26 protein-coding genes and 2 pseudogenes are annotated in these 44252 nt (G+C 39.5%); 16 read left to right on the forward strand and 12 right to left on the reverse strand.

Annotated elements, in window-relative coordinates; translation table 11 throughout:
• Positions 1-155 precede the first annotated feature (155 nt).
• A complete protein-coding gene (locus tag B4U84_RS20725) occupies positions 156-1727 on the reverse strand; it encodes a M23 family metallopeptidase (protein ID WP_131120425.1) in 1572 nt (523 codons plus the stop codon).
• A gap of 272 nt (positions 1728-1999) precedes the next feature.
• Positions 2000-2815 carry a biotin--[acetyl-CoA-carboxylase] ligase gene (locus B4U84_RS20730; RefSeq protein ID WP_026081934.1) on the reverse strand — a complete coding sequence of 272 codons (816 nt, stop codon included), beginning with the start codon at positions 2813-2815 and terminating at the stop codon, positions 2000-2002.
• Positions 2816-2891: 76 nt separating this feature from the next.
• On the opposite strand from B4U84_RS20730, the gene pgeF reads away from it, so the two are divergent.
• Entirely contained in the window at positions 2892-3701 is an 810-nt protein-coding gene (gene pgeF / locus B4U84_RS20735; protein ID WP_017311052.1) for a peptidoglycan editing factor PgeF, read from the forward strand.
• Positions 3702-3878: 177 nt separating this feature from the next.
• Here pgeF and B4U84_RS20745 read toward each other — a convergent pair whose 3' ends face one another.
• Entirely contained in the window at positions 3879-4793 is a 915-nt protein-coding gene (locus tag B4U84_RS20745; RefSeq protein WP_017311053.1) for an AraC family transcriptional regulator, read from the reverse strand.
• A gap of 606 nt (positions 4794-5399) precedes the next feature.
• Between B4U84_RS20745 and B4U84_RS20750 the strand changes: the two genes are divergently transcribed.
• The 3 genes from B4U84_RS20750 (at position 5400) to B4U84_RS20760 (ending at position 7694) form a co-directional block, all read left to right on the forward strand.
• The gene (locus tag B4U84_RS20750) at positions 5400-5615 is read left to right on the forward strand and encodes an SDR family oxidoreductase (RefSeq protein ID WP_044450915.1); all 216 of its coding nucleotides are present in this window, start codon (positions 5400-5402) and stop codon (positions 5613-5615) included.
• 49 nt (positions 5616-5664) lie between these two features.
• The gene (locus B4U84_RS20755; protein WP_131120427.1) at positions 5665-6771 is read left to right on the forward strand and encodes an alkene reductase; all 1107 of its coding nucleotides are present in this window, start codon (positions 5665-5667) and stop codon (positions 6769-6771) included.
• A 209-nt stretch (positions 6772-6980) separates the two neighbouring features.
• Positions 6981-7694 carry a rubrerythrin family protein gene (locus tag B4U84_RS20760; protein WP_131120428.1) on the forward strand — a complete coding sequence of 238 codons (714 nt, stop codon included), beginning with the start codon at positions 6981-6983 and terminating at the stop codon, positions 7692-7694.
• A 236-nt stretch (positions 7695-7930) separates the two neighbouring features.
• Here B4U84_RS20760 and B4U84_RS20765 read toward each other — a convergent pair whose 3' ends face one another.
• Entirely contained in the window at positions 7931-9391 is a 1461-nt protein-coding gene (locus B4U84_RS20765; RefSeq protein ID WP_131120429.1) for a sensor histidine kinase, read from the reverse strand.
• Positions 9392-9632: 241 nt separating this feature from the next.
• Between B4U84_RS20765 and B4U84_RS20770 the strand changes: the two genes are divergently transcribed.
• From B4U84_RS20770 to B4U84_RS20805, 8 genes are all read left to right on the forward strand, one after another.
• Positions 9633-11210 (forward strand): calcium-binding protein, encoded by a 1578-nt coding sequence (locus B4U84_RS20770; RefSeq protein WP_044450911.1) that lies wholly within the window; start codon positions 9633-9635, stop codon positions 11208-11210.
• A gap of 247 nt (positions 11211-11457) precedes the next feature.
• Entirely contained in the window at positions 11458-12039 is a 582-nt protein-coding gene (locus B4U84_RS20775) for a hypothetical protein (RefSeq protein WP_044450910.1), read from the forward strand.
• A gap of 154 nt (positions 12040-12193) precedes the next feature.
• Positions 12194-12748 carry a hypothetical protein gene (locus B4U84_RS20780; RefSeq protein ID WP_131120430.1) on the forward strand — a complete coding sequence of 185 codons (555 nt, stop codon included), beginning with the start codon at positions 12194-12196 and terminating at the stop codon, positions 12746-12748.
• Positions 12749-12798: 50 nt separating this feature from the next.
• On the forward strand, positions 12799-13746 hold the full coding sequence (locus tag B4U84_RS20785; protein WP_131120431.1) for a fimbrial biogenesis chaperone: 948 nt from the start codon (positions 12799-12801) through the stop codon (positions 13744-13746).
• Positions 13747-13834: 88 nt separating this feature from the next.
• Entirely contained in the window at positions 13835-16858 is a 3024-nt protein-coding gene (locus B4U84_RS20790) for a carboxypeptidase regulatory-like domain-containing protein (RefSeq protein WP_131120432.1), read from the forward strand.
• Positions 16859-17215: 357 nt separating this feature from the next.
• Positions 17216-21376, forward strand: coding sequence for a WD40 domain-containing protein (locus tag B4U84_RS20795; RefSeq protein WP_131120433.1), 4161 nt, complete (start codon positions 17216-17218; stop codon positions 21374-21376).
• A 232-nt stretch (positions 21377-21608) separates the two neighbouring features.
• Positions 21609-22196, forward strand: coding sequence for a thylakoid membrane photosystem I accumulation factor (locus B4U84_RS20800; RefSeq protein WP_044450906.1), 588 nt, complete (start codon positions 21609-21611; stop codon positions 22194-22196).
• Positions 22197-22436: 240 nt separating this feature from the next.
• Positions 22437-23045, forward strand: coding sequence for a hypothetical protein (locus tag B4U84_RS20805; RefSeq protein ID WP_131121018.1), 609 nt, complete (start codon positions 22437-22439; stop codon positions 23043-23045).
• Between the two features lie 74 nt (positions 23046-23119).
• Here B4U84_RS20805 and B4U84_RS20810 read toward each other — a convergent pair whose 3' ends face one another.
• Both B4U84_RS20810 and B4U84_RS20815 read right to left on the reverse strand, forming a co-directional pair.
• Positions 23120-24265, reverse strand: coding sequence for a glycosyltransferase family 4 protein (locus tag B4U84_RS20810; RefSeq protein WP_131120434.1), 1146 nt, complete (start codon positions 24263-24265; stop codon positions 23120-23122).
• A gap of 119 nt (positions 24266-24384) precedes the next feature.
• The gene (locus tag B4U84_RS20815) at positions 24385-25551 is read right to left on the reverse strand and encodes a glycosyltransferase family 4 protein (protein WP_131120435.1); all 1167 of its coding nucleotides are present in this window, start codon (positions 25549-25551) and stop codon (positions 24385-24387) included.
• Positions 25552-26842: 1291 nt separating this feature from the next.
• On the opposite strand from B4U84_RS20815, the gene B4U84_RS20820 reads away from it, so the two are divergent.
• Entirely contained in the window at positions 26843-29245 is a 2403-nt protein-coding gene (locus B4U84_RS20820; RefSeq protein ID WP_131120436.1) for an NHL repeat-containing protein, read from the forward strand.
• 15 nt (positions 29246-29260) lie between these two features.
• Positions 29261-30874 (forward strand): NAD(P)H-hydrate dehydratase, encoded by a 1614-nt coding sequence (locus B4U84_RS20825; RefSeq protein ID WP_131120437.1) that lies wholly within the window; start codon positions 29261-29263, stop codon positions 30872-30874.
• Between the two features lie 145 nt (positions 30875-31019).
• Here B4U84_RS20825 and B4U84_RS20830 read toward each other — a convergent pair whose 3' ends face one another.
• The 5 genes from B4U84_RS20830 to B4U84_RS20850 all read right to left on the reverse strand — a co-directional run bounded on the left by B4U84_RS20830 (position 31020) and on the right by B4U84_RS20850 (position 39550).
• Positions 31020-31349, reverse strand: coding sequence for a hypothetical protein (locus B4U84_RS20830; RefSeq protein WP_131120438.1), 330 nt, complete (start codon positions 31347-31349; stop codon positions 31020-31022).
• Between the two features lie 279 nt (positions 31350-31628).
• A complete protein-coding gene (locus tag B4U84_RS20835) occupies positions 31629-33932 on the reverse strand; it encodes a hybrid sensor histidine kinase/response regulator (RefSeq protein ID WP_131120439.1) in 2304 nt (767 codons plus the stop codon).
• A 196-nt stretch (positions 33933-34128) separates the two neighbouring features.
• Positions 34129-34713, reverse strand: a complete 585-nt coding sequence (locus B4U84_RS20840; RefSeq protein WP_131121019.1) for a chemotaxis protein CheB — start codon at positions 34711-34713, stop codon at positions 34129-34131.
• 179 nt (positions 34714-34892) lie between these two features.
• On the reverse strand, positions 34893-35717 hold the full coding sequence (locus B4U84_RS20845; protein ID WP_131121020.1) for a CheR family methyltransferase: 825 nt from the start codon (positions 35715-35717) through the stop codon (positions 34893-34895).
• 122 nt (positions 35718-35839) lie between these two features.
• Positions 35840-39550 (reverse strand): response regulator, encoded by a 3711-nt coding sequence (locus tag B4U84_RS20850; RefSeq protein ID WP_131120440.1) that lies wholly within the window; start codon positions 39548-39550, stop codon positions 35840-35842.
• A gap of 369 nt (positions 39551-39919) precedes the next feature.
• Here B4U84_RS20850 and B4U84_RS31685 point away from each other — a divergent pair.
• Positions 39920-40039, forward strand: a pseudogene (locus B4U84_RS31685) (ABC transporter permease); the annotation flags it as partial.
• Between the two features lie 36 nt (positions 40040-40075).
• Positions 40076-40201 (forward strand): annotated as a pseudogene (locus tag B4U84_RS20865) (hypothetical protein); the annotation flags it as partial.
• 202 nt (positions 40202-40403) lie between these two features.
• On the opposite strand, the gene B4U84_RS20870 reads toward B4U84_RS20865, so the two are convergent.
• On the reverse strand, positions 40404-44252 hold a 3849-nt coding region (locus tag B4U84_RS20870; protein ID WP_131121021.1), incomplete at its 5' end, for a response regulator.

Genomic DNA, 44252 nt, shown 5'->3' on the forward strand with positions numbered 1-44252 from the left:
ATTGGGCATGGGGCATTGGGCATGGGGCATTGGGAAAAGACTTTTTAAATAATTCCCCCCACACTCCCCACACTCCCCACACTCCCTTGTATCCCCTCTCAATTTTTAATTTTTAATTGATATGTCTCCCTTGTCCTATTTGTCCCCAGATCTCGCTACTGACTAACCTGGGCTGTCTGTGTACCTTGCTCTAGTTGACCGAGTGCAGATTGTATTTGTCCTCTTGGATCGACAGCAACCCATCCTTCGGATGTCATCTGGCGGACTTCAAAGTGCAGGTGAGGGCCTGTTGAGTTACCTGTACTTCCGACCAGACCAATCACGGTTCCCCGTTCTACTCGTTGACCAGGCTGAACCAGGATTTGGGACATGTGACCGTAGAGAGTTTGTAGGGCGTTGTTGTGGTTGAGGATCACAGCTTGACCATAACCACCTACCCAGTCCGCAACTTCAACTTGACCAGAATATGCTGCCAAAATAGGAGTCCCCATAGCAGCACCGATGTCCATACCAGAGTGGAAACGGCGATCGCCTGTGATTGGATGAACGCGCCAACCAAACAATGAGGTAATTGGCGATCTAATCGAAAGTGGGTACATGAACCCTGTACCACTAATCGCCGCAATTCTATTGCCATAAATGGCTCTGTAGGCGATTTGTGGTAGTGTTGTTGCCAAAGGAATTTCGTAAGCTACCACACTCGGACGAGGCGCTAGACTATCGGCTGTTATTGGTGCTGTCAATTTACCCGCGCTGGGTGCGATCGCCACCTCGCTAACTGTGGTTGTGGGGGTAAAGTTGCTTGGACTGGGAATAAAACGGTTAGGGTGATAATTACTCTTACTAGAACCCAAATTAGCAACTTGGTTAGAACGCAAACCAGTACTAGAAATCACCTTAGAAACAATACTAGGCGGACGCCAACCAGTATTATTTTGATTATTAGTAGCAAGCCGTTTTGTGATCGGAATGGCAGCTACGGAGACATTTTGACTTTTCTTCAACCAACTGGGCGTTCCGGAACTACCATTGGCTACAGGCTGATTACTGGTGCAGCTATTGCTAGCAACTCCTTGATTCAATACAGCTTGACAACCACTGGTGCGCTCTGTAGCGATCACACTACTAGGAGCTTCATATTTAGCCGTGGGATTATAATCTGTGGGGTCAATATAAGCGTTATTGTAATCTTTGGGTTTTCCTGCTGTCGTACCTGTAGTACTAGGAGAATTCTTCACAGGTTGAGTAACTACAGGAACTTTGTGTTGTGTAGAACTAGGCTGAGTTGGAGCGGTAAATTCTACTTGTGGTTTTTCCTGTGTAATCACAGGAGTAATATCAGGTGTGGAAACTTTCACCCTTGGTGCTGATTGAGAAGTTGTCACCGGGGTTTGGGACTTTCTGGCTCTTATGCTTACTGGGGGTTGAGAAGCTTCTTCGCGGCGCAGTCTTTGTCTGAGTCTGCTCCGACGTTGAGAAAATTCTGGTTGGGAGTCAGTCTTTTCTGGAATTACTATAGTTTGACTGCGCTCAACAGTATTTTTGTTGGCAGTTGGAGAATTTTCCGTTGTGGGAACAATATTATCTATCGCTGATTCGGTTTGGGCAAGCACCATGCCACTGCTTAGAAGGCTGAAGCTACTAAGCAAACAGATACTTTGTGCTGGCAGCGATCGCCGCCATAAGTTATCCAAACGTTTAGGAGCAGAGTTATTGCGCTGCGTCATTTGTTTTGGGATTGAGTTTAAGTACGTAGTTTGCCTAAACAAATTGTTTACCAGTTAGGCTGTTATGCATTTAAATTGTATATTTTGCGATCAGGTTGTCAAAAGTCAACACTCCAGAGTCAAAGACTAGCTTGGACTTTGGACTGTTGACCCTAGACAGTCCTAACGCAAGAATATTTAATCTAAGCGCACATCAGCTTATCAGTTATCAGTTAATTTAGATAAAATTATGGACTTGCTTATCATTTTTTCACTTGATAACTGTTCACTGTTCACTGATTCGGTGATGTAGAATAGCCCAAACTGATTATACCGGGCTGGAGGTAAATTTCTGGCTTTGTTGCTTGTGAAGATTCAAATGTGTCTATTAGTACATGTAGTTCTCCAGTAGGCATCACACCAACTATAGTGCCTGCAAGATTGTTGACGTACACGCGATCGCCTACATTTGCAAGGAACTGTTGATAACGAGCCAATAATATATTCACTCCTTCTTGCAAAAGAGTCTGTATACCGGATTCTATTCCCAGTAAGATTTTCGCTGCCAATACTTCTAAAGTGGGAATTAATTGAGCTTCTTGTGCAGCTTGCCACATTTCTAAATTTATCCCAGTCTCTGGAACAGGGTTATTCCAGTTAATACCAACCCCAATTACTGCTTGGGTAATGATGCCTTGATGGACTTTGGTTTCAGTCAAAATACCACCCAGTTTACGCCCATTGATCACTAAGTCATTTGGCCACTTAATGTCAACATTAACACCACTTTTTCGCAATTGATTAGCAATTCCCCAAGCGCTGGCAAAAGTTAGCTGGTAGCTGTGACTAGCTGCAATCTTAGGAGTAAGCAAAACTGAAAGATATAATCCTCCAATCGGAGAAATCCAATTTCGCCCCCATTGTCCCCGTCCTGCTGTTTGCTGAGTTGCAATTACTACACACCCATGCTTTGCTCCTTGCTCTAGCAATTCCCACAGAGTTTTATTAGTCGAAGCCACGCAGTCAAATATACGGAGGGAAAAGGGCAAGTAACTATACTGACGTTCACCTTTTAAGGCTAATTCCAACTGTTGGTGATCCAATCCCACAGAGTTTCCCCAAATTTGCTTGTTCAAGTTAGCATTAATTGGCTGATTTTTATGTTGTTTTTAGGCTTAGTTGAAGATGCACACTTGGCATTGGCAGACTTGGGAAGAGATGTCTTACCTAACTTGTAGTCTTCTCGAAGCTTGGCCACATGGCTTTTTTACCCAACATTTTTGGCCTCGTTCTCCAGAAGAATTAACGATGGTACTGCATCCAGATGCTTCAGGATATCGCTTAAAACAGGTGCATGGCAATACTGTTCTGACGCCAGGAGAAATTGCCACTCAGTTAATCTCACCTGATGATGAGGTAAATCAAAATCAAAATCAAAAAGATAATTTTGTCCTCGCATCAGCAGATGGTTTAGTAAGCGAACAGCCACTACAAGCCCTTTGGGTAGCCTCTGCTGATTGTACACCAGTGCTGATTGCCGATGAAAAAACTTTTCAGGTGGCAGCAGTACATGCTGGTTGGCGTGGTACAGCAGCAAAAATAGTACCGCAGGCTATTGCTCGTCTGCAAGCCCAAGGCAGCAAAATCCAAGATTTGCGGATTGCTATGGGACCTGCGATCGCCGGGGAAGTCTACCAAGTATCCACACAAGTTGCAGCAGAAGTAGGGCTTAGCATTATACCACAAGAAAACGAAAAAGCAACAGTTGAGGCGTTACACAAACTGCCCAATCCCCCTTTATTGCCAGATCCTAACCCCGGTAAAGTCCGTCTAGATGTAAGACGGATAAATTTTTTACAGATGGAAAAATTAGGCATTAGTCCCGAACAGATTGCGATCGCTCCTTACTGTACTTACCAGACCCCAGAGCATTTCTTTTCCTACCGTCGGGAAAAACAAAAGAAAGTCCAGTGGTCAGGGATTGTGAGTAGATAGGAGAGCAGAGAGCTCTTAGCAGGGAGCTCTTAGCAGGGAGCAGGGAGACAAAGAAGAATAATCGATTCCCAATGCCCCATGCCCAATGCCCAATGCCCAATGCCCAATGCCCAATGCCCAATCCCCGATTCCCGATCCCTAATCCCCGATTCCCGATCCCTAATCCCCGATTCCCACCTAAAGCTGTTGATAAGCCTTGGGTGTAACTCCTGTAATTTGGCGAAAGTGCTTGGTGAAGTGACTTTGGTTGGCAAAACCACACTGCAAAGCTATGTCAGTGATTGTCACTTTCCCTTGCTTTAATAATAGCTTTGCCCTTTCTACCCGTTGGTGAATTACATACTGGTAAGGAGCTAGACCCATTGATTGTTTAAACTGACGGACAAAATAATATTGGCTCATTCCTACAGATCCAGCTAAGTCAGCCAGTGTAATATCTTGATTGAGATGAGCATGGATATACTCTAGTATTTTTCTTAGCTTGTATTTAGGCAAGCCATCTTCATGAGTTGTCAGTACAGGTTTCTTAACGCAATATTTCTTCAACAAATGAATAACTAACGTTGTTTTTAACTGCTCAACATACAAATTATTTACCTGAATATTCGAGTTCAGTTCTTCTTGAAGAGATAACAAAATACCTTGGATGAGCGGATCTCGTTTAGTCGCAAACTGCGGAATTAATTCTATGTCTTCAGGCGCATCTACTTCAGCACCTAAACTCAATAGCAGTTTAGGTTCTATTGTCACAAACATAAACTGAACATCTTCTTCCCACAAACAACGATGCAGTGTACCAGCAGGAATAATAGCTGTTGTGCCTACAGTTTGATACTCAGTTTGTCTGTATCCATCTAACCATCGTTCCGAAGGAGTGGAACAAAAGGTAGTAGTAATGGCGTGCATCGTCAGGCGATGCTCCGGAGTATCATAACTAGGTTGATAGTGATGCTCAAAGTAAATGTTGCTCCACCCAGAATTGTAACTGGTCAGAAGTGGTGGATTAGTAAAGAGTTGATTAGAAGCACCCTCTTGGTGAAAATCAATAACTAAAGGCTTTTGCTCAGTTAATTCTTCGCAGTAATTAAGCATGTTATGCCCTTTAAGAGGATTGGATGCAGGAGATTTCTCCCAGAAGCAGAGCCTCACAGCTTGAGGCTAGAGTTTATAACTGTCACATATACCCTTTATTTCTTAATAAAATTAAAAACTGTACTAGATTTTACGTAAACTTTTACTAAAGTATTATCATTTTATTTTTATTTCCTTGATTGTGATCAAGTTTCTTGGAAAAGGAGGTCATCAAAAAAGGAAGATCATATCCGCTTGAACACTTATGCTATTCGCCTGGGTCGGTAATAGGTGATCGGTAATTAGACTTTACCTCATAGTTGCGATGATCATTTCTGCTTTTTGAGCAGCAGTTGTTGGCAAGATTAGAATATTTTTGGCAAAAAGAGGAAAGACAACTGTTGCTATTGTTATGTATATACAACGGTTAGAAGCCAAGAGATCAAGGTTGTATGTAAAAAATAACCTTCACTATCAAAATCAAAAAGATATGGAAGTTAAAATTTATGCCCATTAAATTAGAAGGTAAAGTGGCGATTGTTACAGCTTCTTCTCGTGGAATTGGGCAGGCGATCGCCCAGCGGTATTACAGTTAACAGTGTTGTTCCTGGATCGACAACACCAGGAATGTTCGACAAAAGACCTATAGAAGAGCAAAAAGCCGTGTCTGCTAGTTCTCCTTTGGGTCGTATTGGACATGCTGAGAATATTGCTGATATCGTTGCTTTTCTCGTGAGCGAGGAGTCACGTTGGATTACTGGACAACATATCCTCGCTAATGGCGGTGCGAGATTTGAAAGCGCTGTATTTGCTGGAATTTTACACCTAATATCATCGCCATAACTTGCCTGATATCTGAACTGTAATGTTAACTTATTTTTAAAGGATGAGTATGCAAACTGTAGATTCACTAACTAATCTGTTCTCGCCCGTCAAAATTGGACCCTACACCCTGCCAAATCGCATCGTCATGGCACCAATGACACGTTTACGGGCTGTTGGTTCTGTTCCCAATGAATTAATGGCAACTTATTATGCTCAACGTGCATCAGCTGGATTAATTATTACCGAATGCACAATGGTTTCTCCCCTGAGTAATGGATACATCAATTGTCCGGGAATTTACTCAAAAGAACAGATAGAGGGGTGGAAGCAGGTAACACAAGCAGTTCATGCTCAAGGAGGTAAGATTTTTTTGCAACTGTGGCATAGTGGACGTGTGGCTCACTCTGCCTTACTGAATGGAGAATTACCTATTGCACCAAGTGCGATCGCAGCTACCGGAACACTCCACACACCCATAGGTAAAGTTAATCTTGAAACACCCCGCGCCTTAGAAACTAAGGAGATTCCCCAAATCGTCGAACAGTTTCGCCAAGGTGCAGAAAATGCCATGACCGCGGGATTTGATGGTGTAGAGTTGCATGGGGCGTTTGGTTATTTAATCGACCAATTCCTTCAGGATGGCTCTAATCAGCGTCACGATGAATATGGTGGTTCCATTGAAAATCGCGCTCGCTTTTTACTAGAAGTAGTCACAGCTGTTACTAATGTTTGGGGAGGAAATCGCGTTGGGATCAAGCTTTCACCCAGTAACACACATTATGGGATGAAAGACTCAAATCCTCAAGAGACTTTCAGCTATGCGATCGCTAAACTCAATGACTTTCACCTGGCTTACATTCACCTCATGGAACCCAATGAAACCGATTTAGCCACTCGTGAAGTTCTCAATCCCGTGCTACCGATTTTTCGCCCACTTTACACAGGTACAATCATCACTAACGGTGGCTACGACAAGCAAAAAGGTAATCAAGTTTTATCCTCTGGTGAAGCTGACTTGGTTTCCTATGCTAGGCTATTCATCGCCAATCCAGATTTACCCCAACGTTTTCAAGTAGATGCTGGCTTGAATGCACCAGATGGTAAAACCTTTTACGGTATAGGCGACAAAAATTTGGAAAAAGGTTACACCAACTATCCATTCTTAGAAGCGTAATCTGACTTAAAACAAGGGTGTAGGGGTTTAGGGGTGTAAAAAGAGTCAAAGAATTTTGGATGCGTGGATTTTGGATTGACAGAATTTATTTCTCATACTCGTAATGAGTTCATATTATGTGGTATATTCATATTCATTACGACTATGACTTAATTAAACAATTGCTATTTTCATAGCAGCCGAAAAAGTGGATTCACAAGAGGGAACCTATGGACTTATCAAACTCCAACACTGCAAACAACCTGGGTGAAGCCTTTGCAGGGGAATCAATGGCGAATCGCAAGTATCTTTTCTTTGCGGAAGTGACTCGCCAATTAGGAATGAGCGAACTGTCAAAGCTATTTCGAGAAACAGCAAATCAGGAAACAGAACACGCTTTTGCTCATTTTCGGTTAATGCATCCAGAATTGGTAGTAGGTGATGTGGCGTCATTAACAAAAGAGCAAAAAAAAGCGATCGCAGCTCGCTGTTTAGAATTAGCCATAGAAGGAGAAACTTACGAATATACAACTATGTATCCAGGCTTTACTGAACAAGCCCGTGCTGATCGAGATAGTAAAGCAGTGGTTGAGTTTGAAGCCCAACAAGCCGAGTCTCGCGAACACGCTAGTATATTCCGCAAAGCCGCTCATAATTTTGGCTTACTGACACATATTGAAAACCATCATGCTCGGCAATATACTGAAGCATTACAAGCTTTAGAAGGAGTAAACCCCTCTCCCAAAGCAGCTAGCGGTGATCCTGCTACCCAAAAATGGATCTGTCGCCAATGTTCAATGATATACAATCCCGTGGAAGGTGATCCTGATTCTGGTATTGCACCGGGTACACCTTTTGAGGCTATACCAGAAGATTGGTATTGTCCAATTTGTGGCGCTACCAAGAAAACCTTTGTTCCCTATCAAGAAGCAGTAGCAGCATAATTTTGGGAAGTTATTAACCACAAAGACACTAAGACACAAAGGAAATACCAAGTTATACCATTTCACGTTAATCACGATACACATAAATTGTGTTCCAGACGCGATATATCGCGTCTCTACATGGTCTGTATGTGTATCAGATTTTTTGTGAAATGGTATTAGGTAACTTTGTGTCTTGGTACACCAGGTGCTACAACTCTTGGAACCCCCGCAACGCACTGGCTCGTCTTGGTGGTTTAATCATAATTTTTATAACTCACGGGTAAAGTGACAGTGACATTAGTACCTTTACCAACAGTACTTTCAACTTGAATTTGACCTTGATGGTTTTCTACAATTGCTAAGGCGATCGCGAGTCCTAATCCTGAACCAGTAGTATTTTCAGTCTTGGTGTTTTTATTTGGATGGGTACGCGCTGGATCTACTCGGTAAAATCGGTCAAATAACCGCGGTAGTGCTTCTGTGGGAATACCGATACCAGTATCGCTGACTTTTATTTGCAATTGTGGGTAATTAGAACGTAGTCCGGAAACACGATTAGTTGCTTCTATGCGTGCTAATTCTACATTTACTTGTCCTGAAGATGGAGTGTAGCGCAAAGCATTACTAATTAAGTTTGTTAATAATCGCACTAATTGATTCCAGTTACCTGAGAGTGTGAACCAATTTTCTAAGATTTCGGGGTTAGTTTCCGCAGCTGGAGGATCAATTAAGTTGAAGGTGAGGGTGATGTTTTTTTCAGCAGCTAAAAGTTGTTGTTCTTCTACTACTTCGATCAATAAAGCATCCAGAGGACAAGCAGAAAAATTTTCTGTGCTGATACCGCTATCTTGTCGAGCTAGGAAAAGTAAATCATTAACTAGTTTACCTAAGCGCTGGGTGAGGCGTTCTACTAATTTTAACTGTTGGCGATAGTGGGAGAGAGTGGTGTCTTTGACTTCAACAGTATCTAAATCAGCCAAAGCAACCTGTACATTGGTTTGAATCAAAGCGATGGGACTTCTGAGTTCATGAGAAGCATCAGCAGTAAATTGCTTAAGGCGTTGGTAAGATTCGTGTACGGGTTCCATAGCTTTACCAGAAAGAAACCACCCGCTTGCTCCTACAGAGAGTACCATCATCCAGATACCGATCGCTAGATCAAGCATCAATTGTCGGCTCGGTTTTGTGACTTCAAACCAAGGATGACTTACACGCAGATATCCGACGACTTGCTTACCGACTTGTACTCGTTGAGTTACCTGACGCAACAATATTTCTAAATCTTTTGTATTTTCTTGTTCTTGGGTTTCTATTTCCCCGTGTCTTTCTTTCTTCTTGACTACATGTACAGTTTCACCTGTGCGGTTGACATGAATTGGAATATCGAGAGGTTCTGAAAGAGTAGACCAGAGTAGTTTTCCTGTGGGACTAAACCATTCTAAATCTATGTGGTCATCTTCTACGGTTTCTACAGTATCGGTGTTATCACGAAAACTAGCTTCTAAGTTAATCCGGTGTTGACTAGTGTTTGGGTTTACAGGTTCAATGACTAGCGATCGCTCTACTACTTCTACTACATGATTTAAGGTATCGTCAATTCGCTCTACCAAGGTATTACGGACATATAAGTACACACCAATTGCAAATAGTAGCAACAGTAAAGCTGTTAGAGCTGTGTACCAAAGGGCTAAACGACGACGAGTTGCTTGAAACATAGTTGGTGAGAAAACTTTTCTACCATTGTTATTTTTACGGTAATGATGGGTATTTATAGATATAAGGGTATGATAGATTTTTTGCGAATCTAAATATCTATAAACAATATTTTCCTATAAATACAGGGAAAAACATCGCTATTAAGGGCGATTGTGTTGGTATGATTTGAGACGATTCTCATTCCAGGCGATCGCTCTATTTTCTACATAATCTTGGATAAAATACAGCAAAATTTTTGTTATGGGAGCAATTAGCCTTCAAAGTGTTTATTCTCAAAACTTTAATACTTTAACTCAATTAAGTAGTTCTAGTTCTACTTGGACTAACGACAGTACTCTGAATGGCTGGTATGCAGCTAACACAGATGGGGTTACAGTTACTAGTTATCGTGCATCTAATGGTGGCTTTACTACTGGTAGTTTATATAGTTTTGGTGTAAACAATAATAGCGATCGCGCTTTGGGTTCTATCGGTTCATCCAGTTCCAAAGGTTTAATCTGGGGAGTTCGGTTTGTTAACGATACAGGTAGGACAATTGATCATTTTAGCATTAGCTATGTAGGTGAGCAGTGGCGGAAAACTACCGCTGGAGCGCAAACTATAGATTTTCAGTATCAAGTTGGTGCTACTAATTTAACTTCTGGTACATGGGTTGATTACAATGCTCTAGATTTTACTAGTCCCCAATATGGTGGTACTTCCAACAGTAACCTCAATGGTAACGATCCTGCTAACCGTGTTCTACTGGAAGCATCTTTGAATGTCACCCTTGCTCCTGGTCAAGAAATATGGTTGCGCTGGAGAGATATTGATCACTCTGGTTCAGATCATGGTTTATCTATAGATGACCTGACTTTTTCGCCCGTCATCACTGGTACAAGTGGTAATGACACACTTGAAGGAAGTGATTTCTTTGATACTATTAACGGTCTTGCTGGTAACGATGTGATTATAGGTAAGAAGGGAAATGACATACTCACTGGTGGTGGTGGTCAAGATACATTTGTGATCCGTCGTGGTGATGGTGTTGACACTATTACTGATTTTAGAGGATCTGGCACAGACATATATTATCCAAGTGATCCAGAAATCGACATTTTAAAATTTGAGGGAGATGGTTTTACTGTCCAGAATATGCTGCTTAAACAGGTTGGTAGCGATCTATATATTAACTTTGAAGGCATTAGTGATACTGGTGTGATTCTCAAAAATTTTCAGATGCAGAACTTGAATAACTTTAGAGGAGGTATTGTCGGCGCACCTGATTATGGCAACATCATCTTTAATGGGCAAAGTGTAGTAGTGGATAACTTTGATGTCTACGCAGCTGATCGCACATCTACTACAAATTACCAGAGTAACTGGGTAACATTCCTCAATGACTCAAGTAACTATTATGTAGGTTTATCTGGCTCCAGTGACACAATTAATGCTCAAGGAGGTAATGACACTGTTCAAGGTAAGAGTGGTAATGATTTAATTAGAGGTGGTGACGGTAACGATATTCTTGATGGTGGCGATGGTAGTGATACTTTAGTTGGTGGTAGTGGTGTAGACACGTTTGCGATCGCCACAGGACGCAGTGGCTATGATATTGTTACAGATTTTACTAACGGCGAAGACAAGATTGGATTGTTAAATGGCTTGTCTTTTGCTCAATTAATGATCACCCAAGGTACAGGGAATAACAGTAACGACACCATCATCAGTTTGGCATCCAGTCCAGCTCAATGGCTGTTAGTTTTGCGGGGAGTACCTGTCAACATAATTACAATTGATGATTTTATTGCTAATTTTGTCATCCCCATGCCAACCTAAGCTACGGTGTACACATATCGAGTTTTGTAGGGTGTGTTGTCGCGCAGCGCAACGCACCATCTAGTTATTTTCGGTACGTTAGAACGTTCCAATAATAAATATTGAGTAATATTTAATACTGTATTTTTACGTAAATATATTGAAATAAAAAATAAATTTTTAGTATTTACCCTGAGGTATTTAGTTTTCTGAGAAAGTTAAAGTCGAATTGCGACAACTAAAGTAATTGATTTAATTATTGAGTGTGATGAAAAGAATTTTAGCTATTGCTTTTTCCTTGGGAACCGTAGCTGTTGGTAGCTTGTTTACTACACCTGCTAAAGCTGTAGATGCAAATGTAAATATCAAGGTCAGCGTTCCAGATATTCTCTTTTTAGAAACATACAGCGACTTAACATTTGACGTTGATGTTGACGACTTGATAACTAATGCTACTCCTGACGTGATTCAAGCTGTTTCTGGTAATGTAGATCTCGGTACATCGGTTGTTGACACATTGCTGGGAACTGGTACTCTTCCCTCATTTAAAACCCAACCTATAAGTGTTAACGATGTCGAGGTCTATAGAGTCTGGGGTCTAGGTAGTACTGATGGAAACATTAGCCACAATGCAACATACGATGATACTGATTTAGCAGTCACTGGTAGTACTACTGGATCTATAGTAGCAGTTACAGCTACTGGTCCAAATGCAACTGACCCTGCACCTGGTCTAGATTATGCCGATGCTATTAAAGGCAATGTAGACTTTACTCTAGACTTTACCAATACCACTCAATCAGGTCTCCACGAAGGTGGAATTTTGACAGTGACTGCGACTGCTGAGTAAATCGTAGTTGAGCAATACTCTCGCTTTACCTAAGCGGAGAGCCGAGGTAGCATCTATTACAAGTTAAAAGCAAGATGATCCTCCATAAAGCTTGCTTTGACTGTATTGAACTGCTACGTGGCTCTCTTTTTAATTTCGTCCAGAGAGAAATTGAATGCAAGGACAATTATATATTGGTATGGCAACAGCGATGCTTTGCTTATATCAAATCAGCAATATAGAAACAGCATTTGCTGCTCCTTTAGAAGATTGTTCGCAAGTATGTGCAGAAAACATTGAATTACCAGCAATTGTTTCTAGCGAAGTTTTACCTAATGGTGCAAATTTACGACTAGTTACTAGTGGGGGGATAGTACGTAACGGTAGTTTAGAACAGCCATTACCAGAACCCATATTTAACACTCAAATTAACCGCACTATTGAAAATATTTGGCGATTCAACGTAGCAAGTGGTAGCGAAAATAATTTACAAGTCGATTATCAATTAGTTTCAGATAACAACGAAAGCGACAAGCTCAACCATCCGACATACACAGATTCAAAAATCGCAGTATCAATTAGTAAGATACAGCCAAAAGTTATTTCTACTGACCCCGATACTCAAACAGTTTTGGTAGAGGGAGGAGCAATATTCAGTTTAAATTTATCTGAATTGAAAGTTTCCGGTGAGCATTCTGGGACTTTAACAGTAACTATTACGGAACCCTAAAAAAATTATTTCTATTGGTAATTCATAGATCAATAGTGGTGTGAGGTGAAATGCAGAAATTTTGGAGTAGTGTTTTAGCAACAGTTAGTGCTATTGGTTTAGTTTGTAATCCAGTAGCAGCTATATCTATTGGTGTAAGTCCACCCCGGTTTGAATTAAAGCTTGATCAAAAAAAAGCTACTACTCAAATTTTTAAAGTTGTTAACAGAGACTCCAAACCAGCTACTTTTAAAATTTACTTGATGGGTTGGACACTGGATGAAAAAAATCAAATTAAGCGTGTAGCATCTTCAGAACAGTCTTTAGCTCAATGGATTATTGTTAATCCATTGCAATTTACTCTTGCTCCTGGTAAAACCCAAACTGTTAGATTTGCAGTGCGTCCTCGTGTTAAACCGCAACCAGGAGAACACCGTGCTTTTATTTTTGTGGAAGAGATTGCTTCTCCTGAGGACACAAAAAAACAGGGAGGAAACGCTGGGGTAAAAGTTATTGGGCGTTTTGGTGTTGCGGTGTATGGGTATGTGGGTGATGTGCAGAGAGTGGCTAAACTCAATGATATTTCAGTCAACACTAAATCCAATCCGATTACAGCGAGTTTTGATATTTCTAGTCAAGGTACTGCTTATGTCAGGATGAATGGTCAGTATACCATTTGGCAAGCTACTAAATATCCTGGAGCAAATGCTACCAAAGCGATCGCAGAAATAGAAAAACTGAAACCAAAATTTCCTGATGGTGTAGTGGTTGGTGGATCACTACCAAAAAAACCTGTGCTACCTAATACTAGACGCCAAGTCCTATTACGTTTACCTGATAAATTACCTCCAGGAAAGTACGTCTTGGATATTAATGGCGAATTAAATGGTGTGCAAATTGATCAAGGTATTCCCTTTACTGTTCCTCAATCCACAGCTACCATTCCACAACCAAAAACTCAACCACGTAGTTCTAATAATTCTTCTCGCACAATTAAAATTCAAACTCAATCAAATTAATACTCATCAAACTCATGTCTCGATAATTCTAGACTGTGAATATTTGCTGAGTAAATTTGCCGATTAATTGCAACATTTTCGCTCAACTATGTTTCCTATAGCTTTACCAACAACACAACCAGTTATTACTATTTGCTGTCACTCAGAATTTGTGGTTGAAAAGCAATTTAAATTGCCCATTCTTGCTGAGTTGCCTTCCCAAATAAATGAAAAAAATAGTGCTGAACTAACCGAAAATAAAGTACAGATTTTACATTCTGCCCTACTACGGATAAAGGGTAATAATTTTAAGATTGAATCTAAAATTTCTTCTGATGCAAGGAAAGAAGAAGAACAGAAAACAGGAGTCGAGTTAGAAAATATTCAAAATAATCACACAAATTTTTACTCTACAAATGAGTCACCAACAAATCATCAATCTAATACTGAATTAGTCAAAAATCCAAATTATATTATACCGACAGTAGAAAATTCTCAACCAAATATTAATAATCAGACAAAAGAAGAATTAGTCAATAACACTCAAATATCTAATGATCGAGCTAAAAATATCAGTGTTGATGAAAGTCATACTACATCTAAAATTAACAATGAAAGTACTGTAGCTGGTTATATTAAAACAGCAGGAAATGTTGTTTTAGTTGGTGTGATTATCAATCGGAAAGAAGTAGGTAATATAGATATTCGTCTCGATGGCGATACTGTTTTAGTTCCTCTCAAAGCTTTTGCTGATCTTGCTAATTTTACGATTGAAAATATTGGAGGTATCACAAAATTAAAAACACCATTAGGTGTGATTGATTTAGCACCTAGTGACATCAGGCAATTAGATGATGTAACTTATATCAGTGATGTCTCACTTCAAGAAAAGTTGTTGACTAAAATTACTTTTGACACAGCAGAATTAGCGTTAATTGTTGATTTACCTTGGCTCAAAAGTGACACAGAATCTCAATCTCAACAAGAAAATATAGAATTACAACCGGAGGTGCAACCTCCTAGCAGCACACTTTCAAGCTTGAGACAAGAATTATATTTTTATAAAAACTCTGGAGATACTAGCTTTTATAGCTCTACTCTTTTAGGTGGAAGGTTAGCAGGAGGAGCATGGCGGGTTCGCCTAAATAATAATTTTGAAAATATGCCAAATTTGGCTGAATACTTCTTTTATAAACGTCAAGATCAACTTCGTTATCAAATTGGGCGGCAACAAATTGGATTACATCCTCTATTAAATAGTATGATTTTGACTGGAGCGCAAATTGGTATTACTAATTTGCCCGCAGATAGTTTTAATCAAAGTTACAATGCTTCTGAACTTTTACCTCGACGTTCTCAACCTTTACAGACATTTAAAGGTAAAGCATTACCAGCAAGTTTTGTCCAACTTCGATTTGGTGGAGTGATCATTGCTCAACAACAAGTAGGGTTAAACGGTACATATGAATTTATTGATGTGAATGTACCTACTGGTAGTAATGATGAAATAGAATTGTTAGTTTATGATCGCAATAATCTGAGTGTACCAATTGAAATTCGTCCTTTATCAATAAATACTTCTAATTTATTATTACCAGCAGGCGGTAATGTGCAGTTAGCTGGATTGGGATTAAGCGGTAACGTCGTTCAAGATGCTTTTTTTGATGATTTTAGCAGTGATGCTGGTAAACCTGTCGGATTTTACCAATTCCGTCAGGGATTTTCTCGAAATTTTACTTTTGAAAGTGCTTTGCAACTTGTTCCTGATACTTTGCAAGCACAAACAGGTTTTGTTTGGCAACCAGTAAGACCTGCTATTCTCACAAGTAGTGTGGGTACATCTCGTGGTAAATTTGGTTATGCAACAGACTTAGATCTAGATTTTGGTCAATTAGAAATCCTGGGTAATTCTCAGTTATTTTCATCTGGTTATAGCTCTAATAGTCAATCACGCGATCGCTATAACCACAGTCTCCGAGTTAATTATCGTTTTAGCAATGCTTTTAATCTGGGGTTTATAGCCCGTAGCTTTCAAAATAACAGTGATTCGGTGAATTATATTTCGCCTACTTTTAATTTACTCCCTTTTCGCGGCTTTTCTTTATCAGGTAGACCTGATTATAAGGGTCGATATTTATTTAATGCTTTCTACAATCCAACTAGTTCCACAAGACTAGCTTTTAGTTCTTTTGGTGATATTTATAACTCTAGTTTTAATTATAACTTTAATCGACAATATCAATTATCTCTGGGTAGTGAATTTGGTGGTGATCAATCTACCCTTTACAGTGCAACACTAAATCATTATTCTCGGCGTTTTGGTGGTCTAAATTGGAGGATGGGAATAGCTTACAGTCATGGAGAAATAGGTCCAGTAGTTGGTGTCGGTATGCAGGTGCTACCAGGCTTATATGGTAGGGTTGATTATCAAGCTATCCCTTCTAGAATTGGAGACCAAATTGGCGCATTTGGAAATGATAGGCTGACTGTTTCTTTAATATCAGATTTGTCTTTTGCTGGAGGTAATTTTGCTCCATCTAAATATTATGGTTTAGGACAGGAAAAAGGCGGAATTGCAGGCAGAATAGTTATCGAAGGTCAGAATAAAAAGTTTAACTTAGAAGGAGCTAATATCCGTGTAGTTGATAGCCGCAACCACAGAGTAGGTGGTACTAAAACTGATACTTTTGGCAATTTCTTTATTGGTAATTTACCAGAAGGTGTGTATGTAGTTGAAATTGATCCAGATAAACTACCTGTAGAGCTTTCTACAGTCAAAACTAGCATAGTAGCAGAAGTAGCTGGTTCTGCTGTGACTCGTTTAGATTTTCCTGTTAGAGAAGAATACGGTGTTGCTGGAAGAATCACTGATACAACGGGTTTACCTGTTGTAGATGTGCAAGTAGAACTCATCAATGTTGATGGTAAACGTGTTGCATCTGGTTTAACAAATGAATTTGGTCTTTATCGCTTTGATAATGTTCCTGTTGGTAAGTATACAATCCAGGTTCGTTCACAAGATGCTACTTCAGCAAGCGATAATCTACCTAAGCGAGTAGTACAAATTAAAAATGACTTTGCTTTTGATCAAGATATACAATTACCTATCTCAGCAGCAGTTAAGAAAAAATAAGTAAGTCGGTATAAATTAAGTTAATTAGTTAGGGTTGTTATTTGTACTCTCAAAGATTAGGGTGGTTTTATATAAGTATCAAAAAAGTTATATGTAATGATGCGATCGCACAACAAACTACATTAATTAAATCAGTGCTGTTGGATCAGCAGTGTAAATTGTTGCAATCAGTAAGCTATATTTCTCTACAAATTTTTCAGCCTTTGATATAGATCCCCGACTTTTTAGAAAAGTTGGGGATCTTGTTTTTAGTTATCAGTTATCAAGCTATCAATCACATGCTGGAGGAATTGTTTCTCAAGTGATATAACTAATAACTATTAATCTGGCCAGTCTCAGCAATTCCAACTGGAACCCATGAAAGTACAGCAATACTTAACCTACCAATATCAAGTCGGGGGTAGTTTACCAGCTAATTCTCCCACCTATGTGACGCGGCAGGCAGATCAAGATTTGTACGCAGCGCTGAAAGGGGGAGAATTTTGTTATATTCTCAATTCGCGACAGATGGGTAAATCGAGTCTGCGGGTGAGAACGATGCAGAGGTTGCAAGAAGAAGGGATTGTTTGTGCTGCTGTTGATATGACTGCAATTGGAACTTGGGATATTACTCCAGAACAATGGTATGCAGGGGTAATTGATAGCTTAGTGGGAAGTCTAAATTTATATCACAATTTTGATTTAGAAACTTGGTGGAATGATCATCATTTGCTTTCGCCTGTGCAGCGATTTCACAAGTTTATTGAAGATATTTTATTAGTGGAAATTACTGAACAGATAGTAATTTTTATCGATGAAATTGATAGTGTCCTCAGTTTGAGTTTTTCGATTGAGGATTTTTTTGCTGTGATTCGTAATTGTTACAATCAACGTGCTAATAAAGCAGTTTATAATCGTTTGAATTTTGTATTAATTGGTGTAGCTATTCCTAGTGATTTGATAGCAGATAAAAAGCGTACACCGTTTAATATTGCTAGAGGAATTGAATTACAAGGATTTAAGTTAGAGGAAGTTGATTCACTGACGCAAGGATTGGTAGGAAAAGTTACTAATCCCCAAGCTGTGATGGGTGAGATTTTGGCTTGGACTGGTGGACAACCGTTTTTGACGCAGAAGTTGTGTGAAATCATCCTGCGGGAGTTGAAGGAAAATAGACCTAATTCCTTTACTCGTAGAGAAGAGGGGGAATTTTTTAACTTTCTTGATGGGAGAGAGTTCGGAGGAGATATTTTCCCTTCTGGGAGTAGCAAGGGTTGGGTGGAAGCAGTTGTCAAATCTCGAATTTTGGAAAATTGGGAATTTCGCGATGAACCAGAACATTTGCGGACAATTCGCGATCGCATTCTCAAAAATCACCAAAAAGCGTACAATTTGTTAGGTCTATATCAGCAAATTTTGCAGCATGGGGAATTAGCCTGTGACAATAGCCAGGAACAGATGGAATTACGGCTGACAGGATTGGTAGTTGAACGAGACAACAAGTTAAAAGTTAAAAATCGGATTTACGAGTCTGTTTTTAATCAGAACTGGGTAGCAAAAGCCTTAACAGATTTACGACCCCACGCAGAAACATTAGAATCTTGGGTTAGTACTAATCAAGAAGCAGAGAAACAAGCGAAGCAGATTTTAGAGTCAGCGCAACAGAAAGCTAAACGCCAAACTTACATTGGAGCTGGTATTTTAGGAGTATCCCTACTAGGGGCTGTGGTGGTAGCAGTAGGAACTGAACAAGCTAGACAAAGGGCTTTTACTGCGATTCAAGTAGAACGCAATGGTAACTATGCTTTGGAAAGATTTAAACAAAACCAAATTGATGGTTTATTAATGGCGATGTCAGCAGGACAAACCCTTAAAGGTTTAGTTAACCAAAACCATTCGATAGCTGATTACCCTGCTTTTAGTCCCATCCTCAGCATTCAAGATATTCTGGCGCAGATTCACCAGAAAAATTCCTTTGAAGATTCTAGCCGTCCTACAAGTCTTGTATTTAGCCCAGATGGCAAAACAATAGCTTCGGGCGGTGATTATACCATCAAACTTTGGGATATTACCACAGGTCAAGTGATCAAAACTTTGACTGGGAATGAAAGTACAGTTAAAAGCGTTGCATTTAACCCCGATGGTAAAATAATTGCTTCTGGCGGTTATGACAAAACAATCAAACTTTGGGATGTCACTACTGGTAAAGTCATCAAAACCCTATCCAGTCAAAATAATTCGATTTATGAAATAAAATTTAGTCCTGATGGTACAATACTTGCTTCCCGTAGTAATAACAATATTATTCAACTTTGGGATGTCACCACTGGTAAAGTTATAAAAAATCTCTCCGAGCATACGGATTTAGTTAATAGCATTGTATTCAGCCCGGATGGCAAAATACTTGCTTCCGCTAGTTCTGACGATACAATCAAACTTTGGGATGTGGCGACTGGTAAAGCGATTAAAACTTTAACTGGACATGTTGATACAGTCAATAGCGTCGCATTTAGTCCCGATGGTAATCTGATTGCTTCTGGTAGTGATGACAAGACTATCAAACTCTGGGATGTCGCCACTGGTAAAGCTAAAACTTTGATAGGAAACAACACTTCGGTTACTAGCGTCGCATTCAGTCCAGATAGCAATCTGATTGTTTCTGGTAATTACGAAAATACAATTAAAATTTGGGATGTCACGACTGCCAAACCTACCTACACTTTACATGGGCATGAGGGTAGTGTCAAAAGTGTAGCATTTAGCGCCGATGGTAATTTGATTGCTTCTAGTGGTGACGACAACAAAATTAAACTTTGGGACTTTAGCAAAAATCAAGATATTAAAACTTTAAATGGGCATGAATCTCAAATCAATACCATCGGATTTAGCCCGGATGGTAAAATCATAGCTTCTGGTAGTGTTGACAATACAATCAAACTCTGGGATGCCAATACTGGTAAAACAATTAATAACCTTGTAGAACATAGCGCTGCGGTTACAAGTATTGTATTCAGTCCAGATGGTAAAACACTTGCTTCTGGTAGTGCTGACAAGACGATTAAACTCTGGGATTTGATTACTAGTAAAGCCATCAAAACTTTAAGTGGAGATGACTTATATATTAGTAGTGTTGGATTTAGCCCGGATGGAAAAATACTTGCTTTTGGAAGTTATGACGGTAAGATTAAACTCTGGGATATTGCAGCTAGCAAAGAAATTTTAACTTTATCTGATCACAGTGGTGCGATCGCAACTATCAAATTCAGCCCAGATGGCAAAATTCTTGCTTCTGGAAGTACTGACAAAACTATCAAATTTTGGGATATCGCCACTGGTAAAGTCATCAAAACCTTCACCTACGGAAGTTCTGTTACCAGCATTGCATTTAGTCCTGATGGGAAAATCTTTGTTGCTGGAAGTGATGATAAAACAATTAAACTTTGGGATATCGCCAGTGAAAAAGTTATTAAAACTTTCACTGGACATAGCGATATTGTCAAAAGTGTAGTGTTTAGTCCAGATGGCAAAGTTGTAGCTTCTGGTAGTAATGACAATACAATTAAACTTTGGAATGTCGCTACTCGTAAAGAAATTCGCACCCTCACAGGACATACTTCTGCTGTCACTAGCGTTGCATTTAGCAGTGATGGAAAAGTCCTCGCTTCTGGGAGTGTTGACGAAACAGTTAAACTTTGGCGTTTAAATATAGATGATGTCCTCTCGCGGGGTTGCAGTACTTTACAATCATATTTAATTTCCCATCCAGATACTTTAGAAAAACTCAAAGTTTGCCAAAATCAATCTTTGTTTTTAGCAGCAGCACCAGCTTTAGTTAATCAAGGTGAAAATTTAGCAACAGCAGGTAAATATCAAGAAGCTGTAGCTAAGTTTAAAAAAGCGAAAAAATGGGACTCTAAGTTAGACATTAATCCCGAAGTGAAAGCAGCTCCAGCTTTCGTGAATCAAGGTATTGAAATAGCAATGCAGGGTGATTTTTCTGGTACGTTCAAAAAATTTAGACAAGCGCAGAAACTTGATCCCAAAATTGATCTTAATCCATATACTGAAGGTGTACAAGATCATGCCGAATTTGTTGCTAAACAGCTAGTAGCAGAAGGTTTAATTCATAAACAAAATTTGATTCCTAAAGCTGAAGAGTATTTAAAACAGGGTGATTTGAAAAAAGCCGTGGCGACATACACAGAAATTGAAAAGTTACACCCATCTAAACAAACCTTAGCTAATTCTTGGAATAGTCTTTGTTGGGAAGGTAGCTTGCGTGGTTACGCCAAAGATGTGATGTTTGCTTGTGAAAAAGCCGTGTCTCTTTTGCCTGATGATGGGAATATCCGTGATAGTCGTGGTTTAGCAAGGGCGCTAACTGGTGATACTAAAGGCGCAATTGAAGATTTTCAAGTATATATCCAATGGATTGATAATGCTGAGGCGAAAGCAAAACGCCAAATTTGGGTGAAAGATTTAAGTACTGGTAAGAACCCGTTGACACCGGAGGTGTTGCAGAAGTTGCAGAGTGAGTAAGTAAGTTGGCGCTAATATTTATAGCTATGTTAAGAAATTTAAATGTAGTGGCGTGGCAAGGCTAAAATGTTGGATTAATAAACCGCAGAGGCGCAGAGAACGCAGAGAAAGAATCAGATAGGCACGAGATGTCAAAGAAGCGTTATCTTAAAAATTGGTAGCAGGCGTCATAATATTAAGTGCTAAATTCAGTATCCACTGACAAAAAATAGAGGTTAAAAGGTTCCTTTTGATGAAAGGCATAAAGTTGCAATTTTTACCTAATCTTGTGCGGGAGTGGCGACGCTTTTTATCCCTAGTTTTGCTGCTTGTGTGCCTATTCTCTCTAAGTACGTCACCAGCGTTTGCAGAACTTAAAGATGACAGATATGACGGTAATATATTCGTGGTTTATGCTGGGAATGGTTCACTAGTTCCGCCTAGAGCTACACTAGCATCAGCTTTAAATGAACATAAACCAGCATTATTGGTCTTTTATGTTGATGACAGCAGTGATTGCAAACAGTATGCGATCGTTGTCTCACGTTTACAAGCATTTTATGGTGGAGTCACAGAGATGATTCCTGTTGATGTAGATTCGATTGTACCCACCCAAACCTACAATTCTACAGAACCTGGTTATTATTACTCTGGTGCTGTTCCCCAAGTTGTTTTGTTTGATCAATCAGGTCAGATTGTCTTAAATAAGACAGGTCAAGTACCATACGAAGAAGTAGACGCTCAATTGAGAAAAGTGTTTGATTTGTTACCACGTTCTGAGTCAGTGGAATTAAAGCGCCGTTCCTTTAATGAGTTAAATAGTGAATTAACAGAAGAATAATTGTTGCGGGCAGACTAAATTTGTCTGCCTCAAATTTTAGTACAACTTGATACTGCATTTTTCATCAATGGCAGAGAAAATATTGAAATAAGGGTGAGAAACTCAAAGAAAATGACCAATGACCAATGACCAATAATTCCGAGCAGAGTACAAGAAAGCGGATAAATCCTGGGAATAAATCCAAAATCCAAAATCCAAAATCCAAAATTGGATGACCAATGACTAATGAAGTGCTTTATGATGTCAAAGGTTTATACTACAGAGGAGCTGATCAAAATTTTAGCAGCCGAACGCCAAGCTTGCTTGAAAGGCGATCGCCTCAAATTAGAGGTAGACATTTCTGGTAATCCTGTAATTGACCAATTTATCAGAACTGATGGATTGCAAAAGTTCAGCGCCTATCAAGATTTTAAAGCTGCTATCCATGAATACCAAAAACAATATCTCGTTTCTGGCATTATTTGGCGTGAGGTGAGTGTTAAAGGTCAAACCTTGCGTTATCCCGAAGTAGATTCTCAGTTAATTGCTTTATCTGGTGACTTAGATATATTAAAGGTGGCAAAAAATTCTATTTTAGAATTTTGGAATGAAGTCAGTGTAGAAATGGATTTATATTTAAGTGTTAAGAATGGTAAACAATATCAACAAATAATTAAAGCTGATGTTGATCGAATTGTCCAAAGGACAGAATGGGCAAGTATATGTTGTTTTGAAAAATCTAACTTCTTAGAAATAATTTTGCAGTTGGGATGGGGTCAACCACAAGAAGCGTGTTACAAACGAGGTTTTCCGACATCAGGTAGTGAGTTTGTTCATGCTGTCAACCCTGGTAATCATCCAATTGCTTGATCTTTTGATATATCCAGATCCCCGACTTCTTTAAGAAGTCGGGGATCTTGTTGTTCGCGAATGATTTAGGAATGCTATAATCTACCATCTACTATATTAAGCACTTCGGTTATTTGCTGATTAATATTTTTGACATCAAAACGCTGACTGGCTGTAGTCTGGCCATGATTGGCAATCATCGCAGTTTTTTCTGGCTCCTGTAAACAGGTAGTAATTATCTGTGCAAGTTCTTGGGATTCTCCTGGTGTAGATAAAAAGCCATTAATACCATGTTCTACTAATTCTACCGCACCACCGGCTTTGGCTGCTATGACTGGTTTTCCGCATAACATAGCCTCGACAATTACTCTACCAAAGGGTTCCGCAGCAGTGGAAGTATGTGCTACTAAGTCACATGCTGACATTAGTTGAGGAATATCTGAACGAAATCCTAAAAATTTCACTCGATTTTCTAGCCCTAATTTAGTAATTTGTTGGTGTAATTGTTGGACGTATTCTTGTTCCCCAAACAATGCATCCCCAACTAAAATTGCTGTTACTTCTTGAGGACATTGTATCAGTGCTTCAATTAATATGTGTTGTCCTTTCCAAGGTGCAAGACGACTAAAGTGTCCGACGACAAATTTACCTTCTAGTCCTAGTTGTTGTCTGGTTTGATGAATTATAGATGCATCTGTTTGATAGTTTTTGGGATCAAAACCATTGTAGATAACTGTGGTAATGTCTGCACGTCCTCCCGCTTCGATAAATGCTGTTTTACTTGCTTGAGAATTAGCAATTACTAATGATGATCGATTAGCAGCAGTTACGGAAATACGGCGGTTGGTTTGACTAAAATGTTCTGGTGAAAGTATGTCATGTAAATGATAAACTAAAGGACGCCCACTCAAAAAACTGGCGATCGCTCCCACAACTAATGCTTTTTGAGTGTTGGCGTAAATTAAATCATATTCACGGGCTGTTTGCACAACTTTAGTAAGTAAAGGTATGAGTTGTCCTAAACTTGCTAATCCTTGGGTAAAGGAACTTTCTTTGCGAACTTGGATGGTTTGAGTTGTCAGAACTTGAACCGGAATCTGATTTTTTTCTAGTAAAATTCTAAAATCACCATCAGCAAATAAACCAACTAGACAATTATCTTGATAAGGTTTAGCAATGTCTATGAGACACAGTTCTGCACCACCTGGTTTACCACTTTGGTCTAAAAATAGAATTTTCATATTTTACCTTTTCACATTTTGAAGATGAAACCTCTTGCACTGATGTCATGAGTGCAAAAAATACAAGGTGGGATGCATGTTAAATGAATTTAATTTTTTGCAGCTACTTAAAATAATAGTCAGGCTAATATAACTTTTCTGACATCTTGCGCTATTTTATACCAATCAAAATTAGCAGTTACATACTGGCGACAGTCTTCTCTGGAAGGAGTTTGTATTTTTCCCAGTAGTACTTGTTCTAATTTCTCTGCAATGGCTGAAACTTCAATACCAGAAGTAATTAATTGTGGTGAAAATTGTTCTAAAATTTCTGGCATTCCACCAACTGGAGTACACACAACGGGAGTACCACAGGCTAATGATTCTACCACTGCTAATCCAAATCCTTCAAAACATTGACTAGGCATCACACTAACATCAGCAGCTTGATAAGCTATAGGTAAATCCTCATCAGGTAGAAATCCTAAAAATTTCACATGTTCGTTGAGTCCGAGTTCGGTTGCTTGTTGTTGGAGTGCTGCTTTGATTGGACCGCGACCGGCGATCGCTAACCAAAAATCTGGTAATCTTGGTTTAATGATTGCCAGGGCTTGCAGTAATTTGTCAATTCCAACTCGATGCACTAGGCGGCGACTACTAAAAATAATCGCTCTATCTTGTGGCCAGCCAAGTTTGGCGCGAGCTTCGGTACGTGATAAATTAGACTGAAACTGATCAGTATTTACTCCACCAGGAATAATGTAAATTTTTTCCCACGGAATTTGATACTGTTCGTGGAGGATTTGACCAAAAGCTTTACTCAAAACAATAAAGCGATCGCACTGATCATAAGTCCTTTTTTCGATCATTTGGTGCTTAAAAAACACACTTAATTGTTGATGAACTACCTCTTGCTTACTTTCCGACGCCCAAGGGCCATGAAAGTTAAAAGTAATTGGTACTCCTTTGGGTAACAAATCTAATATCGGAAAGCTATACAAAGCAAAATGCAAATTAATTGCATCTGGTTTTTCCGTTCTGGTTTTCTGGAAATTTTGGCGAATTGACCATAACCGTTTCCAAATCTGACTATCTGGCGAAGCCAAATTAGTTAACTTCATCGGTAAACTAAGTTGAGTGTCCGGTAGACCTACTCCACATAGTTCAATCTGGTCTTGATTTTCTGCTAGTTTTTGAGTCAGGTCATACACATATCTCTCTAGTCCTCCTGGGGTTGTAGGAAACCAACCCACTCCCACGCAAAGAATGTATGCAGATCTTCTATTGTTTGTTTTGTTACTACTCACTTATATATCCCCAACCATGAATCGCTTGTGTTTGTATCTACTTTTACCAGTTTTTGAGCCACCTTCTTTGAAAATAACAAGAAACTGATGGCTGCGGTGTTTCTCTTTTTCGATTAAGCACATAAATTAGTACTTTGTGATCATTCTTTGGATAGATTTATGCCAAATATTTATAGGTTTGAGATTTTGAATTTTGAATTGACTGCATAGATAAATCTAGGAACTTTTACCCCGGCATTATTAATGAAGATCTTCTAACTATTAAACATTAAAATATCTAAAATGAATTACTTAAATTTCTATAATTTCTAGAATTTTTGATGACAATTTCCAGGTATAAAATTTAGATAAATCTAGAAATAGACCTAATTTCAATGTATACAAATTATCTTCCTTTAGGGCAAAATTTTGAGCTTCGCTAAATAAGGATCTAATACTTACAGAGAAGCCAGTGGAGGCTTTATCGTATGTCATACCATTTCACTAAAATCTTGATACAAATGCAGACGGTGTAGAGACGCGAAATTACCCTGCGGGAACGCTAAAAGCGAACGCGTCTCTACATTATTTATGTGTATCGCGATTAACGTGAAATGGTATCAAACATGTGACTTAAAACCCTAAACATTAAACTAACCAACAACTTTTTCCTTTTAAAAGCCCTCTCTGACCGATAATTCCGAGCAGGGTACAAGAAAGCGGATTTATCCGTGGAATCAATCGGAAATCCATAGACGCGTAAGCGGCTTCTCGTAGAGTAATCTAAAATCCTGTTAGAGGATGACCGATAATTCCAATGTGAAGTCGGAAATCTGGATTTGCCAATTTTCACAACTCCCAATACTGCTCGGATAAGACAATTCAATTGACATTTAAATCCACTAGAGACGCGATATATCGCGTCTGGTACAACTCCAAAATTATGATGAAAAATCCTATCCCTTGCAGTATTGTCACAACTCCTACATACACCGATTGCGATCGCAATAGAATTATTACGATAAATTCTTAGCTAAAATTAAAAAACTAATGTGGGTTTTGTAAATTTTTCATGAAATTAGCCATATTTACGGAAAATTTGGTTAGTTTTATTGATGAATATTGCATGAATGATAAAAAAATGAATATTTTTAACCAAACAGTTGTTTTGTATTAACTAAAAATTAATAATTTATATTTTAGTATAATTAATGACTTTCGTACTGAAAATAATTTCATAATAAAAAGCAAAATATAATTAATTACATAGTAATTATCCCACAATACTAGTATTTACGTAAAAAATATCATTATGAAAAATAAATTTAAACGACAAATTAGTCAGCTATATTACCAACAACTAAGCAACATAAGAGATTTAATCCGTAAGCTCAATAACTTAATAATGAGAGGTAATTTCCGAACTAAAAGGAGATTGAAGTTCTTATTTGGCTTTGTTGCTGGGTTGATCACTGTGACTTTAATTGCCATTTATTTGACTGGAAGAATGACATCTGGAACAAATATTGGCACAGCACCACCTACAATCAAAATTTATACATTACCAGAAAAAAGTACTTATACACCTTCTACAACAAACATATACACACCACCAGCAACAGATAATTACACATTAGCCGCGACAGATACTTTCACATTATCGGCGACAGATAACTACACATTACCCGCGACAGATACTTTCACGCCATCGGCGACAAACTCTTACACCATATCTGCAACAAATGGTTATAAAACATCTTGGATAGGTAACTCTTTTGGTGGTGCTAACAAATGGGTACAAATCCAAGTAAGTGATATGTATGTGGCTCCTGATGGTACAGTCTACACCAATACAGATTGGGATGAAGCCGGCAGAGAAGTCGGAATTTACAAAAATGGAGACGTCATCGGTAAAGCTGATGACCTGCATGGCTGGGGAAGAATGGGCGGAGATGCGATCGCAGTTGATCAAAAATATATGTATGTAGGGATGCAGCAATCTCCGGAAGGAAAACCAGGAGAAGATTACCCCCCCAAAGGTACAACATGGTTTTCCATCAGACGCTATAACTTATCTGGAAAACCAGCACCTTTTCCTCAAGGGCGCGGCTGGGATAAAAGCATGTTAATAGTTAGTACCAAAGATAAAGTCACAGGATTAGCAACTGATGGAAAACAGTTGTATGCAAGTGACAAAGCAGCCAATTTGGTTCGTGTCTACAACACCGCTACGATGAAAGAAATACGTAGCTTTAAAGTCACTAATCCGAGCAAAATAGCTCTTGACAAAAAAGGAAATCTCTGGATTATTCGAGATAAAAACCAAATTGGGCATTATTCACCAACAGGGAAGCAATTAGGTGCAATCACCAGTGTTGCTCAACCAAGTGCGATCGCAGTCGATAATAAAAACAGGTTGTTAATTGCAGACAACGGTCCACGTCAGCAAGTATTAATCTACGACATAGCCAGTAAACCCAAACAAGTAGGTACTTTTGGTACTCAAGGCGGTATTTATTCGGGTAAACGTGGCGAAATCGGAGATTTGAAATTTTACGGTTTGAGTGGAGTCGGTACAGATGCAAGCGGAAATATCTATGTTAGTAACGTTGGTTTCAATCGTTCCGGCGTAGACTTACGTAAACTCTCCCCATCCGGCAAATTACAATGGCAATTGCTGGGTTTACAATTTTTAGATACTGCTGATGCTGATGCTGGTACTGATGGCGCTAACGTCTTTACCAAAGATGAACATTTTGTCATGGATTACAGCAAAGGTAGCGGTAAAGAATGGCAATACAAAGGCTACACCTTAGATCGATTCCGCTATCCTAATGATGCCAGACTACACACCACACCCACAGCAGCCTTTGTCCGACGTTTGCAGGGAAAACGTTTGTTATATCTCTCTTCAGAAATGATGTCAGAACGCTTATTAATGTATCGTTTTGATGGAGAAATTGCTGTTCCCTGCGGTATATTTGGCAAAGGCAAAGAAGACTGGCTAGCCAACGAACCGACAAATAGTAGTTGGATATGGATTGATGCAAACGGCGACGGTTCACCTCAAGCCAATGAATATCAAGCTACGGGTGAAAAAGATGATTCTGTTTGGGGTTGGGAAATAGATAGTAAAGGAGATGTTTGGAAAGCAGCCGAAGACGGCTACATCAAACATTACCGCTTTGGTGGATTAAATGCTCATGGTTGTCCAGTTTACAGTACCAAAACTGTGCAAAAGTTACCAATGCCCCAACCATTTAAAACTATTACCAGAATAAGATATTTTCCCGAACAGGATGCGATGTATTTGAGCGGTTATACTAGCGATCGCCCCAACATTGATGGTGATTGGGGATTGGTTGGTACAGAAATCATCCGCTACGATAATTGGAACAAAGCCAAAAAAATACGCTGGCGCATAGCATTACCCTATGAAATCAAACGTGATCCCAAATTGCACATCAAAGCAATGGATGTCGCAGGTAACAGAGTCTTTGCTGTCAGCAGTAAAACCCCGGATGTATTTGTCTACGACACCACCAATGGAAAACAAGTACAACAGTTGAAACCAGGACCCGAAGTTGGTAACGAAGTTGGCTGGGTTGACGTACCCTTTGGAATTCGCGCTTTTCGTCGTTCCAATGGTGAATATTTAGTGTTTGTGGAAGAAGATTTGAAAGCGAAAGTGATTATGTATCGCCTACCGGGATAGTGGTAAGCTTCAAGCATGAACAACCAACAAAGAACCCAAATTTCGCAAGTTGTAGTGACAGCACAACAGATGCGCGATATTGAAGCACGTATATTTACAGCAGGAATGCCTGTAGCTGCTTTAATGGAAAAGGTCGCAGGACTAATCGCCCATCGGATTGAAGTTCTTTATTTTTCTAAAAATGCAAAGCAAGAGGACGCATCACCCCGTTTCCCTGTCTTTGCGTCTTCTTCTGTATCTCCACACAAAGTCGGAATTCTCGTAGGTCCTGGTCACAATGGTGGGGATGCTTTGGTTGTTGCCCGTGAATTGTATTTTCGCGGTTACGATGTCTGTATCTATAGTCCTTTTGCCAAACTTAAAGAATTAACTGCACAGCATTTACAGTATGCTCAGAGTTTAGGAATTCGGTGTTATCAATCAATTGAAGACTTGCCAGAGTGCGATTTGCTGGTTGATGGATTATTTGGATTTGGATTGGAAAGAGAACTCAAAGACCCTGTTGCTAGTGACATTAATCAGTTAAATCAAAAGTCTATACCAATTATTAGTATCGATATACCTTCTGGATTGCATACAGATACTGGCGAAGTTTTAGGAACTGCGATCCGGGCTACCCACACGTTATGTTTAGGTTTGTGGAAGTTGGGTTTATTGCAAGACCAGGCTTTAGAATATGTTGGTGAGGCAGAATTAATTGATTTCGATATACCTGTAGCAGATGTGGAAGCGGTACTGGCAGATGCACCCCGAATTACACGCATTACCGAAGCTACTGCCTTATCTACTTTACCTTTACCCCGTCCTGCTGTCACCCATAAGTACAAAGAAGGACATTTATTATTAATTTGCGGTTCACGTCGCTATGCTGGAGGCGCGATTTTAACTGGTTTGGGAGCAAGGGCGAGTGGAGTTGGAATGCTGTCAATTGCTGTACCGGAATCTCTCAAGCCGATAATGGTCAGTCATTTGCCAGAAGCGTTGATTGTCGGTTGTCCAGAGACAGAAACAGGCGCGATCGCTCAATTAAGATTACCAGAAAACACAGACTTGAATTCATTTGATGCGATCGCTTGTGGTCCCGGTTTAACCAAAGATGCCAGCCCAATTTTACAGCAAGTATTAGAAAGTACAAAACCTTTGGTTCTGGATGCCGATGGTTTAAATATTTTGGCAGAAATGAAAACCATGCCGACGTTACAAAAAAGACAAGGGTTGACAGTACTTACACCCCATGCAGGCGAATTTCAACGCTTATTTCCTGACCTACCAGATGCCAAGCAAGAGAGAATTAAAGCAGTACAGGAAGCAGCAGCTCAAAGTGGGGCAGTAATATTATTAAAAGGAGCCAGAACAGCGATCGCCAACCGCCAAGGTTTTGTGTGGATCGTTCCTGAAAGTACTCCAGCTTTAGCGCGCGGTGGTAGCGGTGACGTCTTAACTGGCTTAATGGGTGGATTAATTGCCCAAGCAATCACCCATCAAATACCTACCGAAGATATGGTAGCAACTGCTGCTTGGTGGCACGCCCAAGCCGGAATTTTGGCAGCCCAAGAACGTACAGAATTAGGAGTAGATGCGTTTACATTGACACATTATTTACTGAAAATTTTAAGTGTTAATCGCTAAATACGGTTCAGTCTTAGATAACAGAATACTTTCACGAAACGTATTGGGTGTGAGGGTGTGAGGGTATAAAAAAACAAGAATTTTTTTACTTACCCATACTCCAAAATCTTCCTATACCCCTATACCTCACACCCATACACCCTTTTTATCTTTGAAAAATCGGGGCGTTAATGTTGCGTCTGTGAAACAAAATTGCTCCTAAATTACAAATCAAACAAGTAAAAGCTAGCCACAATAAAACGTAAGTAGGAATCATGACTACGCCAATCATAAACCAAGTGTAAACATGCAATATCATCACAACAGCAAATATGCAGGCTACTATTGCTGATTGCCAAACTCGGTAAGATGGGCGACGGAGTGCGGCAAAAATCATCGTCAACAGCGTGGTAAGTAAGTTTGCTGGCACGAGAAATGCACAAATACTAACGCAGTTGGTGCGGGAAAAGTCCGCTAGGCTGTTGAAATCGAGCATTAATCTTTAACGGTAATCTCAATTTAGTATAAGACACTTAATCAGGCAATTAAATAACGAAATATAAATATGAGCATTACTCAATTTAATATTATGAAAAATTTACATATTTCTTAGTGGTCATTTGTCATTGGTCATTGGTAGAGACGCGATGAATCGCGTCTGTACAAGAGTCATTAGTCTTCCCTTGTCCCCCTTGTCCCCCAATTCCCGTACTCTATGAGAAGCCGCTGACGCGTCTACGCGTAGCGTCTCCTCTGGAGAATCCCCGATCCCCAATCAACTTCCAGTCCTTAATCTTTGCATTAATTTTGCTACTGAGTTAATTAATTGATTTGGTTCAACTGGCTTGGTGACATACATCTGAAAACCTGCATCTAGGGCTTGCTGGCAATCTTGTGATCTAGCGTAAGCTGTTAGGGCGATCGCAGGTAAATTTCCTCCTTGTTCTGGTTGCAATCTTCGGATTTTACGGATTAATGTGTAGCCATCTTCTTCTGGCATACTGATATCACTAATCAATACATCCGGTAGGAATTTTGCGATCGCTAAAAGTGCTAATTGTACCGAACCGACTGCTGTGACTTCAGCTCCAGAATCTTGCAGTACGGTGGCTACATATTCTAGTGTATCAGTATCATCATCTACTACTAGCACCTGCAAACCATTTAATGGTGATTCTGCAATCAAGCTAGAGAAAGTAGAGGGCGCTATTTTCGTTGTCTGTTCAGTTTGTTTTAATTTCCATGTTGGAGGAACAATAGACACTTTCTTGAAATTCTCCTCAACTTTGGCAGTAGTAGCATATTCTTGATTTAGGCATTCTTCGGTCAGGGTATGATCATTGGCTTGTTGGTGTCTTTTCAACAGTGGTAACTTGACAGTAAATGTTGCTCCCTGTCCCACTCCTGGACTATCAGCATGAACACTACCACTATGCATTTCTACTAAATAACGTACGATCGCTAGTCCCAATCCTAACCCACCGTGGTTTCTAGTTATACTCCCATCTGCTTGACGGAAGCGATCAAAAACGTGAGGGAGAAATTCTGAACTAATCCCAACACCTGTATCAGTGATCGTGATTTGGGCGTAATTAACTGAAGAACTAGACAAGGACAAATTATCTTTTTCTCCCCCCCGTCCCCCCTGTCTTCCTTGTCCCCCCCGTCTTCCTTGCGCCATTTCCAATGATCCATTTTCCTTTACAACTTCCAGGCGTAGTTCTACCCTGCCATCAGAAGAGGTAAATTTAATAGCATTGTTAAGCAAATTCCAGAGAATTTGTTGGAGGCGGTTGGGATCACCTGAGACGAACACGGAAGATGTGGGGAGATTTTCTCTATTTTCTGCGTCGTGTCGTTGCGTGAGTGTGTCGTCTGTTTCGCCTAGTTCGACTATATATTCAATTTGAATTTGTTTTGCTTCTGCCTCTAGACGTATGCTATTTATAACTGTTGAAGTTAAGCTCACTAAGTTGACTGGACAAATATTAAGACTAAGCTTACCTCGCATAATCCGCGAGACATCTAAGATATCTTCTATAAGTTGAGCTTGCAAACCAGCATTGCGTTCAATGGTTTCGATTGCACGGGCGATCGCTTCTTGATTTAATTTTCGCTGACGCAATAGTCTCGCCCAACCCAATATAGATGTTAAAGGTGTGCGGAGTTCATGAGAAAGAGTTGCTAAAAATTCATCTTTGAGGCGATTTGCTGTTTCAGCTTCTTGGCGTGCTGTTTGTTCGCGGATGAGTTTGATGTGTTCTTCTTCGGCTTTTTTGCGCTCTGTGATATCTTCGGTTGTCCCTGTAAAACCAATTACATTGGTTTCTTCCGAAAGCATTGGAGATGAAGACACATGAACCCAACGCTCAGTTCCATCTGGAGTGATGATGCGAAACTCACCTTTATACTCTGTACCTTCAGCAGCAGCAGCATACCAATTTGTAACTACTGATTGTTGGTCTTCGTGATGAATTGTGCTGATCCAGCCTTCATCTAAACTTTGCTCTGGCGTCAAACCAAAAATAGCATGGTAGCGGGGGTTAGCATAAGTGCATTTACCATGTGGATCAGTTAAAAAAATGCCTACGGGTGAACAAGCACTCAAAGAGCGAAACATTTCTTCGCGTTTTTTGAGTTCAGCATTCATTGCAGCTAGCTGTGTGGCTTGGCGCTTGACTTCGGCACTTTTTTGGAACAAATCAATAAACGCTGCTACCTTAGATTTCAATATCTCCGCTTCTATCGGCTTAAAAAGATAATCTACTGCACCCAGAGAATATCCTTTAAAAACCATGTTATCACTGGTGTTGAACGCCGTAACAAAGATAATCGGCGTGTGGCGCGATCGCTCTCTTTGTCGAATCAGGGCTGCTGTCTCGAACCCGTCCATATCTGGCATTTGCACATCCAATAAAATCACGGCAAAATCCTGATTTAAAAGATTTCGCAGGGCTTCTGCGCCTGATGTAGCCCTTACCAAATTTTGACCAAGGCTGTCCAAAATCGCCTCTAGGGCTAGTAAATTTTCTGGATGGTCATCTACCAACAGAACATTAACTTTAGGCTCAAATGACATTTCAAATATACGCTTTTAGAAATAGAACAAGCCGTTTTGACGTCTTTCTATTGACTGTGACGCTAAAGCTAGCTGAATTCACACTATCTTAAGTTATAATTTTCCCTAACTCAAAAACATAAATGGGCGATTTACGATTAAAACTAAAGAATTTCAGATTATTAGTACAGTATTTATATTTTCTCTAAAATCGAATTTACATTTTGCAAATTTTTACTAAGAAAGAAGAAATCTCTAGTAATGGTAAAATTTTATCTGCGACTCCGAGTGCGATCGCCGCAGCAGGCATAACTGAGCAATAAGCACTCTCAGGTTCTTGCACTATAGTGATTCCGCCTCGTGCTTGAATTTTTGCCAGTCCTTGAACACCATCTTGATTAGCACCTGTTAACAGCACACCAATAAGTTTTTCATTATAAGCATCTGCCGCAGTTTCAAATAGTACATCAATTGATGGTCGTGCGTAAGTTACAGGAGCATCAGTAGATAAAGAAAAATAAGGTTGAGAAACTGTTGTATATTTACTTTCTATTAATAAGTGATAATCTGCTGGAGCTAAATATACCCATCCAGATAAAATATCTTCTTTATCTTCTGCCTCTTTAATCACTAAATTAGTGTAACTTTGTAAGACTAATCTTAATGTATCATCGGAAGACTTATGACGATGTTGAACAACGGCTATTGGTATAGGGAAACTTTTTGGTAAACCAGATAGAATTACTTGTAAAGCTTCTAAACCACCCAAAGATGTTCCAATCACTATGAGTTTGTATGTCATCCGATTGTGGATTTTAGATTTTAGATTTTGGATTTGCTCCACAGATAAATCTGCTTGCTCTGTACCCTGCTCGGAATTATTAGTCATAAGTTTTCATTCATTTTGTATTTTAGTAGTTAGTTGGTTAGTGGCTAATACCAAATGACAAATAACAAATCACAAATGACAAATCACAAAATCTAGCTTACCCTTCGGTAAATTTTTTCACTACTAATTATTTGCTCATAATCTTGTTCATGAGGTGTAAATTTAATGGATTCTTGACGTCCTAATCCTAAAATACCAAATCTAATCAAACTTTCATAAAAAAGTTTATGAACTCGTTGCTGAAGATCTTTATTAAAGTAAATTAATACATTCCGGCAAAAAATTACATGAAATTCATTAAAAGAATTATCAATAGCTAAATTATGTAATGAAAAAACTATGTTTTCTTTAAGTTCTGATGAAAAAATAGCATTTCCATAGGCTGCTGTATAGTATTCAGAAAAAGATTGATTACCACCAGCTTGAATATAATTATGAGTATAGTCTTTCATCATCGCTAATGGGAAAATTCCCGCTTTAGCTTTACGCAAAACTGTTTCATTAATGTCAGTTGCATATAAACGCGAACGATGATAAAGTCCTTCTTCTTTCAGCAAAATTGCCATAGAATACACTTCTTCGCCAGTGGAACAACCAGCGTGCCAAATACGGATAAAAGGATAAGTTCTTAAAATCGGAATTACTTTTTTTCTTAAAGTTAAAAAGAAGCTAGGATCTCGAAACATTGCCGTAACATTGATCGATAGATTTAATAATAATCTTTCGAGACACTCTGGATTGTGAAGGACTTGCTCTTGTAGTCCAGAGATAGTAGTTAAATTTTCAAGTTTTACAGTATTCCAAATTCGCCGTTTCAGCGACGCTAAGGCATAATTTCTAAAATCAAATCCATAATAACGATATATACCTTCTAATAACAATTGAATTTCTACATCTTCTAGTTCTTCCCTCTCCATCATTTTTTTAATTAATTAGAATCAATAATTTCACTTTTTTATTTATAAACTGCAAGTATCAATTACTGCATCTATCCACACATTTAAAATCAGAACTCACACCTCTGTCTGAGGAAAGAATACTATCGGTACAACCAAACACGCAACAACGACAGTAATTGTTCTGTGTCAACAGGTTTGGTAATATAGTCGGATGCACCAGCTTCAATACATTTTTCGCGATCGCCTTGCATGGCTTTGGCAGTCAGAGCAATAATTGGTAGAGATTTGAAATTAGGATTAGCGCGGATGCGTCGGGTAGTTTCGTAACCATCCATTCCAGGCATCATTACATCCATCAAGATAGCATTAACATCGGGGTTATTTTCTAAAACGGTAATACCATCATTACCATTTTCTGCATATAAAACTTGCATTTGATAACGCTCAAGCAAACTAGTTAAAGCAAAAATGTTGCGAACATCGTCATCTATAATTAAAACTTTTTTGCCTACTAGTAGGGTGTCAGAAGTTTGTAATTGTTCCAGAATTTGGCGTTTAGGTGCGGGTAAATTAGCTTGAACACGGTGCAAGAATAAAGCAGTTTCATCTAAAAGACGTTCTGGCGATCGCACATCTTTGATAATTACTGTCTCTGCGATCCGTCGCAGTTGTGTATCTTCGCTTCTGGTTAATTCCCTTGCTGTGTACACAATAATGGGTAGTGTTTCACCCTTTGGTTGTTGTTTGATTTGTTCAATTAATTCAAAACCACTCATATCTGGTAGTCCTAAATCTAAGACTACACAATCAAATTGCTCTTTGGCGATCGCAGATAATGCTTCACCACCAGTACTGACAGCAGTAGTTGCAACGTCACCGTTACCAATTAATGCTACAAGACTTTTACGTTGATTTTCATTGTCTTCTACAATCAGCAAGTTTTTGACTGGTCGTTCCACAAAACCTTTGATTTTAGTTAGTGATTGGTGTAGCGTTTCGCTGCTGATGGGTTTTTGCAAATAAGCGATCGCACCTTGTTGTAAACTGCGCTGTTTTCCTTCTTCAATAGTCATCACATGTACGGGAATGTGGCGAGTATTTCCATCATGTTTGAGTCGATCTAGTACTGTCCAACCATCAATTCCTGGTAAATGAATGTCTAACAAAATTGCTGTCGGTTGATATTCCTGTGCTAAGGCTAAACCAGTATTACCACTGTGAGCAAGGATACCTTTAAAATCACATTGCCGTGCCATATCTAAAAGTATACGGGCAAACTTGGTGTCATCTTCCACAATTAACAGTGTGCGATCGCCCGGTTGAATATTGTCTCTGTCGTCAATCACAAGAGAGGGGGGAGTAATGTAGAGACGCGATTCATCGCGTCTGGAAGTGTGGGGAGTAATGTAGAGACGCGATTCATCGCGTCTGGAAGTGTGGGGAGAGAAATTACTTCCTCGTCCCCCATGTCCCCCATGTCCCCCATGTCCCCCGTGTCCTCCATCTCCCCCTTCTTCCCCTACTCTATTTACTTGGGGTAAATACAACGTAAACGTGCTACCTTGATCAGGCTGACTAACTAATTTAATTTCCCCATCAAACAAACGAGTAATTTCTCGACTGATAGATAAACCTAAACCTGTACCGCCAAATTTACGACTAGTAGTACCGTCTGCTTGTTGGAATGCTTCAAAAATGATTTTTTGTTTTTCAGGAGCGATACCAATACCTGTATCTTTGACTGCAAAACTGATAACTGTTTCGGCTTGATTTAATGTTTGACGAGCAATACTCCAACCCTGTTTTGCTACAAATATTTTTAAGTTGACTTCACCTTTTTCTGTGAATTTAAAAGCGTTAGAAAGTAGATTTTTAAGGATTTGTTGCAGTCGTTTAACATCGGTGTAAATTGTCGATGGTAATTCTGGGTCTAATTCAATTGTAAAATTTAAGCCTTTGTCAATTGCCACTTGTCTAAAAGTACGTTCTAATGGTTCGCATAATTCATAAAATGGTAGGTGAACCATATTAATAGACATGGTTCCTGATTCAATTTTGGCTAAGTCGAGAATGTCATTGATTAATGATAATAAATCGTTGCCTGAAGAGTAAATTGTTTGGCTATATTCGATTTGTTTATGACTGAGATTACCTTCAACATTGTCTGCGAGCATTTTTGCTAGAATTAACAAGCTGTTAAGTGGTGTTCGCAATTCATGGGACATATTTGCCAGAAACTCAGACTTGTATTTAGAAGACAGTGCTAGTTGTTCGGCTTTTTCTTCTAATGATATTCTGGCGTGTTCGATTTCGTTATTTTTGCGTTCTACTTCTTTATTTTTATTAGATAATAATTCGGCTTTTTCTTCTAGTTCAGCATTAAGTTGTTGTAATTCCTCGTTCGATTCCTCTAATTCTTGTTGCTGCTGTCTTAAAAGTTCCTCTGACGTTTGTAACTCTTGAGACTGTTGTTCTAAACGTTGATTTTTTTGTGTGAGTTCTTGTTGCTGAAGTTGCAATCTTTGGGCTAATTCTTGAGATTCTTTTAAAAGCTCTTGAGTGCGAATATCAGCATTAATAGCATTTAACACTATACCAATAATTTCACTAACTTGATCTAAAAAAGTGAGATGAATTTCACTAAATTTTTGAAATGAGGCTAATTCCATAACTGCGATTACCTGATTTTCAAACAATACAGGCAATACAATAATATTTAAGGGTTTGGCATCTCCTAATCCAGAACTAATACGAATATAGTCACTTGGTACATCTGTAAGTAAAATTTTTTGTTTTTCTAGGGCGCATTGTCCCACCAATCCTTCACCCAAACGGAATCTATTTGATAAGCTTTTACGTTCTTGGTATGCATAACTACTCAATAGTTTAAACACAGGCTGCTCATTTTCCCAGTCCATCAAATAAAAAACACCCTGTTGTGCGCCTACCAGTGGTGCAAGTTCTGCAAGAATCATTCTTGCAACATTTTGTAAATTTCTTTGCCCTTGCAGCATCTGACTAAATTTGGCAAGGTTAGACTTGAGCCAGTTTTGTTCATTATTTCTGAGAGTTGTTTCGCGGAGATTCGCAATCAGCTGATTAAATGTTTGTGCTAGTATTCCTATTTCATCCCTGCGTTTACTAGCGGGTAAACTAACAGATAAATCTCCCTCTGCTAATTTTTCTGTAGCTTGAGAGATTTCTCCGAGTGGTTGAGAAATATTTCGGGTGAGATAAACACCAATTAAAGTTAATAATAAAAAAGCCAGAGAAATACCATAGATAATAGTATCAGTTGCTTCCTGAGCAGCAATTTGAGTCTTGTCAGTACGCTTTTTTAAAAGTCGAACTTCTTCAGCTTCCATCTCTGTGACTATGCGACGGATTTTATCTAGCAAAACCCTACCATTGTCTTGTAGTATCTGTTGTCTTGCTGAATCAAATCCTTGGGTTTCTCGTAAGTTAATTCTTCTTTTGACAATATCTTGGCGTTCGTCAATTGTTGCTTTTAAATTATCTAATCTATTTTGTTGAAGAGGATTATCAGAGGTTAAATTACGCAGATTATTAAGATTTTTTTCAACATTTGGTAATGCCTGATTATAGAATCGCAAAGAGTTTTTGTCTCCAGTGATTATATAACCTCTTTGCCCTATTTCCATATCTTGAATATTATAAAGTAAATTATCTAATTCCCCAATCACTTTATAGGTGTGAGCTTGCAACCGAGAGTTTTCAATTAAGTTGTTATTAGTGTGATATGAAATAAATCCGAGAGTTGCAAGAATTGATAAACCTAAAGCAAATCCAGCACCGATTTTTGTCCCGATTTTGAAATTATTATTTACCATTTTGAATTGATTAGATCAATCAATTTATATTATCGCTTAAATATTTATATTATTCGCTCGTGTCGGTAATGGTTAATATTAGGTTTGCTTGATTAATTATAATTCCCAAATCAAAGACTCGACGACGAGTATCAAAGACTCGACGATGAGTATCAAAGACTCGACGACGAGTATCAAAGACTCGTTGACGAGGTTCAAAGACTCGTTGACGAGGTTCAAAGACTCGTTGATGAGTATCAAAGACTCGACGATGAGTATCAAAGACTCGACGACGAGTATCAAAGACTCGACGACGAGTATCAAAGACTCGACGACGAGTATCAAACACTCGACGACGAGTATCAAACACTCGTTGACGAGTATCAAACACGTGCAGCTGCTTATTTACCCTTATCCCAGTTTCCCTGGTACAGTGTACCAATTTTACTAGCAATGGCGATCGCTCTTTCTCTGTGGGGTGCGCGTCTATTTTCTCGTCAACAGGATTAACATCTCGACGACGGAGTTCAAAGACTCGACGACGGAGTTCAAAGACTCGACGACGGAGTTCAAAGACTCGACGACGAGTATCAAACACTCGTTGACGAGTATCAAACACTCGTTGACGAGTATCAAACACTCGACGACGAGTATCATATCAAGTTCGGATAATTAGTTATACTTTCCACAGTCATTGCACCCCACCCCTTAATCCCTTCCCCGCTTGCGCTTAGGGGAGGTTTTGACGTTAGACAAAACCGGGGTGGGGTTCATTGGGAATTATAAGTAATCAAGCAAACCTGATATAACTAGCAACACAAGTGTTCAACCGGACATGATATGAGTCCACTGATAACTGATAACTGATAACTGTTTACTGATATAACCAGACACGCAATAGTGAAAGCAATTGTTCAATATCAACAGGTTTGGTAATATAATCAGATGCGCCAGCTTCGATACATTTTTCGCGATCGCCTTGCATGGCTTTAGCAGTCAGAGCAATAATTGGCAAAGATTTAAATTTCGGATTGGCGCGGATGTGGCGAGTGGTTTCATAACCATCCATTTCTGGCATCATCACATCCATCAAGACAACATTAATATCGGGATTCTCTTGTAAAACTTCTATGCCATCATTACCATTTTCTGCATACAAAATTTGCATTTGATAACGTTCTAGCATACTAGTTAAAGCAAAGATATTGCGAACATCATCATCGACGATTAGAACTTTTTTACCTGCAAGTTGAAAGTCAGAGTTTTGTAATTGTTCGAGCATTTGACGTTTGGGTGCTGGTAAATTCGCTTGGATACGATGCAAGAATAAAGCAGTTTCATCTAAAAGACGTTCTGGCGATCGCACGTCTTTCACGATAATTGTTTCTGCGATCCGTCGCAATTGTACATCTTCACTTCTACTTAATTCTCTGGCAGTATAGACAATGATCGGCAATGCTTCGCCATGTGGAGATTGCTTGATTTGTTCAATTAATTCAAAACCATTCATATCTGGTAATCCTAAATCCAGAACTACACAATCAAACTCACCATTTTGTATGGCTTGTAATGCTTCACTACCAGTACTGACAGCAGTAGTTGCAACGTCTGTATTTCCAATTAATTCCACAATACTCAGGCGTTGATTTTCATCATCCTCCACAACTAGCAAATTCTTCACTCGCCTTTCTACAAAACCTTTAATTTTAGTGATTGCTTGGTGTAAAGCTTCGCTGCTGATGGGTTTTTGCAAATAAGCGATCGCACCTTGTTGCAAACTCCGCTGTTTTCCTTCTTCGACTGTCATCACATGTACAGGAATATGGCGAGTATTTCCATCATGTTTGAGGCGATCTAGTACCCCCCAACCATCCATTCCTGGGAGCCGAATATCTAAGATGATCGCCGAAGGTTGGTATTCTTTAGCTAATGCTAAACCTATGTTGCCACCGTGAGCAACAATTCCTTTAAATTCATTCTGTCGCGCCATATCCAACAGAATTCGGGCAAATTTAATATCATCTTCCACTATTAATAGTGTGCGATCGCCCGGTTGAATATTGTCTCTGTCATCAATAATCGGCGAGGAGAGGAGAGAGCTTGGAGTGGGGGGTGTGCTTGGAGTGGGGGGAGTAATGTAGAGACGCGATTCATCGCGTCTGGGGGTGTGGGAAGACAACAAAGAAAAATTGCTCCCTTGTCCCCCTTGTCCCCCATGTCCCCCATGTCCCTCATGTCCCCCATGTCCTCCTTGTCCCCCGTCTCCCCCGTCTCCCTCTCTACTCGGTTGCGGTAAATACAACGTAAACGTACTACCTGCACCCGGTTGACTAATTAGTTTAATTTCCCCGCCAAACAAACGAGAAATTTCTCGACTGATCGATAAACCTAAGCCAGTACCGCCAAATTTGCGACTAGTAGTACCGTCTGCTTGTTGGAATGCTTCAAAAATGATTTTTTGTTTTTCGGGGGCGATACCAATACCTGTATCCCTGACTGCAAAAGCGATTACTTTGTTAGCACGATTCAATGTTTCTTGGTCATAACTCCATCCCTGTTTGGCTACAAAGATTTGCAAACTAACTTCGCCTCGTTCTGTAAACTTAAAGGCGTTTGCTAGGAGATTTTTCAGAATTTGTTGCAGCCGTTTGACATCAGTGTAAATTGTCGATGGTAATTCTGAGTCTAATTCAATTGTGAAATTTAATCCTTTGTCTACTGCAACTTGTCTAAATATACGTTCTATCCGTTCGTGGAAATCTAATAATCGGATCTGATCCATATTAATCGACATGGTTCCCGATTCGATTTTGGCTAAGTCGAGAATGTCATTAATTAAGGACAACAAATCGTTCCCCGCGGAGTAGATTGTCCGACTGTATTCGATTTGTTTATTGTTGAGATTTCCTTCAACATTGTCTGCTAACAACCTAGCCAAAATCAGCAAGCTGTTGAGTGGTGTCCGCAATTCGTGGGACATGTTCGCCAGAAATTCAGATTTATATTTAGAAGATAGGGCGAGTTGTTCGGCTTTTTCTTCTAAAGATAATCTGGCTTGTTCAATTTCGTTATTTTTGCGTTCTACTTCTTTGTTTTGGACAGCTAATAATTCTGCTTTTTCTTCAAGTTCGGCGTTGGTTTTTTGTAATTCTTCTTGCTGTTTCTTGAGTAAATCTTCAGAAGCTTTGAGGGTTTGGGCTTGTTGTTCCAGGCGTTTGTTCGTTTCTCGCAATTCATTTTGCTGACTTTGCAATTCCTCAGCTAAAGACTGGGATTGTTTGAGTAACTCTTCAGTACGCATACTTGCAGCGATGGTGTTCAACACGATCGCAATACTTTCGGTGAGTTGGTCAAAAAACGTCAGATGAATTTCGCTAAACCGATGGAAAGAAGCCAGTTCAATCACCGCTGTCACCTGGCCTTCAAATAGTACAGGTAAAACTACATCATTGACTGGGTTTGCTTCACCCAAGCCGGAACTAATTTTGATATAGTCGTGCGGGACTTCTGTGAGCAAAATCCGTTCTTTTTCTAAAGCGCATTGTCCAACTAAACCTTCACCCAAGTGGAAGCGGTTGGCTAGATGTTTGCGTTCCCGATAGGCGTAACTACTCAGTAGTTTCAAATACAAATTATTATCTGTATTTTCCATGATATAGAAGACGCCGTGGGCAGCCCCTACTAAGGGCGCCAACTCTCGTAGTATCAGTTTTGACACGGTTTCCAAGTCGCGCTGACCTTGCAACATCCGGGTAAACTTAGCCAGGTTGGTTTTTAACCAGTCTTGTTCAGTGTTTTTCTGCGTTGTTTCGCGCAGATTGGCAATCATTTGGTTAATGTTGTCTTTGAGGATGGCAACTTCACCTAATGCTTCCACAGAAATAGACCGGGTTAAATCACCTTTAGTCACCGCAGTTGCAACTTCTGCGATCGCTCGTAGCTGAGTAGTCAGTGTCGCAGCTAGTTCATTCACATTATCAGTCAAATCTTTCCACGTACCAGCCGCTCCCGGTACTTTCGCTTGTCCGCCTAATTTCCCTTCAATCCCCACTTCCCGCGCCACTGTGGTTACTTGGTTCGCAAAGGTCGCTAGGGTATCAATCATCTCATTGATTGTCTCTGCCAAAGCTTCTATTTCACCTTTGGCGTCTAGCATTAATTTCCGCTTTAAGTCACCATTGGCAACAGCCGTCACAACTCTGGCAATTCCCCGTACCTGTGCCGTCAAGTTACTCGCCATCGAGTTGACATTATCGGTTAAATCTTTCCAAGTCCCAGCCACACCTTTGACCTGAGCTTGACCGCCGAGTTTTCCTTCGGTTCCCACTTCCCGTGCAACTCGTGTAACTTCGGATGCAAATGAACTCAGTTGATCCACCATGACATTAATGGTGTTTTTCAAATCTAAAATTTCGCCCCTAACATCAACGGTGATTTTCTTGGAAAGATCACCATTTGCTACCGCCTTTGTCACCTCGGCAATATTTCTTACCTGGGCTGTTAAGTTGCCTGCCATCGAGTTTACATTATCTGTTAAATCTTTCCAAGTACCACCCACACCTTTAACGTAAGCTTGGACACCGAGTTTACCTTCGGTTCCCACTTCTCTCGCCACCCGTGTAACTTCTGATGCAAAGGAATTAAGTTGATCTACCATCACGTTAATGGTGTTTTTCAACTCTAAAATTTCGCCTTTCACATCAACGGTGATTTTCTTAGAAAG

The sequence above is a fragment of the Westiellopsis prolifica IICB1 genome, from assembly GCF_004323185.1.
Classification (GTDB): Bacteria; Cyanobacteriota; Cyanobacteriia; order Cyanobacteriales; family Nostocaceae; genus Pelatocladus; species Pelatocladus prolificus_A.

Excerpts from the sequence above, each read along its gene's own strand:
- B4U84_RS20725 (WP_131120425.1), bottom strand. The coding sequence starts at position 1,727 with ATGACGCAGCGCAATAACTCTGCTCCTAAACGTTTGGATAACTTATGG.
- pgeF (WP_017311052.1), top strand. The coding sequence starts at position 2,892 with ATGCACACTTGGCATTGGCAGACTTGGGAAGAGATGTCTTACCTAACT.
- B4U84_RS20745 (WP_017311053.1), bottom strand. The coding sequence starts at position 4,793 with ATGCTTAATTACTGCGAAGAATTAACTGAGCAAAAGCCTTTAGTTATT.
- B4U84_RS20750 (WP_044450915.1), top strand. The coding sequence starts at position 5,400 with ATGTTCGACAAAAGACCTATAGAAGAGCAAAAAGCCGTGTCTGCTAGT.
- B4U84_RS20755 (WP_131120427.1), top strand. The coding sequence starts at position 5,665 with ATGCAAACTGTAGATTCACTAACTAATCTGTTCTCGCCCGTCAAAATT.
- B4U84_RS20760 (WP_131120428.1), top strand. The coding sequence starts at position 6,981 with ATGGACTTATCAAACTCCAACACTGCAAACAACCTGGGTGAAGCCTTT.
- B4U84_RS20765 (WP_131120429.1), bottom strand. The coding sequence starts at position 9,391 with ATGTTTCAAGCAACTCGTCGTCGTTTAGCCCTTTGGTACACAGCTCTA.
- B4U84_RS20770 (WP_044450911.1), top strand. The coding sequence starts at position 9,633 with ATGGGAGCAATTAGCCTTCAAAGTGTTTATTCTCAAAACTTTAATACT.
- B4U84_RS20775 (WP_044450910.1), top strand. The coding sequence starts at position 11,458 with ATGAAAAGAATTTTAGCTATTGCTTTTTCCTTGGGAACCGTAGCTGTT.
- B4U84_RS20780 (WP_131120430.1), top strand. The coding sequence starts at position 12,194 with ATGCAAGGACAATTATATATTGGTATGGCAACAGCGATGCTTTGCTTA.
- B4U84_RS20785 (WP_131120431.1), top strand. The coding sequence starts at position 12,799 with ATGCAGAAATTTTGGAGTAGTGTTTTAGCAACAGTTAGTGCTATTGGT.
- B4U84_RS20790 (WP_131120432.1), top strand. The coding sequence starts at position 13,835 with ATGTTTCCTATAGCTTTACCAACAACACAACCAGTTATTACTATTTGC.
- B4U84_RS20795 (WP_131120433.1), top strand. The coding sequence starts at position 17,216 with ATGAAAGTACAGCAATACTTAACCTACCAATATCAAGTCGGGGGTAGT.
- B4U84_RS20800 (WP_044450906.1), top strand. The coding sequence starts at position 21,609 with ATGAAAGGCATAAAGTTGCAATTTTTACCTAATCTTGTGCGGGAGTGG.
- B4U84_RS20805 (WP_131121018.1), top strand. The coding sequence starts at position 22,437 with ATGTCAAAGGTTTATACTACAGAGGAGCTGATCAAAATTTTAGCAGCC.
- B4U84_RS20810 (WP_131120434.1), bottom strand. The coding sequence starts at position 24,265 with ATGAAAATTCTATTTTTAGACCAAAGTGGTAAACCAGGTGGTGCAGAA.
- B4U84_RS20820 (WP_131120436.1), top strand. The coding sequence starts at position 26,843 with ATGAAAAATAAATTTAAACGACAAATTAGTCAGCTATATTACCAACAA.
- B4U84_RS20825 (WP_131120437.1), top strand. The coding sequence starts at position 29,261 with ATGAACAACCAACAAAGAACCCAAATTTCGCAAGTTGTAGTGACAGCA.
- B4U84_RS20830 (WP_131120438.1), bottom strand. The coding sequence starts at position 31,349 with ATGCTCGATTTCAACAGCCTAGCGGACTTTTCCCGCACCAACTGCGTT.
- B4U84_RS20835 (WP_131120439.1), bottom strand. The coding sequence starts at position 33,932 with ATGTCATTTGAGCCTAAAGTTAATGTTCTGTTGGTAGATGACCATCCA.
- B4U84_RS20840 (WP_131121019.1), bottom strand. The coding sequence starts at position 34,713 with ATGACATACAAACTCATAGTGATTGGAACATCTTTGGGTGGTTTAGAA.
- B4U84_RS20845 (WP_131121020.1), bottom strand. The coding sequence starts at position 35,717 with ATGGAGAGGGAAGAACTAGAAGATGTAGAAATTCAATTGTTATTAGAA.
- B4U84_RS20850 (WP_131120440.1), bottom strand. The coding sequence starts at position 39,550 with ATGGTAAATAATAATTTCAAAATCGGGACAAAAATCGGTGCTGGATTT.